50 protein-coding genes and 1 tRNA gene (2 of these 51 only partly in view) are annotated in these 57671 nt (G+C 59.8%); 36 read left to right on the top strand and 15 right to left on the bottom strand.

All coding sequences use genetic code 11. The annotated features are described in order from the left end of the window. The 15 genes from flgK to AC1ROR_RS10300 all read left to right on the top strand — a co-directional run. Positions 1–1352, top strand: the 3' portion of a protein-coding gene (flgK, locus tag AC1ROR_RS10370; protein ID WP_035227706.1) for a flagellar hook-associated protein FlgK. It extends 127 nt beyond the left edge of the window; 1352 of the gene's 1479 nt are visible here — the last part of the coding sequence; the start codon falls outside the window, past its left edge; it ends in the stop codon at positions 1350–1352. A gap of 3 nt (positions 1353–1355) precedes the next feature. Beyond that, positions 1356–2459, top strand: a complete 1104-nt coding sequence (locus tag AC1ROR_RS10365) for a flagellar hook-associated family protein (RefSeq protein WP_035227704.1) — start codon at positions 1356–1358, stop codon at positions 2457–2459. A 34-nt stretch (positions 2460–2493) separates the two neighbouring features. Beyond that, positions 2494–2838, top strand: a complete 345-nt coding sequence (gene flaF, locus AC1ROR_RS10360) for a flagellar biosynthesis regulator FlaF (protein ID WP_035227701.1) — start codon at positions 2494–2496, stop codon at positions 2836–2838. Continuing rightward, positions 2835–3284, top strand: a complete 450-nt coding sequence (gene flbT / locus AC1ROR_RS10355; protein WP_003493899.1) for a flagellar biosynthesis repressor FlbT — start codon at positions 2835–2837, stop codon at positions 3282–3284. Before flaF ends, flbT begins: the two co-directional genes overlap by 4 nt. Continuing rightward, complete coding sequence (flgD, locus tag AC1ROR_RS10350) at positions 3275–3745, top strand: flagellar hook assembly protein FlgD (RefSeq protein ID WP_035227699.1); 471 nt, start codon at positions 3275–3277, stop codon at positions 3743–3745. The genes flbT and flgD overlap by 10 nt, the downstream gene beginning before the upstream one ends. 49 nt (positions 3746–3794) lie before the next feature. Further along, a complete protein-coding gene (fliQ, locus tag AC1ROR_RS10345; protein WP_035227698.1) occupies positions 3795–4061 on the top strand; it encodes a flagellar biosynthesis protein FliQ in 267 nt (88 codons plus the stop codon). Between the two features lie 158 nt (positions 4062–4219). Further along, on the top strand, positions 4220–6307 hold the full coding sequence (flhA, locus tag AC1ROR_RS10340) for a flagellar biosynthesis protein FlhA (protein WP_035227696.1): 2088 nt from the start codon (positions 4220–4222) through the stop codon (positions 6305–6307). Beyond that, positions 6304–7059, top strand: coding sequence for a flagellar biosynthetic protein FliR (gene fliR / locus AC1ROR_RS10335; protein WP_142172945.1), 756 nt, complete (start codon positions 6304–6306; stop codon positions 7057–7059). The genes flhA and fliR overlap by 4 nt, the downstream gene beginning before the upstream one ends. A gap of 12 nt (positions 7060–7071) precedes the next feature. Next, positions 7072–7491, top strand: a complete 420-nt coding sequence (locus AC1ROR_RS10330; protein WP_035227694.1) for a hypothetical protein — start codon at positions 7072–7074, stop codon at positions 7489–7491. A gap of 113 nt (positions 7492–7604) precedes the next feature. Then, positions 7605–8162: a rod-binding protein gene (locus tag AC1ROR_RS10325; protein ID WP_003493914.1), complete on the top strand. Its 558-nt coding sequence runs from the start codon at positions 7605–7607 to the stop codon at positions 8160–8162. Positions 8163–8191: 29 nt separating this feature from the next. Next, a complete protein-coding gene (locus AC1ROR_RS10320; RefSeq protein WP_003493916.1) occupies positions 8192–8560 on the top strand; it encodes a hypothetical protein in 369 nt (122 codons plus the stop codon). Next, positions 8560–9102, top strand: coding sequence for a flagellar basal body-associated FliL family protein (locus AC1ROR_RS10315; RefSeq protein WP_035227693.1), 543 nt, complete (start codon positions 8560–8562; stop codon positions 9100–9102). Before AC1ROR_RS10320 ends, AC1ROR_RS10315 begins: the two co-directional genes overlap by 1 nt. A 202-nt stretch (positions 9103–9304) precedes the next feature. Then, a complete protein-coding gene (locus AC1ROR_RS10310; RefSeq protein WP_035227691.1) occupies positions 9305–9979 on the top strand; it encodes a WecB/TagA/CpsF family glycosyltransferase in 675 nt (224 codons plus the stop codon). 113 nt (positions 9980–10092) lie between these two features. Beyond that, on the top strand, positions 10093–11880 hold the full coding sequence (locus AC1ROR_RS10305) for a GumC domain-containing protein (protein ID WP_498589348.1): 1788 nt from the start codon (positions 10093–10095) through the stop codon (positions 11878–11880). Positions 11881–11957: 77 nt separating this feature from the next. Further along, the gene (locus AC1ROR_RS10300; RefSeq protein WP_080833495.1) at positions 11958–12857 is read left to right on the top strand and encodes a bifunctional methylenetetrahydrofolate dehydrogenase/methenyltetrahydrofolate cyclohydrolase; all 900 of its coding nucleotides are present in this window, start codon (positions 11958–11960) and stop codon (positions 12855–12857) included. Between the two features lie 197 nt (positions 12858–13054). Here the strand turns inward: AC1ROR_RS10300 and AC1ROR_RS10295 are convergent, their stop codons facing one another. After that, complete coding sequence (locus tag AC1ROR_RS10295) at positions 13055–14080, bottom strand: LacI family DNA-binding transcriptional regulator (RefSeq protein WP_065654439.1); 1026 nt, start codon at positions 14078–14080, stop codon at positions 13055–13057. A 275-nt stretch (positions 14081–14355) separates the two neighbouring features. On the opposite strand from AC1ROR_RS10295, the gene AC1ROR_RS10290 reads away from it, so the two are divergent. The 6 genes from AC1ROR_RS10290 (at position 14356) to AC1ROR_RS10265 (ending at position 21397) form a co-directional block, all read left to right on the top strand. Next, a complete protein-coding gene (locus AC1ROR_RS10290; RefSeq protein WP_498589347.1) occupies positions 14356–15717 on the top strand; it encodes an ABC transporter substrate-binding protein in 1362 nt (453 codons plus the stop codon). Positions 15718–15821: 104 nt separating this feature from the next. Continuing rightward, positions 15822–16835 (top strand): carbohydrate ABC transporter permease, encoded by a 1014-nt coding sequence (locus AC1ROR_RS10285; RefSeq protein ID WP_004432574.1) that lies wholly within the window; start codon positions 15822–15824, stop codon positions 16833–16835. 1 nt (position 16836) lies between these two features. Further along, a complete protein-coding gene (locus AC1ROR_RS10280; RefSeq protein WP_498589346.1) occupies positions 16837–17997 on the top strand; it encodes a carbohydrate ABC transporter permease in 1161 nt (386 codons plus the stop codon). Between the two features lie 37 nt (positions 17998–18034). Then, positions 18035–19690 (top strand): beta-galactosidase BglA, encoded by a 1656-nt coding sequence (gene bglA, locus AC1ROR_RS10275; RefSeq protein ID WP_498589345.1) that lies wholly within the window; start codon positions 18035–18037, stop codon positions 19688–19690. A gap of 20 nt (positions 19691–19710) precedes the next feature. Further along, complete coding sequence (locus AC1ROR_RS10270; RefSeq protein WP_498589344.1) at positions 19711–20799, top strand: ABC transporter ATP-binding protein; 1089 nt, start codon at positions 19711–19713, stop codon at positions 20797–20799. A gap of 241 nt (positions 20800–21040) precedes the next feature. Further along, positions 21041–21397 carry a hypothetical protein gene (locus AC1ROR_RS10265; protein WP_035227665.1) on the top strand — a complete coding sequence of 119 codons (357 nt, stop codon included), beginning with the start codon at positions 21041–21043 and terminating at the stop codon, positions 21395–21397. Between the two features lie 22 nt (positions 21398–21419). Here AC1ROR_RS10265 and AC1ROR_RS10260 read toward each other — a convergent pair whose 3' ends face one another. The 6 genes from AC1ROR_RS10260 to AC1ROR_RS10235 all read right to left on the bottom strand — a co-directional run bounded on the left by AC1ROR_RS10260 (position 21420) and on the right by AC1ROR_RS10235 (position 30002). Next, positions 21420–22784 carry a metallophosphoesterase gene (locus AC1ROR_RS10260; protein WP_498589343.1) on the bottom strand — a complete coding sequence of 455 codons (1365 nt, stop codon included), beginning with the start codon at positions 22782–22784 and terminating at the stop codon, positions 21420–21422. Between the two features lie 216 nt (positions 22785–23000). Beyond that, positions 23001–24821, bottom strand: a complete 1821-nt coding sequence (gene edd, locus AC1ROR_RS10255) for a phosphogluconate dehydratase (protein WP_020812897.1) — start codon at positions 24819–24821, stop codon at positions 23001–23003. A gap of 124 nt (positions 24822–24945) precedes the next feature. Beyond that, complete coding sequence (gene pgl / locus AC1ROR_RS10250; protein WP_498589342.1) at positions 24946–25644, bottom strand: 6-phosphogluconolactonase; 699 nt, start codon at positions 25642–25644, stop codon at positions 24946–24948. Between the two features lie 10 nt (positions 25645–25654). Next, the gene (gene zwf, locus AC1ROR_RS10245) at positions 25655–27130 is read right to left on the bottom strand and encodes a glucose-6-phosphate dehydrogenase (RefSeq protein WP_035227660.1); all 1476 of its coding nucleotides are present in this window, start codon (positions 27128–27130) and stop codon (positions 25655–25657) included. Between the two features lie 136 nt (positions 27131–27266). Then, a complete protein-coding gene (locus tag AC1ROR_RS10240) occupies positions 27267–28553 on the bottom strand; it encodes an NAD(P)/FAD-dependent oxidoreductase (RefSeq protein ID WP_498589341.1) in 1287 nt (428 codons plus the stop codon). A gap of 12 nt (positions 28554–28565) precedes the next feature. Beyond that, entirely contained in the window at positions 28566–30002 is a 1437-nt protein-coding gene (locus AC1ROR_RS10235) for a glutamine synthetase family protein (protein WP_035227656.1), read from the bottom strand. Positions 30003–30125: 123 nt separating this feature from the next. Between AC1ROR_RS10235 and AC1ROR_RS10230 the strand changes: the two genes are divergently transcribed. Further along, entirely contained in the window at positions 30126–31310 is a 1185-nt protein-coding gene (locus tag AC1ROR_RS10230; protein ID WP_498589340.1) for a BaiN/RdsA family NAD(P)/FAD-dependent oxidoreductase, read from the top strand. A gap of 313 nt (positions 31311–31623) precedes the next feature. Here the strand turns inward: AC1ROR_RS10230 and AC1ROR_RS10225 are convergent, their stop codons facing one another. After that, entirely contained in the window at positions 31624–31971 is a 348-nt protein-coding gene (locus AC1ROR_RS10225; RefSeq protein WP_498589339.1) for a hypothetical protein, read from the bottom strand. Between the two features lie 85 nt (positions 31972–32056). Here AC1ROR_RS10225 and AC1ROR_RS10220 point away from each other — a divergent pair, with 85 nt between their 5' ends. Then, positions 32057–32929: a LysR family transcriptional regulator gene (locus AC1ROR_RS10220; RefSeq protein WP_498589338.1), complete on the top strand. Its 873-nt coding sequence runs from the start codon at positions 32057–32059 to the stop codon at positions 32927–32929. A 13-nt stretch (positions 32930–32942) separates the two neighbouring features. On the opposite strand, the gene AC1ROR_RS10215 is transcribed toward AC1ROR_RS10220, so the two are convergent. Together AC1ROR_RS10215 and aceA are read right to left on the bottom strand one after the other, a co-directional pair. Next, positions 32943–33200, bottom strand: a complete 258-nt coding sequence (locus AC1ROR_RS10215; protein WP_498589337.1) for an SMc00767 family acetate metabolism repressor — start codon at positions 33198–33200, stop codon at positions 32943–32945. 84 nt (positions 33201–33284) lie between these two features. After that, a complete protein-coding gene (gene aceA, locus AC1ROR_RS10210) occupies positions 33285–34574 on the bottom strand; it encodes an isocitrate lyase (protein WP_035227648.1) in 1290 nt (429 codons plus the stop codon). 255 nt (positions 34575–34829) lie between these two features. Here aceA and AC1ROR_RS10205 point away from each other — a divergent pair, with 255 nt between their 5' ends. From AC1ROR_RS10205 to AC1ROR_RS10185, 5 genes are all read left to right on the top strand, one after another. Beyond that, positions 34830–36245: a helix-turn-helix domain-containing protein gene (locus AC1ROR_RS10205; RefSeq protein WP_498589336.1), complete on the top strand. Its 1416-nt coding sequence runs from the start codon at positions 34830–34832 to the stop codon at positions 36243–36245. 152 nt (positions 36246–36397) lie between these two features. Next, positions 36398–37495: a polyamine ABC transporter substrate-binding protein gene (locus tag AC1ROR_RS10200; RefSeq protein ID WP_498589335.1), complete on the top strand. Its 1098-nt coding sequence runs from the start codon at positions 36398–36400 to the stop codon at positions 37493–37495. A 174-nt stretch (positions 37496–37669) separates the two neighbouring features. Then, positions 37670–38827 (top strand): ABC transporter ATP-binding protein, encoded by a 1158-nt coding sequence (locus tag AC1ROR_RS10195; protein ID WP_080833514.1) that lies wholly within the window; start codon positions 37670–37672, stop codon positions 38825–38827. Positions 38828–38838: 11 nt separating this feature from the next. Then, positions 38839–39747: an ABC transporter permease subunit gene (locus tag AC1ROR_RS10190; protein ID WP_035227640.1), complete on the top strand. Its 909-nt coding sequence runs from the start codon at positions 38839–38841 to the stop codon at positions 39745–39747. A gap of 4 nt (positions 39748–39751) precedes the next feature. After that, positions 39752–40564: an ABC transporter permease gene (locus tag AC1ROR_RS10185; RefSeq protein WP_020010469.1), complete on the top strand. Its 813-nt coding sequence runs from the start codon at positions 39752–39754 to the stop codon at positions 40562–40564. A gap of 311 nt (positions 40565–40875) precedes the next feature. On the opposite strand, the gene AC1ROR_RS10180 is transcribed toward AC1ROR_RS10185, so the two are convergent. Then, the gene (locus tag AC1ROR_RS10180) at positions 40876–42540 is read right to left on the bottom strand and encodes an ABC transporter permease (RefSeq protein WP_498589334.1); all 1665 of its coding nucleotides are present in this window, start codon (positions 42538–42540) and stop codon (positions 40876–40878) included. Between the two features lie 77 nt (positions 42541–42617). Further along, complete coding sequence (locus AC1ROR_RS10175) at positions 42618–46439, bottom strand: ATP-binding protein (protein ID WP_498589333.1); 3822 nt, start codon at positions 46437–46439, stop codon at positions 42618–42620. A gap of 353 nt (positions 46440–46792) precedes the next feature. Between AC1ROR_RS10175 and AC1ROR_RS10170 the strand changes: the two genes are divergently transcribed. From AC1ROR_RS10170 to AC1ROR_RS10160, 3 genes are all read left to right on the top strand, one after another. Beyond that, positions 46793–46869: transfer RNA gene (locus AC1ROR_RS10170), tRNA-His, on the top strand. Positions 46870–47088: 219 nt separating this feature from the next. Next, positions 47089–48720 (top strand): Ppx/GppA phosphatase family protein, encoded by a 1632-nt coding sequence (locus tag AC1ROR_RS10165; protein ID WP_498589332.1) that lies wholly within the window; start codon positions 47089–47091, stop codon positions 48718–48720. Then, positions 48717–49457, top strand: coding sequence for an RlmE family RNA methyltransferase (locus AC1ROR_RS10160; protein ID WP_035218824.1), 741 nt, complete (start codon positions 48717–48719; stop codon positions 49455–49457). The genes AC1ROR_RS10165 and AC1ROR_RS10160 overlap by 4 nt, the downstream gene beginning before the upstream one ends. Here the strand turns inward: AC1ROR_RS10160 and AC1ROR_RS10155 are convergent, their stop codons facing one another. Continuing rightward, the gene (locus AC1ROR_RS10155; protein WP_035218821.1) at positions 49458–50855 is read right to left on the bottom strand and encodes an MDR family MFS transporter; all 1398 of its coding nucleotides are present in this window, start codon (positions 50853–50855) and stop codon (positions 49458–49460) included. A gap of 210 nt (positions 50856–51065) precedes the next feature. Between AC1ROR_RS10155 and AC1ROR_RS10150 the strand changes: the two genes are divergently transcribed. From AC1ROR_RS10150 to AC1ROR_RS10130, 5 genes are all read left to right on the top strand, one after another. Further along, complete coding sequence (locus AC1ROR_RS10150; protein WP_498589331.1) at positions 51066–52067, top strand: MBL fold metallo-hydrolase; 1002 nt, start codon at positions 51066–51068, stop codon at positions 52065–52067. Between the two features lie 179 nt (positions 52068–52246). Next, complete coding sequence (guaB, locus tag AC1ROR_RS10145; protein ID WP_004432717.1) at positions 52247–53752, top strand: IMP dehydrogenase; 1506 nt, start codon at positions 52247–52249, stop codon at positions 53750–53752. A 112-nt stretch (positions 53753–53864) separates the two neighbouring features. After that, on the top strand, positions 53865–54266 hold the full coding sequence (locus AC1ROR_RS10140) for an MAPEG family protein (RefSeq protein ID WP_498589592.1): 402 nt from the start codon (positions 53865–53867) through the stop codon (positions 54264–54266). A 148-nt stretch (positions 54267–54414) separates the two neighbouring features. Continuing rightward, complete coding sequence (gene adhP / locus AC1ROR_RS10135) at positions 54415–55443, top strand: alcohol dehydrogenase AdhP (protein ID WP_035218816.1); 1029 nt, start codon at positions 54415–54417, stop codon at positions 55441–55443. 118 nt (positions 55444–55561) lie between these two features. Then, positions 55562–56437 carry a dienelactone hydrolase family protein gene (locus AC1ROR_RS10130; protein ID WP_498589330.1) on the top strand — a complete coding sequence of 292 codons (876 nt, stop codon included), beginning with the start codon at positions 55562–55564 and terminating at the stop codon, positions 56435–56437. A gap of 234 nt (positions 56438–56671) precedes the next feature. Here the strand turns inward: AC1ROR_RS10130 and moaB are convergent, their stop codons facing one another. Together moaB and AC1ROR_RS10120 are read right to left on the bottom strand one after the other, a co-directional pair. Further along, positions 56672–57217, bottom strand: coding sequence for a molybdenum cofactor biosynthesis protein B (gene moaB, locus AC1ROR_RS10125; RefSeq protein WP_080833534.1), 546 nt, complete (start codon positions 57215–57217; stop codon positions 56672–56674). A 45-nt stretch (positions 57218–57262) separates the two neighbouring features. After that, a protein-coding gene (locus tag AC1ROR_RS10120) for a 4-(cytidine 5'-diphospho)-2-C-methyl-D-erythritol kinase (RefSeq protein WP_498589329.1) crosses the window boundary here: on the bottom strand, positions 57263–57671 show its end. Its footprint extends 476 nt past the window's final position; the window shows 409 of its 885 coding nt (coding positions 477–885); the start codon falls outside the window, past its right edge; it ends in the stop codon at positions 57263–57265.

Raw genomic sequence — 57671 nt, 5'->3', positions numbered from 1 at the left:
TCGGCACGACCATGGCTGGAGCGAGTATCGTCTCCAACGGTCGTGCCCAGAATGATAGCCTTCTCAGGCAGACCATCTCCAGCGCGTCGCTTGCTTCCGGTCAGAGCACCGTTCTGACCGGTCTCCAGGAGATGAAGAGCCTTTTCGGCGGCAATGATTATGAAAGCTCGCCGGCAACCTACATGAAGGAATTGCTGAAGAGCCTTGACGGTTACGCCGCCAAGCCGAGCGATGCTGCACTGGCCGCAACGGCAGTGACTGCGGCCAGCGACGTTGCCAATTCCCTGAATACGGCCTCTGCCGAACTGCAGGCCATGCGGCTTCGTGCCGACAAGGAAATTTCCCTCCAGGTCGACAAGCTGAACGGCCTTCTCACGAAATTCGAAGAGGCCAATAACGAGGTCAAGGCGCAGACCGCGATCGGCGGCGATCCGAGCGATGCGCTTGATCAGCGCGAGACGCTGCTGAAGGATATTTCCTCCATCATCGGGATCAATGTCGTCAGTCGTGAAAACAACGATGTGGCTCTTTACACGACGGAAGGCGCAACGCTGTTCGAGGTCGTGCCGCGCAAGGTGACCTTCAAGGCGCAGCCCGGTTATGATGCGACAACCACCGGCAATGCGATTTATGTCGATGGCGTGGCCCTCAAGGCAGGCAGCGGCAGCAATTCGACGGCGGCAGGTTCGCTTCAGGGCCTGATGCAGGTGCGCGACGACCTGGCGCCGACGATGCAAAGCCAGCTCGACGAAATCGCGCGCGGCCTGATCACCATGTTTGCGGAAAAGCCTGCGGATCCGGCAAGCGGTCTGCCGAACATGCCGGGTCTGTTCACCTATGGCTCACCGGCGGCAACCACCATTCCGGCGGCCGGCGTTGTCTCTCCCGGGCTCGCAGCCAGCATTACCGTCAACCCGGCGTTAATTATTTCCAAAGGTGGCAACCCGGAATTGTTGCGTGATGGCGGCATCAACGGTACCGCTTATGTGATCAATACCACAGCGACGGGCGGAACAGGCTTTTCCACCCTGATACGCAGCTATGTGACCGCATTCGACGCGCCCATGAGTTTTGACGCGTCGACACGTATCGATACGAATACCAGCATCCTGAAATACGGCACCAACTCCATGGGTTGGCTCGAACAGGAACGCTCCGGCGCAACGTCGGCAAACGAGGCGAAGAGCGCGCTCTACGAGCGCTCCGCCGCTTCCTATTCGAACAACACCGCCGTCAGCCTGGATGAGGAGCTTTCGCTGCTCATGGACATCGAGCAGTCCTACAAGGCGGCTACGAAGCTGGTGACCACCATCGATGAAATGCTCAAGTCGCTGATGGATATGGTGAGGTAACAGATGAAAACGTCCTTCATTTCATCGCTGGCGATGCAGAACAGCATGCGCAGCACCATCCTGAAGGCTCAGCTTGAGATGACCAATCTCAACACCGAGCTGACGACCGGCAAACACGCGGATATTGGCGCCACGCTCGGTGCCAATACGGCCCGCAGTCTCGATCTCAATCGCGATATTGACCGCATCACCTCGCTTGTCAGCGTCAATTCCATCGCCACACAACGCCTCAAATCGTCCCAGACGGCACTTGATGGCATGGCGAAGGCGGCGCAGGAAATCCAGAAGGTTCTTGTTCCCAATACGAGCAGTGAAGCGCCGACGCTGACGACAGTTGCCAAAACCATCTCGAATGCGTTCAACAATTTTACCAGCTTCGCAAACACGGCGGTCAATGGCGAGTTTCTGTTTTCCGGCATCAATACGGATGTGAAGCCGGTTGACGACTACTTCGCCGAAGGCTCGACGCTGAAGGCAGCCTATGAGGTGGAACTGAACGCATTCATGGCGGCGCAGACGCCACCGGTCGGCAATGTCGAGAGCCTGTCGAAGGATCAGGCCGCGGCGTTCATGACCCATATTGAAGGTGTGTTCAACGGCACCACGACCGTGACGAACCCGCCGCACGCCGACCTGACGGCTGGCCAGAACTACGATTTCTGGACGACCTACGGTTCCAAGGCGAGCGACACGAACATGACGAGCCGCATCAGCCAGAACGAGGTGGTCGAGACATCGACCAACAGCAATTCCCAGGGCATGCGTTATTTCGCGATGACGGCCATGACGGCGATGACCTTCCTCGACGAAAAGGTCAGTAGCGACGTTCGTGAAATGGTGGCGACCAAGTCGGTGACCAATATCGGCACTGCCATCAGCGGCCTGAACCAGCAGCAGAGCCAGCTCGGCCTTTCCGAAAGCCGTGTTTCGAAAGCCAATGATTCACTGGCCGCGCAGAAAAAGATCATCGAAACCCACCTGCTGGATATCGAGGGGATCGATACCTACGAGGCGAAGACCCGTCTCGATCTACTCCAGCAGCAGATTGAAATCGCATACAGTCTCACGTCGCGTCTGCAAAAAATGAGTCTGGTGAACTACCTCTGATGAACAGAGGTGGCGGCAGATAAAGGATACATGAATGTACCAGTTTTCCTACGCCGAAATCATGGAGGATGGTGTCGCCAACGCGAAAGATCGCGAGCGGCAGGCGTTGACAAAATCGATCGAACTTCTGGTGGAGGCAAAGGATTCCTCTTCCCAGCGCCATACGATCGAAGCGCTTTTTTACACTCGAAGGGTCTGGATCCGCTTCATTGAGGATCTGAAGCAACCCGACAACCAGCTTGCCACGGAACTCAGGGCCAACCTGATTTCGATTGCGATCTGGATATTGAAAGAGTGCGAACTGATCCGGAAACGTCAGTCGACGAATTTCCAGGGCATTATTGACGTGACAACCATCATCAGGGATGGACTGAAATGAAAAGTACACTTCGAATTTCGCTGAAATCGGGCGAAAAGATTTTCATCAACGGCGCGGTCTTGCGTGTGGATCGCAAGGTGGCGCTCGAATTCCTGAACGATGTCACGTTCCTGCTTGAGAACCACGTGTTGCAGCCGGAGCAGGCGACGACGCCGCTCAGACAGCTTTATTTCATCGCGCAGATGATCCTCATCAACCCGGAAGGGCGCGAACAGTCCACCAACATGTTCCGCAAATCCGTGAGCATGCTGTTGAACTGCTTCCAGCATGATGAGGTTCTGGCCGAACTCAAGCGGATCGACGGGCTGGTTGCCTCCGGCAAGGCTTTCGAAGCGCTGAAGGCCATTCGCGGCCTCTATCCGCTCGAGGAGAAAATCCTCAACAATCAGGAAATGACCCCCGCAACGATCGAACACATTCGCAAGGAGATAGCACCATGGCGGTAGATGCAGTCAGTTCGGCAGCGTCAAATCCCTGGGCCAATGCCGGTGCGAACAGCACCGACGGCAACGCGGCATCGTTGAACTACGACAGCTTCCTGAAACTCCTCATCGCCCAGATGAAGAACCAGGATCCGACCAGCCCGATGGATGCCGGACAGCAGATGTCACAGCTGGCGAGCTTCTCGCAGGTCGAGCAGACGATCAAGACCAACACGCATCTGAAGAGCATGCTGCAGGCTGAAGCCCTGACGCGCGCTTCCGATCTGGTCGGCAAGACGGTCAAGAGCGCTGACGACAAGGTCACAGGTGTGGTGAAGGAAGTCGAAGTTTATTCGGATGGCGTTGTCGCCATCACCGAAGCTGGTGACAAAGTGCTGTTGCAGGCCGGTGTGACCTTCTCGAACGGCCCGATCGCGACTACACCTGATAGCGATACCGATTCGAATACGCCTGCCGATTCGTGATCGTGAAGGGGCGGTATGATGCCGCCCTTACGGAATAAAGGATGCGACGATGAACGAGGCCGATGCGCTTGATATCATGCAGGCTGCAGTCTGGACGGTTCTCGTCGCGGCCGGTCCGGCGGTTCTCGCCGCCATGGTCGTGGGTGTCGCCATCGCCTTCATCCAGGCCCTGACTCAGGTTCAGGAAATGACCCTGACCTTTGTGCCCAAAATCGTGACGATCATGCTCGTCCTTGGCATCGCCGCTCCTTTTGTAGGCGCGCAGATCGCCCTTTTTTCCAATCTCGTCTTTTCGCGCATTCAGTCCGGATTCTGACCTCCATCCGGGGCAGATGCCACCCTCGCGCAAGCTTCAGCGGCTAGGGATAGGCTGAAGCATCGGACCGAACTGCGTTTATATCCTTGCGATCCGGTGCCGCGAACCGTGCGGCGGCTTTTCCGTCGCCCTTCTCATGAAGAGACAGGACGATTTTTATGGCGCAACCACCAGTCATCTCCTTGCCCAAGGTAACCCCGAGCATGCGGGATATCGGTTTCGCCCTGGGCATCGTGGCGATCCTCTGCGTTCTGTTCCTTCCCATTCCGGTCGTTCTGGTGGATATCGGCCTGGCGTTTTCAATCGCGCTTTCGGTCCTCATCCTCATGGTGGCGCTCTGGATCCAGCGCCCGCTGGATTTCTCGTCTTTCCCGACCGTGCTGTTGATCGCCACCATGATCCGCCTGTCGCTGAACATTGCGACGACACGTGTCATCCTTTCGCATGGCAATGAGGGGCCGACGGCGGCAGGTGGGGTGATCGCCGGTTTCTCCAGCCTCGTCATGTCCGGCGACTTCGTCATCGGTCTGATCGTCTTTCTGATCCTGATCACCGTCAACTTCATCGTCATCACCAAGGGCGCGACGCGTATCGCTGAAGTCGGCGCGCGCTTCACCCTCGACGCCATCCCCGGCAAGCAGATGTCGATCGATGCGGATTTGTCCGCGGGCATTATCGATGAAAAGGAAGCGCAGCGCCGCCGCCGCGAACTGGAAGAGGAAAGCTCCTTCTTCGGTTCGATGGACGGTGCCTCGAAATTCGTGCGCGGCGACGCGATTGCCGGCCTCATCATCACTGCGATCAACGTTTTCGGCGGCATCATCATCGGTTATTTCCGCCACGGAATGCCAATCGGCGAAGCGGCCGATGTCTTCGTCAAGCTTTCGGTCGGTGACGGTATCGTTTCGCAGATTCCCGCGCTTATCGTCTCGCTGGCGGCCGGCCTTCTGGTGTCGCGCGGCGGCACTGCCGGTTCCACCGACCAGGCGGTCGTCAACCAGCTGAGCGGATATCCGCGGGCGCTGATGGTCTCGGCCATGCTGATGGGCCTGCTGGCGATTATTCCGGGCCTGCCCTTCCTGCCCTTCATCATGCTGGGCGGCATCATGGCTTTCGGCAGCTGGTATATTCCGCGCCAGGCAGAAGCTGAAAGCACGCTGCGTCGCCAGGAGGAAGAGAACAAGGTTCTCCAGACCACCGAAGCCGAAAAGGATTCGGTCAAGCAGGTCCTCAAAACCTCCGAAATCGAGCTGGCCCTCGGCAAGCAGGTCTCGACCCGCCTTCTCGGCGCACATCAGGAACTGGCTTTCCGCGTCGGCAAGATGCGCAAGAAGTTCGCGACCCAATATGGCTTTGTGGTGCCGGAAATCAAAGTCTCCGATGACATCATGATACCGGAAAAAGCCTACCAGATCCGCGTCCACGGCACGACGATCGCGTCCAGCAACCTGCGTGTCGGTGATGTCCTTGTCGTGACGGGGGCAGGGCGCAAGCCAAGCATTCCGGGCGACGAAATCCGCGAACCCGCATTCGGCATGCCAGCCGTCTCCATTCTCGAGACCTTTACCGAGGATTTGAAGCGCGAGGGCTTCCACCCGATCGACAATGTTTCGGTGGTGCTGACGCATCTGAGCGAAGTCATCCGCAACAATCTTCCGCAATTGCTGTCCTATAAGGACGTCAAGATTCTCATCGACCGGCTCGATCCCGAATACAAGAAGCTGGCCGATGAAATCTGCTCGTCGCATATGTCTTATTCAGGCCTGCAGGCGGTTCTGAAACTGCTGCTTGCCGAACGTGTGTCCATCCGCAACCTGCATCTCATCCTCGAAGCGGTCGCCGAACTTGCCCCGCATGTGCGCAAGACCGAGCAGATCGTCGAACATGTGCGGGTGCGCATGTCGCAGCAGCTCTGCGGCGATCTTGCCGACAATGGCGTGTTGCGTGTGCTTCGCCTCGGCAACAAATGGGATATGGTCTTCCATCAGGCGCTCAAGCGCGACCAGAAGGGCGAAATCGTCGAATTCGACATCGATCCGCGCCATCTCGAGGAGTTCTCAGAGCAGGCATCGAAAGTTATCCGTGAATTCATGGATCGCGGACTGCCCTTTGTCCTTGTCACGTCGCCGGAAACACGGTCCTATGTGCGCATGATTATCGAGCGACTCTTCGCGACCCTGCCGGTTCTTTCGCATGTGGAACTTGCCAAGGGGCTGGAGATCAAGATCTTGGGCGCCATTTCATGATAACCGACCCGCAAGGGACAATTATCGCATTGTTCCTTGCCATTTGCCGTATCGGCGCCTGTTTCATGACCATGCCGGGCTTTTCCAGTTCGCGCATTTCGCCGCAGATCCGCATGCTGCTCTGCGTCGCGGTGTCCATGGCGCTCCTGCCGGTGCTGTGGGACGGAATTTATCCGAAAGTCTCCGGCTCAAGCCAGGGCACCGTCGTCGGCCTTATCTTCACCGAAATCGCCATCGGCGCCATGTATGGGCTGATCGCACGGTTTTACACCCTCGGTTTCCAGTTCACCGGTGCGCTCATCGGCTCCTCCATCGGCCTGAGCGCTCCGGGTGGCGCGGATGTCATCGAAGACGTGCAGGAAAACCAGATATCCAACTTCATCACCTTCGGTGGTCTGCTGGTGCTGTTCATGCTGGATTTCCACCATATCGTTCTGAAGGCGCTGGTCGATTCCTACACCGCAACGCCGGTGGGCGCGCTCATCAGCGGCCAGAAGATGCTGATTACGCTCACCGACACGCTGCGGGCGTCCTTCTCCATCATGCTGCGGCTTGCCAGCCCTTTCGTGATCTACGGGTTGATGTTCAACGTCGCGGTCGGTCTCATCAACAAGCTGGCGCCACAGATACCGGTCTATTTCATCTCGACGCCCTTCGTTCTGGCGGGCGGCCTTTTCATGCTCTATTTGTCGATTGCGGCCCTCATCCGCCAGTTCGTGGATGGTTTCGGCCCGGTCTTCATCGGTTTTTGATCTGGAGAAACCATGGCTTCGGACAAGCGCTCTGCAAAACTGAAACGCCTGGTAACGGTCCAGCGCCACATGGAAAAAATGGCCGAAGTGGAACTGGCCGACACCACCCGCGTGCGAACCGAGGTGGCCCAATCCATGGACAACGTGCTGGAAGCCATGAGCTCCATGGAGCCGGTCCATCAGATGTTTTCCAAACATTATTCGGATCGTTACGGCCGCCTTGTCGTCAAGGATCGCCAGCTTGCCGGCGTGCAGCAATTGCAGGAAAACAAGGTCCTCAAGGAAAAGACCAAGGCCGATCGGCTCGAGGACAGGATGCATATTGCCCGCGATCTGGAAGACCGCGAGGCCGACGACAATGCAATCTACGATCTACTTGAAATGACGAACGCATCCCGGACACCAGCCTCCAGCAAGGTTGGCGATTCATAATCTGCCCCATTGTTGCATCGCAGGCGTTTCGAAAGAGGTCTCCGGCGATGTTTCTTGATTGAGTAAACGTGCAGGCTGCTTGCCGCGTGTTTATCAGCTCGGGAGATCGGGACGTGGCGATATCGATTATAAGCGATCTGGTGATGGATGTGGTTCGCGCTGCGGACCCCCAGGAAGTGCAGGTCGCCCAGGAAAAACTGAAGGCGAACAAGGCGGCCTTTGCCGCAACCAGCCTTGCCGATGCCGGCAAGGGCTTTGGCGCCGCTGTCGATATGCTGGATGGCGCCTCCTCGAAAGCGGGCCTTGGCGACACCAACATCCGCTCGGCCCGCACGGAAATTCCGGAAACATACCGCAAATACGAGGCTTCCGTCCTCCAGACCTTCGTTGCCAACATGCTGCCGAAAGACAGTGAAGAGGTCTATGGCAAGGGCAATGCCGGTGAGATCTGGAAAAGCATGATGGCGGAACAGTTTGCCGACACGATCTCCAGAAATGGCGGCGTCGGCATTGCGGAACAGGCTTACAAGGATGCGTTGCGGAAAGCCGAAAGCAAAGGGATTACCGACGTATCCATGAATGAAAAAGACCACAATGCTGCAATTCGGATGGTGGCGGAGTTCGAGCGGCAGGTCCTCGGCGTTTCCAATGAGAAAACGGACGAGGCTTGAAAATGAAAAATCGTAACGAGGAGACAAGCATGGACCTTATGTCGAACGACCACCGCATCAAATCCGTTCTCGGCCGTCTTGAAATGATCATCGACAATGAGAACGATAATATCGGTAAGGACCCCCAGTTCGATTTCAAGGTCTCCAATGCCCATAAAAGCCGTTGCCTTTATGAACTGACGATGCTCTTCCGCGATACGCCCCACGAGGAAATCGCTGCGGGACATCTCGATCAGGTACAGGGCATCAAGTCCAAGCTCGCGACCAATGCCAGCCGTGTCGAGGCGCATCTGAACGCGGTTCGCGCCGTTGCGGACCTGCTCAAGAACGCGATCCAGGAAGCCGATACGGACGGCACCTATTCGCAGGAACAGTTCATGTATGGTGCCGCCTCCTGATGTTGAAGCTTCTTCTCACCGGCGTCTGGGTTTGCGCCGTCACGCTCGGCGCGGTGTATTTCTCCGTCCAGATGGCGACAGCACCCGCGCCGGGGGATGAGGCGGGCGCGAAAAAGGCCAATCTGCAATTGGTCAAGGGTGAGAGCATCACCATTCCCGTCATCAATGATGGCGGGGTGAACGGTTATTTCCTCAGCCGTATTTCCCTGCGTGTCGACAAGGAAAAGATGGCGAAGATTGAACTGCCGGCCACGCAATTGATGACCGACGAATTGTTCACGCTTCTGGCGGGTTCATCCATGGTCAACATCGCCAATATTTCCACCTTCGATCCCGAGGCATTCAAGCAGCGCATTCGTGAAGGGCTGAACAAGAAGCTCGACGACGAGGTGGTCGAGGATGTGTTGATCGAGCAGCTCGACTATCTGTCGAAGGCCGACATTCGCGAGCAGAACGGCAATGGCACGCCACGCTCGGTCAAGATCGTCGAAGGCGAGAAGCCCGAGGCGGGCAAAGAAGCGGCCGCCGCCCCGAGCCATTGATACCGCTCGGGCGCGCATCCCCTGCACGCTATCATGGCGAACCTCGATCTGGTTAATCGTTCCTTGCTATTTCCCGGGACATTCGAGAGGTTGCCTTCAAGGTAACTTCAACCTGCACCTGTATAAACAGGCCTGTGAGCCGCTATCCCGCTAATGAAGCGCCGGACTGGTGGCAATGGGCTTGGCATTCGGGGGTTGGCAAATGAATTTCGCGGCAGGTAGTGCGCAGCCGGGATCGCAACGGAATATCCACGGACTGCGCGTTTGTGATCTCGACTGGAATGGGGCGCTCGAGCTGGTCAGCGGCAGGGCTTCGGCCTGCGACGGGCATACCATGCTCTCCTTCCTCACCATCGAGAAGGCAAAGCTTTCTTCCAGGGATATTGCCTATCGGCAGATTCTGGAAAGTTGCCTGCTTCTGCCGCAGGGCAAGGCGATGAATAGCGCCGCACGCGCCGAAAATGGCAGGTCTCTGCCTGTCGTCATTGATGGCGTCGCCTTCACCATGGCGCTTCTGACTTATATGGCCGTACCGAAACGGATCGGCGTTGCGGGTGATGATGCGGCACAGGTCGGAGAGGTCCTCACCAAGCTGCGCGCGCACGCACCCTGGCATGATTTCGTGATGCTGAACCGGGATATGTCCGGTGTGAAGGTGGATGTCCTTCTGGCCGGCATGGTCCGGGAAGATCAGGAAAGGTGGCTGCACCACACTGTCAGCCGCGACGATGCGCGCGTCGCCATCGCGGTTGGCCCCTTATTCAAGGTTCTGTCATCCGAAGTGGCCGGCATGCCGGAAATCTTCCGCAAGCTGCATATGAGCTGGCTTTACAGCCTTTGTGCCGAGCCCTGGCATATCGCACTCGGCAAGGGCTGAAACCGGTCCGCCAAGAACGCGTTAACCATTTGTTTGCCACGATCCTTTAACCTCTCGTAAGGTTTTGACAGTCGCCCGTTGCGGGCGGCGCCCAGCGTGGCAGACGGCTTCAGATGGTTGATGACAATCCGGATATGATGGCGACACGCCCTGATGAGGATGACGTCGCTGTGCCCGCGTCGCAATGGCGCAAACATTGTCTGCGGCTTTTGACCGCCAGTTGCGTGGCCGCCGCCACCGTTGCCGGCGCAGCCCTTCCGCTGATGCTCATCGATTCCGGTTTTCGCGGTTATGTTTCGCAAGCACATGTCGAGGTCACCCAGAGCAGCTATGATGCGCCGGATTCGGCCCGCTTTCTTGCCATGGCCCGCCGTACCCTGCTTTCACCCTCCGGGCTGGACCGGGTAACCACCGACCTCAAACTCAAGCCGGCCGATATGGTCGGCGTCCGCAATCAGGGCGAGCTTGGCCTGCTTCTTGATCTCCTGACGGGGGCGGATGCACGTCCGCTTTCGCCACGTGAAGCGCTCAACGGTGCGGTGGGCGAGGCGATCCGGCTGGAACTGACGCCGGATGAAAATACGCTGATCGTGACCGCCAATGCCGCAACGCCGGAAGCCGCGATGCGGCTGACCGATTATCTCTCGATGCGGATCATGGCGGATGGCAAGGCTGGCACCATGACACCTGCCATGCGCGAGACGGAGAGGGCGCGGACCCGGCTGGACGAGGCGGAAGCGGCGCTGAACGGTTTCCAGATGCGCCACGGCGACACCGTCCTGTCGGAAGTGCAGCAGCTTGAACAGCAATTACGTGACGTCAATAATAGTCTTGCAGGCGCTACACAGCAGCAGCAGTCGCTTCAGGCGGATCTGGCGGCGGCCTCTGCCCTGAAGCCGAATGATGTGTGGTCGAAGCCGTTGCCGACAGGGATCGCTTTTTCCGCACTCGAGGATATCAGGCAAAGACATGCCAGTGCCAGCATGGCGCTTGCCGGCGTCTCGGTCGATTATGGACCGAAGCATCCGCGCCGCATTGCCGCCCAGAATGGGGTGGATGCCGTGCAGTCGCTGGCCGCCCCGGCGCTTCGCCAGCTGGTCGACGGTTTGCGGGCGGATGAAAAACGCGTTGCCCAGGAGATCGCAACAGCGACTGGCGAACGTACCAGATACCTCGATCGCCTGAACGGCCTCGGCGTCGCCCCCGGTGATCTTTCCAGATTGCAGGGTGAGCTGGAAACGGCGAGAAGTGCCTATCTGGAGGCGAGCGAACGCCGTGATCTCGCTTCCTCCACCACGCCCGCCATTGAAACCCGTCTTGCGAAGAAGGCCGGACCGGGCGAATTGTCGCGAGATCTGACGCAAGCTGCGATAATGGCGGGCGGCGGTGCCTTGATCGGCCTGCTGGGCAGCCTTTATCTCCTGAGCTACCGCCGCCACGACGAGGAAGAGGCGGCCGCGCCGATCCTCGAAAACGACGAACAACTTCCGCTCTCCATGGAAGCGGACGAGGAATTCCGGCAGGAGCAATCCCCGCAATTTGCCGAGTTCGAGCCAATCGAGCCGGATGTGTTCCACGATCTTGAAGAACTTGCCGCAGATGGCGATGTCGAACCAGAGGATGCTTTCGCCGATTATTACGCCGGGGCGGCGAATGATGCCGATGACATCCCGCTGGACGAGCGCGTGCGGCAGGTGCTGATGGGCAATCGTAGCTTCCAAACGGCCGATCAGCCGCGACCTGAGCTTCCGTCCCTGTTGAACGAGGCCCTTGCTGGACACTTCGATCACGAACAGGCCGAAGCCGAGGAATTGGCGGAATTGAGACGCGAGCTGGCGCTCTTGAGGGAGCGTCTCGCCGATTACGCCGATCACCGCGACGGCTACCGCAAAACAGCCTGAAAACGCCGCATTTTCGCTTGCATTCCTGCGAAGGGGGCACCATACGGAGCCTACGTAACCCAGCAGGAGCAGGACGCATGGCAGTTGTGATTGACGGGAAGGCGAAGGCGGCTTCGGTCGTGGAGGAAGTCCGCAAATCGGCAGAAGCGCTTGAGGCGGAAAAGGGTGTGAAGCCCGGCCTCGCGGTCGTCATCGTCGGCAATGACCCCGCCAGCCATGCCTATGTGAACTCCAAGAGCAAGATGGCCAAGCAATGCGGCTTCAACTCCATCCAGCACACGCTGCCGGAGGAAACCACGCAGGCCGCACTCCTGAAGCTTGTCGGCGAATTGAACGCCGATGCCTCCATCCATGGCATTCTGGTGCAGCTTCCCCTGCCGAAACACTTCAATTCCGATGAGATCATCCAGTCGATCCTGCCGGAGAAGGATGTCGACGGCCTGAGCGTGCTCAATGCCGGCAAGCTGGCAACCGGCGATCTCGCCACCGGCCTCATCTCCTGCACGCCCGCCGGTGCCATGCTTTTAGTGCGCGGCATTCATGGCGACGACCTTTCCGGTCTGAATGCCGTTGTCATCGGCCGCTCAAACCTGTTCGGCAAGCCGATGGGCCAGCTTCTGCTGAATGCCAATGCCACGGTGACGATGGCGCATTCACGCACAAAGGACCTCGCCACCGTCTGCAAGACGGCGGATATTCTGGTGGCGGCGGTCGGCCGTGCGGCGATGGTGAAGGGCGACTGGGTGAAATCCGGCGCGACCGTCATCGATGTCGGCATTAACCGCATCCCCGCGCCGGAAAAGGGCGAAGGCAAGTCGAAGCTGGTGGGCGATGTCGCCTTTGATGAGGCGAGCGCCGTGGCCGCCGCCATCACGCCCGTACCCGGCGGCGTCGGCCCGATGACGATCGCCATGCTGATGGCCAACACCGTCATCGCCGCTCATCGCGCGCTGGGTCTGACCGCGCCGAAGTTTTAAGCCTGTCGCGTTCAATCGAACTACACGGCACAGGAATTTTTGTGCGCTGCCTCTTCACTTCCGTCATTCCGGCCTTGAGCCGGAATCCAGCCGACGCGCGTCTGCGCGGCGAGACGGCTCTTTTCAGCCCAAGGACTTGGGCTGGCTGGATACCGGCTCAAGGCCGGTATGACGGCCGGGGAGATGGAGGCCAGCCTTTACGCTTTCGGAGCCGGCCCCGTCGAGGCGCGCACCACCAGTTCCGCCTTCCAGAGTTCCTGATGCGGTTCCGTCTGGTTCAGCTTGATCCGGTTGATCAGGCGCTGGCCCACGCGCACCCCCGCCGCCCGGAGTGATGAGCGGGTGGTGGTGAGCGGCACGGAGAAATTATCCGGCTTCAAAAGCGGCAGCACGTCGTCATGGGCGATCAGCGAAATATCCTTGCCGGGTTTCAGGCCGCGCTGGTTGAGCGAACGGATCGCGCCGAGCGCAAGGGCGGTACTGGCGCAGAGGATGGCGGTCGGCTTTTCCGGGCGTGACAGCAAGGCTTCCATGCCGAGATAACCTTCCTCATCGGTCATGCTGCTGTGCCGCTTGTTGTTCGCATGCAATGTCAGGCCATTTGCCGAAAGCGCCTTTTCGACCCCGAGACAGCGCCGATAGGTGAAATCATAACCCTCCGGGCCATTCAGTAGCCCGATCCGTGTGTGGCCAAGCTGGAGGAGAAGCTGGGTTGCATCGCGAAAAGCGCCCTCATTGTCCACGTCGAGATAGGGATAATCCTCCTCCACGCCGACGGAGCGGCCATGCACGAGGAAGGGCAGGGAGAGCGACTGCATCATCGCGATACGCGGGTCGTTCTTCTTCATATAGGCGAGATAGATGCCATCGACGCTGCCGCTTGCGGCAAGCCCCCGCAGGGCTTCGCGTTCCTTTTCCGGCTCTGTCGGCATGATAACGAGATGAAAGCCGCTACGCGATGCTTCCTCACCGAGACCGCTCAGGAATTCGCCGAAATGCACGTCGGAACGATGGTGTTCGCCAATCGGCATGACAAGCCCGATGGAGCCGACCTTGCCCGTCGCCAGCCGTTGCGCTGCCGCATTCGGGCGATATCCCGTCTTTTCGGCAGCCTCCATCACGCGGCGGCGCGTTTCGGCGCTGACCTCGGGATAGCCGTTGAGCGCCCTGCTGATGGTCGTCTGCGAAATGCCCAGCAGTTGCGACAACTGTTTCAGGTTCATGTCTCTCATTTCCTCCATGCGTGCGCTCTGGAAACGGTAAAACCTCTCCCCAGGCTTCCAAAGCGCTTTAGATTTTTACCAGCCTCCGCCGCTTTTCTCAATCGAAAACGATAGCCGCCTTTCTAAATAAATATGATTATTCACGAGGCGCCGCAACGTTTCCGCAGAAAGAGCCTCTTGACTCCTTCTTGATGACAATGAGATGAATAGGCAGCCAAAGCGCTTTGATTGAACGAGGACGCTTTGAGCCTTTTATGTGATGGGAGGTAAATCACATGCAGAAGACTCTTTTGGCGACGGCTGCTGCAATAGCGCTGCTGTCCGGTGCGGCCTCTGCCGCTGACCTGAAATTCGCGCCCGGCGGTGACGCCAAGTTCAACTGGAAAAGCTACGAGGACTTCAAGACGGCCCATGCCGATCTGAAAGGCCAGACGCTGACGATTTTCGGCCCGTGGCGCGGTGAGGATGAGGCGCTGTTCCAGTCGGTGCTTGCCTATTTCGCCGATGCGACCGGCGTGAACGTCCGTTATTCCTCGTCGGAAAATTACGAGCAGCAGATCGTCATCGATACGCAGGCGGGCTCGCCGCCCAATATCGCCATTCTGCCGCAGCCAGGCCTTCTGGCCGATCTGGCCGCCAAGGGCTTCCTCGTGCCGCTCGGCGACAAGACCGCCGACTGGGTCAAGGAAAATTACGGTGCGGGCCAGTCCTGGGTCGATCTCGGCAGCTACAAGGGCAAGGACGGCAACAAGGCCTATTTCGCCTTCCCCTTCAAGGCGGACGTGAAGTCGCTCGTCTGGTACGTGCCTGAGAACTTCGAAGAAGCGGGCTACAAGGTGCCCGAGAGCATGGAAGACCTGTTTAAGCTGACGGACCAGATCGTTGCCGATGGCGGCACCCCCTGGTGCATCGGTCTCGGCTCCGGCGGCGCCACCGGCTGGCCGGCAACGGACTGGGTGGAAGACCTGATGCTGCGCACGCAGCCGCTCGACGTCTACCAGAAATGGACGACCAACGAGGTCAAGTTCACCGATCCGTCCGTGGTCGAGGCAATCAACGAATTCGGCAAATTCGCCAAGAACGAAAAATATGTCAGCGGCGGCGTCGCGGCCGTGGCCTCCACCGACTTCCGCGACAGCCCCAAGGGCCTCTTCGACATTCCGCCGAAGTGCTACCTGCACCATCAGGCGTCGTTCATTCCGTCCTTCTTCCCGGAAGGCACCAAAGTGGGCACGGATGCGGATTTCTTCTACATGCCGACTTACGCGTCCAAGCCTGATCTCGGCAAGCCGGTTCTAGGTGCTGGCACGCTGGTCACCATCACCAAGGAAGCGCCTGCCGCCAAGGCATTCGTCGAATTCCTGCAGACCCCGATCGCCCATGAGGTCTGGATGGCGCAGTCCAGCTTCCTGACCCCTTATAAGGGTGTGAATGTCGAAACCTATGCCAATGAGCAGATGAAGCGACAGGGCGAAATCCTGACGACCGCGACAAGCTTCGGCTTCGATGGTTCCGACCTCATGCCCGGCAAGATCGGTGCCGGCGCATTCTGGACCGGCATGATCGATTTCGTTGGCGGCAAGTCTGCCGATCAGGTCGCGAGCGATATCCAGAAGGCCTGGGACGGCCTGAAGTAAGATATCGGATCAGGCCCGGCGGTTTGCTGCCGGGCCCTTACCAACGGCGTTGCCCCGAAGACCGCATAAATCGGCGCGGCGCGGAGAGGATCAAGGGAGGGAACATGGCTCAACAACTCGTTTCGGCCATCGGCGTGATGGTGGCGGGGGTCTTTGCCTGCGCTGCCTATTACTGGCTATCCGATAAAGTGCTTCAGGCGATCTTTCCGGTCCGCTCGGGAGACGTGCTGCAGGCATCCCGCAACCTCAATCGCCGCGCCGCGGTCCGGCCCTGGCTGTTCATCGGCCCGGCTTTGATCCTCCTGCTGGTCTATCTGGTCTACCCCGTCATCGCCACGCTGATCCTGTCCTTCTATGACCGGACCGGTAGCGAATTCGTCGGTCTCGCCAATTATCGCTGGGCGTTTTTCGATGCCGGTTTCCGCCAGTCGATCTTCAACAATATTCTCTGGCTCGCCGTCGTGCCGGCCGCCTGCACCTTCTTCGGTCTCGTCATCGCCGTCATGACCGATCGCATCTGGTGGGGCAACATCGCCAAATCCATCGTCTTCATGCCGATGGCGATCTCCTTCGTCGGTGCCTCCGTCATCTGGAAATTCATCTATGAATACCGTGCGGAAGGGCAGGTGCAGATCGGCCTCTTGAACGCCATCGTCGAGTTTTTCGGCGGCAATCCCGAAGTCTGGATTTCCATGCCCTTCTGGAACAATTTCTTCCTGATGATCATCCTCATCTGGATCCAGACCGGTTTCGCCATGGTCATCCTGTCGGCGGCGCTGCGCGGCATCCCGGAAGAAACCATCGAGGCGGCCGTCATCGATGGCGCCAATGGCTGGCAGATCTTCTGGAAGATCATGGTTCCGCAGATCTGGGGCACCATCGCCGTCGTCTGGACGACGATCACCATTCTCGTGCTCAAGGTCTTCGACATCGTGCTGACCATGACCAACGGCCAATGGAACACCATGGTCCTCGCCAACCTGATGTTCGACTGGATGTTCCGCGGCGGTGGCGACAGCGGCCGAAGTGCGGTCATCGCGCTCATCATCATGGCGGCCGTCACCCCCATCATGGTCTGGAACATTCGCCAGGCGAACCGCGAGATGGAGGGCCGCTGAGATGAATATTTTCAAACGCCTTCGCCGTGTCGGCCTGCCGCGCCTCATCGTCCATGCCAGCGTTCTGGTCGTCGTGTTGCTGTGGCTCCTGCCAACCCTCGGCATTCTCGTCAGCTCGCTGCGCGACAAGGACCAGATCACGGTCTCCGGCTGGTGGACGGCCTTCTCCAGTTCCGAACAGACCTCGGCGGTTCGCCTCGCCGATGCTTCCGTGCAGAAGCAGGATGGCAGCCGCTATGTCATATCGGGCAATGTTTTCGAAAGCGGACAGGGCGGCAAGGTTGCGGCCTTCGGCGTTCGCGTACAGGAACCCACGGCGTTCAAAGCCGGCGAGGCGGCCGATATCGGTGACGGCGAAACATTGCTCGTTAATACGGACGGCACCTACGAATATAGCAAGGCCGCGAGCTTTGAAGGCTCTCGCGGCAAGCGCGTTTACATCTCCATCGCGACGCCGCCCGTCTTCACGCTCGACAACTATCGCACGGTCCTGACCTCGGAAGGCATCGGCCAGTCCTTCGTCAACTCGCTGACCGTGGCCGTGCCGGCAACCGTCATCCCGATCCTCATTGCTGCCTTCGCCGCCTATGCGCTGTCATGGATGAGCTTCTCCGGCCGCAATCTGCTGATTGCCATGGTGGTGGGCCTGATCGTCGTGCCGCTGCAAATGTCGCTGATCCCGCTTCTCAGGCTCTATAATGAAATCGGCACCATCTTCGGCGTGCCGTCCAAGACCTATGCCGGCATCTGGCTGGCGCATACCGCCTTCGGCCTGCCGCTCGCCATCTATCTGCTGCGCAACTATATTTCCGGCCTGCCGAAGGAGATCATCGAAAGCGCCCGCGTCGATGGCGCGAGCGATTTCGAAATCTTCGTCAAGATCATTCTGCCGCTCTCTTTTCCGGCGCTCGCCTCCTTCGCCATCTTCCAGTTCCTGTGGACCTGGAACGACCTGCTCGTCGCCATGGTGTTCCTCGGCACGCAGAAGGACGAGCTGGTGCTGACCGGCGCGCTCAATGCGCTGCTCGGTTCGCGTGGCGGCAATTGGGAAATCCTCACCGCCTCGGCCTTTGTCACCATCATCGTGCCGCTCTGCGTCTTCTTTGCTCTTCAACGTTATCTCGTGCGTGGCCTGCTCGCAGGCTCCGTCAAGGGAGGCTGATCATTCCATGAACGCCCATACCAGACAGGACACTTCCATGACCGCTTCGGTGACTTCCGCTTTGACGCCCAACAAGGACTGGTGGCGCGGCGCTGTTATCTATCAGATTTACCCGCGCTCCTATCAGGACTCCAATGGCGACGGCATTGGCGACCTCAAGGGCATAACCGACCGCCTGGCGCATATCGCCAATCTGGGTGCTGATGCGATCTGGATTTCGCCCTTCTTCACCTCGCCGATGAAGGATTTCGGTTACGACGTCTCGAATTATATCGATGTCGATCCAATGTTCGGCACGCTTGCCGATTTCGACGGGCTGATTGCGGAGGCCCATCGCCTCGGTATCCGGGTCATGATCGACCTCGTCATGTCGCACACGTCGGACCAGCATCCGTGGTTCGTGGAAAGCCGCGCCAGCCGCAGTAATCCGAAATCGAACTGGTATGTCTGGTCGGACAGCAAGCCGGACGGCACGCCGCCCAATAACTGGCTGTCGATCTTCGGCGGTTCCGCCTGGCAGTGGGATCCGACCCGCATGCAATATTACATGCACAACTTCCTGACCTCGCAGCCGGACCTCAACCTGCATAATCCGGAAGTTCAGGAAGAGCTGCTGAACATCACCCGCTTCTGGCTGAAGCGCGGCGTCGATGGTTTCCGCCTCGATACCATCAATTTCTATTTCCATGACCTTGAGCTGCGCGACAACCCGGCGCTGGCGCCGGAGCGCCGCAATGCCTCCACCGCTCCGGCGGTCAACCCTTACAATTTCCAGGAACATCTCTACGACAAGAACCGCCCGGAAAACATCGCCTTCCTGAAGCGCTTCCGCGCGGTGCTGGACGAGTTTCCGGATATCGCCGCCGTGGGAGAAGTGGGTGATAGCCAGCGTGGTCTCGAAATCGTCGGCGAATATACCTCCGGCGATGACAAGATGCAGATGTGCTATGCCTTCGAATTCCTCGCCCCCGATGCGCTCACACCGCAGCGCGTCGCCGATGTGCAGGCGGATTTTGCGAAAGCCGCGCCGGAAGGCTGGGCCTGCTGGGCTTTCTCCAACCACGATGTCGTGCGCCATGTCAGCCGCTGGGGTGAGCATGTCGAGGACAAGGACGCCTTCGCCAAGGTACTTTCGGCACTGCTGATGACACAGCGCGGCTCCGTCTGCATCTATGAGGGCGAGGAGCTCGGCCTCACCGAAGCGGATATTGCTTTCGAAGATTTGCAGGATCCCTACGGCATCCAGTTCTGGCCGGAATTCAAGGGCCGCGACGGTTGCCGCACGCCGATGGTGTGGGATGCCGGTCATGCACAGGCGGGCTTCTCGACGTCGGAAAAGACGTGGCTGCCCATTCCGGCCGATCACAAGCAACGCGCCGTCAGCGCCCAGGAGGGCAACGAGGCCTCGGTGCTTGAGCATTATCGTCGATTCCTGAGCTTCCGCAAAAAGCACCCCGCTTTTGCCAAGGGCGGCATCGAATTCCAGCCGGTAGAGGGCGAGGTGCTGAGCTATACCCGCACGCTCGGCAACGAAACCGTGCTTTGCCTCTTCAATCTGTCCGCAACGCCGGCAAAGGCCACGCTGCCGGAAGGGAACTGGGAGGTTCTCGAAGGCCACGGCTTTGCAGGCGGTCTTGAAGGCAGAAGCGTAGAACTTCCGGCATGGGGCGCATTCTTCGCCCGTTACGCCTGACAGATGAGGGAGGAACACCCATGACAAGTCTCGTTCTCAAGGATATCCGCAAATCATACGGGCAGGTGAAGGTCCTGCACGGCATCGATCTGCAGATCGAACAGGGCGAATTCATCGTTTTCGTCGGCCCCTCTGGCTGCGGAAAATCGACGCTGCTGCGCATGATCGCCGGTCTGGAGGAAATCACCGGCGGCGAGATGTATATTGACGGCCAGCTCGTCAATGAAATCCCGCCCTCGCGGCGGGGTATTGCCATGGTGTTCCAATCCTATGCGCTTTATCCGCATATGACGGTTTACGACAACATGGCCTTCGGCATGAAGATCGCGAAAGAGAGCAAGCAGGAGATCGACCGCCGCGTTCGCGCCGCCGCCGAAATCCTGCAACTGACGCAATATCTGGAGCGACTGCCCAAGGCGCTCTCTGGCGGCCAGCGCCAGCGTGTCGCCATCGGCCGCGCCATCTGCCGCAATCCGAAAGTCTTCCTGTTTGATGAGCCCTTGTCGAACCTCGATGCGGCGCTGCGTGTCGCCACCCGCATCGAGATCGCCAAACTCAACGAGCAGATGGCTGATACCACGATGATCTACGTCACCCACGACCAGGTGGAGGCGATGACGCTGGCGGACCGTATCGTCGTTCTGAATGCCGGTCGTGTGGAGCAGGTGGGTGCGCCGCTCGAACTTTACGAAAGGCCGGCCAATCTCTTTGTGGCGCGCTTCATCGGCTCGCCCGCCATGAACATCATCGCTGCAAAGATCACCGGAACCGGCGAACGGACCTCCATCGAACTTGCCGGCGGCAAGGCGCTCGCGGTTTATGTTCCCACGCCCGCAACCGAAAAGGGCAAGGCGGCAAGCTTCGGTGTGCGGCCGGAAGATCTGAGCATCGTCACCGGGGACGATTATCTTTTCGAGGGAAAAGTCGCGATCGTCGAGGCGCTCGGCGAAGTGACGCTACTTTATCTCGAAGCGCCCAAGGGGCAGGAACCGATCATCGTCAAAGTGCCGGGCATCGTTTCCGTCGGCAAGGGCGAAACCCTACGTTTTGCCGCACCGCAGGAAAAGCTTCATCTCTTCGACGCCGAGGGCAAGACCTATCGCAGGTAATTGCCATCGATAACGAAACCAAGCCCCGGAAAGCCTTTGTTCCGGGGTTTCCTCTGGCCTTTTTTGCCGCTGTGGAAAAACGTTGAAAATGTCCCGCTTCCGCTCTGTTTAAGCCTGCGCTGATATGAATTGTTAAAGACTATGGCCTAGTTTCTATCCATTGATAGAGCATGGGAGTCCGGGCGTGCAGAGCAGTGCGGGTGTCATCAGGAATAACTACCTGAGCAAGGAAGAATCCTTCATGTACGACCGCGAAAGCCGGTTTCGCATGGAAGATACCATGAATGCGGCGCGCATCGAATATACTGAAAAGGCCGTCATGCACATGGCGGCGCGGCGCTGCGACGTCATCCGCATTTCCCAGACGGAAGCCGTGCTGGCGCTGATAACGAAATACAATCTGCCCAACCAGTTCTATCTCGATATTCCCGACGCCCGTATCAGCAAAATCGGCTGCGTTCTGTTGCGCGTCAACGCGAACAACACCATCCACGTCCGCTTCCTGCGCATGCTGACGCAGAAGGAACTGGACCGCATCTTCGTGTTCAGCACGCATCCGGCGCATAGGGACCGGAAGCTGGATATCCGGTCGTTCTAAAATCAGATGATCGGCGACGGTCTTAAGAAAGCCCGCCCAGAACCGTCTGCTTCAGCTTCACATCAGGCACCTCAGTGAACGCAAGGTCGCTACGGCCGAAATAGGATTTCTGGTTGGTGGCGGACCAGTCGTTGCAGACCAGCTTGTAGCGCTCTTTCACTTCCGGCTTTTCCGGCATGGCGTAGAGATAGTCGCCGGTGCGCGCGGCGAGCGGAATGTCGCCGTCCTGATTGCAGCGCTTGAGGATTTGGGCGAGAGCCTCGCCATCGACTTCCGCCACCATCAGCTTGCCGTCGAAACGCAGCGAGGCGTTGAAATCGTAACGCCGAATATCGCCCTCGGGCAGGCCGGCGCCAAACGAAGTGTGGCCGACGAAGCCGACATCCGCGCCGGTTTTTGCGGCGATGAGCTGCGCCACGTGGCGGCCCGCCTCATCGACGGTCATTGCCTTCGCCGATTTTCCGACGATTGCCTTTTCTTCGGCCGTGAGGTGCTTTTCGAGTGTCTGTTCGATCAGGGTCTTGAGAGCGGGGGAGGCGGGAGCGCTGCGATCGATCGCGACGGTCTCTATGGCCGCAGCCTTTCCGGGAGCCGCAATCGTCGCCACCGTCATGGAGGTGCACCATGAGCCGGTATGGACATAGCGGGTAGCGCCCTGTTCGTGCACGAAGTTCAGATGATCATGGCCACCAACCAGCAGGGTGCCATCCGGCAGCAGCGGCAGTATATCGCGGTCGGCGACGACGCCGGCATGGCTGAGAATGATGTTGATCGCATCCGGTTTGACGATCCCAGGCAGATTGGCCTTCGCCCATTCGACCGGCTGCGGAATATCGAGCACCTCGCGTGTGGCCTTCGGATAGGTGTTGATCGCATTGGTGGCGAGACCAGCCACGACGACCTTCCGTCCGCCGACGCTTACTTCGGCGCTGGCCGCCGCATAGGGTTTGCTGTTGCGCTTGTCGATGATGTTGGAAAGCACGGTGATGCCGAGCGCCTGCGCGCGGCTGACGAAATTGGCGAGATCATTGTCGATATCGGGCTCATGATTGCCGATATTGACGACGGTGGGGGCGAGTTTTGCGAGGGCTGCCAGGAAGGTCCATTCGATTTCGCCGGCCGAACGCGCGGCCACGGCGTTGCCGATCTCGAACAGGTCGCCGTTCAGCAAGATGATATGGGGCGCCTTGTCGGCGGCGATGCGTGTTTCAACGGCCGCGAGAAGCTGGCCGATGCGCTCATAGGCCGAATGCAGGTCGGAGATGACGATTGCACGCAGCGCCACGCCCTGCGCCATCGCTGGCTTTGCAGCCACCATCAGCGGCAACAGGGCGGTGCCCGCCATAAGCTTCAGCACATCGCGGCGTTTGCTCGAGAAAATCGTCATGTCAGGCCCCATCATCCGAAACTGCACCGCCGTCCTGCGGCCGGCTGAGAAGGCCCTAAAGGGCGATTATCACAGCCGCATGACAAGTCTGACGTTTAAGGCATGGGAAATAAAGCGGTTTCTGCGCCAGCTCTCGGCGATGAGTGGTGCATTCAGGCGATGCCGCAAAGTGGGGTTGAAAGGCGAAAGCCGCACCCGGCCTTCGCCCATCAAAAATCAATGGAACAGGACGCTGGCGCCCTGATCGGCTGGACCGGCATTGCGGCGGAAGGGGGCGAAAAGCTCGCGGCCCATGCCCCATTCATTGCCGGAAAGATCGGCGCGCGCCGGTTCGCGTTTCGCCAGTTCAGCGGCCGAAACGAGCACTTCCAGCGTGCCTGAGATTGCGTCCAGACGGATGATGTCGCCATCGCGGATAAGCGAGATCGGGCCGCAATCGGAAGCTTCCGGCGTGACATGGATGGCGGCCGGCACCTTGCCGGAAGCGCCGGACATGCGCCCGTCGGTCACCAGGGCCACCTTGAAGCCGCGATCCTGCAGCACGCCGAGCGGCGGCGTCAGGCGGTGCAGCTCAGGCATGCCATTGGCCTTCGGCCCCTGGAAGCGGACGACGGCGATGAAGTCGCGGTTGAGCTTGCCATCCTTGAACGCGTCCTGAAGCTCCTGCTGGTCGTGGAACACGATAGCCGGCGCTTCGATGATGTGGCGTTCCGGCTTGACGGCGGAAATCTTGATAACCGATTTGCCGAGATTGCCCGTCAGCATCTTCAGTCCGCCGGTCGGCTGGAACGGGGTCTCGATGCTGGAAAGCACCTTCGGATCGTGGCTTTGCTCGGGCGAGGGCTGGCGGGTGACGGCGCCCTTTTCATCGAGCTTCGCATCCACGGTATAAGCTGAGAGGCCCTGTCCGAAGACGGTGCGCACATCATCATGCACGAAGCCCTGTTTCAAAAGCTGCTTGATAAGGAAGCCCATGCCGCCGGCGGCGTGGAAGTGGTTCACATCGGCAAGACCGTTGGGGTAAACGCGGGCGAGCAGCGGCACGATGTCGGAAAGATCGGAAATATCCTGCCAGGTGAGGATGATACCGGCGGCGCGCGCCATGGCGATCAGATGCATGGTGTGGTTGGTGGAACCACCCGTCGCATGCAGGCCGACGACGCCGTTGACGACGGATCTTTCATCGATCATCTCGCCTGCCGGCGTGAATTCATTGCCCTGCGCGGTAATCGCCAGCGCCCGCTTCGTTGCCTCGCGCGTCAGCGCATCGCGCAGCGGCGTGCCGGGATTGATGAAGGAGGAACCGGGCATGTGGAAACCCATGATTTCCATCAGCATCTGGTTGGAATTGGCGGTGCCGTAGAAGGTGCAGGTGCCGGGGCCGTGATAGGATTTGGATTCCGCTTCCAGGAGTTCGGCGCGGCCGACCTTGCCTTCGGCATAAAGCTGGCGGATGCGGGATTTCTCGTCATTCGGCAGGCCGGATGTCATCGGGCCGGCGGGAACGAAGACGGCGGGCAGATGGCCGAAGGCGAGGGCGGCAATGACGAGACCGGGTACGATCTTGTCGCAGACACCGAGATAGACGGCGGCGTCGAACATGTTGTGCGACAGGCCGATGCCGGCCGCCATGGCGATGGCGTCGCGGGAAAACAGCGAAAGTTCCATGCCGGGCTGGCCTTGCGTCACGCCATCGCACATGGCGGGAACCGCGCCTGCCACCTGCGCTATGCCGCCCGCTTCTTTGGCCGCATCGCGGATGATCGCCGGGAAAGTCTCATAGGGCTGGTGCGCCGAGAGCATGTCGTTATAGGCGGTGATGATGCCGAGATTGGGAACCCGGTCGCCGGCAAGGATGTCCTTGTCGGCGGGGGAACAGACCGCAAATCCATGCGCGAGATTGCCGCAGGAAAGCACGGAGCGGTGAACGCCTTTTGAGACCTGCAGCCGCAGCCGCTCGAGATAGGTCTCGCGGTAAGGCTTGGAACGTTCGACGATGCGGGCGGTGATGGCCTGAATGCGGGAATCGGCGGACATGGGCGTTCATCCTGTTCGTTGGTCGGCAACCGGCGTTCCGGGAGGTGAACGGCCGGTTGTCGTGTTTCGGTATTCATGTCTTCGGGGCGCTTTCGCAGGCCGCGGAGGCGGCAACCGCGTTGGCTTATGGCGCCCAGTATATATCCACGGGCGTTTCAGCGCGATTCAGCACGGCGCGGATCGGCATTTCATCCTCATCCTCGCCCGACTGTGCTTTTTCCAGCGTCGCCTTCTTGGCAGCACCTTCGATATGCAGCACCAGAAACTCGGCATCGTGCAGGCTGGAGAAGTTGAAGGTCAACCGCTCCTCTCCCGCATTCTCCGCCGCCATGGTCAAAACGCCGCGCGGTTCATCGAGGTCCAGCGCTTCGTAGAGATTGTCTCCACCGGGGAAAAACGATGCCGTGTGGCCATCCGTTCCCATGCCGAGAATGACGACATCGAAGGGATCGCAGATCGCCTCGGTCTTGACGGTCGCAAGCGTCGCGGCGTCTTCCGGCGAGGCCGCCGGTTGGAACAACGGCACGAAATAGGCCGACTTCGCCTTGTCCTGCAAAAGGTTCTCGGCAACGAGGCGGTGGTTCGAACGGTCGCTTTCCGGCGGCACGAAACGCTCGTCCACCAGCGTCACGCTGATATTGGGCCAGTCGAGATCGTGTTTGGAAAGCGCCTGAAAGAACAGCTTCGGTGTCGAACCGCCGGAGACGGCAATGCTTGCCGCGCCGCGATTCTTCGTTGCCGCATCAAGGCGTTTTGCAACCTCCGCCGAAAGAGCGGTTGCCAGTTCGGCGGCGGTGTCGAAGACGTGGATCGTTTCGCTCATCGCCAGGCCCTCAATCGGCATCGTGCCAGGTGCGGCCGTCGCGCTCGATCAGCGCAATGGAACCGCTCGGGCCCCAGGTTCCGGCAGTGTAACCCTGCACGCCCTGCGCCAGATCTTCCCAGCTCTTGAGAATGGGATCGACCCAATCCCACGCCGCTTCCACTTCGTCGCGGCGCATGAACAGCGTCTGGTTGGAGCGGATCGTGTCCATCAACAGCCGCTCATAGGCATCCGGGCTGCGCACGTTGAAGGCTTCGGCAAAGCTCATGTCCAGCGAGACCTGACGCAGACGCATGCCGCCCGGGCCGGGGTCCTTGATGAGGAGCGACTGCTTGACGCCTTCGTCCGGCTGCAGGCGGATGACCAGCTTGTTGGCCTCAATCTTGCCGGCCGCATCGTCGAAGATCGAATGCGGGATCTGCTTGAAGGTGACGACGATTTCCGAAACGCGGGTCGCGAGGCGTTTTCCGGTGCGGATGTAGAAGGGAACGCCGGCCCAGCGCCAGTTGGCGATTTCAGCCTTGATGGCGACGAAGGTTTCGGTGTTGGAAACGCCGCCTTCCAGCTCTTCCAGATAGCCCTTGACCGGGCCGCCTGCGGAAGCGCCGGCGCGATACTGGCCGCGAACCGTCTGCTTTTCGACATTGCTGGTGTCGATCGGCTTCAGCGAGCGCAGAACCTTGAGCTTTTCATCACGCACGGCTTCCGCATTCATGGATGCGGGCGGCTCCATGGCGACAAGGCAAAGCAGCTGCAGGATATGGTTCTGCACCATGTCGCGCAGTGCGCCGGCCTTGTCGTAATAACCGGCGCGGCCTTCAAGACCGACCGCTTCTGCAACCGTGATCTGCACATGGTCGATATGGGCGGAATTCCACAGCGGCTCATAAAGCGCATTGGCGAAACGCAGCGCCATCAGGTTCTGCACTGTCTCCTTGCCGAGATAGTGGTCGATACGGAAGATCTGCTCTTCCTTGAAGACGTGGCCGATGGTGTCGTTGAGTTCCTGCGCGGAAGCCAGATCGCGGCCGATCGGCTTTTCAACCACGATGCGGGTCGAGCGGGTGATGAGCTTGTGCTCGCGGATCTTGTCGGCAATATCGCCGAAAATGCCCGGGGCGACGGCCAGATAAAAGGCGCGCACGCGCTCCTTGCCCTCGTCCAGCAGCTTCTTCAGCACGTCCCAGCCATTGCTGCCCTTGGCATCAACAGGCACGTAGAAAAGCCTGTTCAGGAACACTGCAACCTGCGCATCGTCGTATTCGCCGGCCTTCAGGTGCTCCTTCAGCGCGTCCTGCGCGAATTTGCGATATTCCTCGTGGCTCATGACCGAACGCGACGCGCCGATGATGCGTGTCGGCTCCGTGAACTGGCCTTCGACCTGGCGGTGATAAAGCGCCGGCAGAAGCTTGCGCTCGGCAAGATCGCCCGTGCCGCCGAAAACGACACAATCAAAAGGTTCAACAGGAATGATCTGACTGCTCATATCGATTCTCTCGATCTTCAAAGGTTGGGGCATCAATAATCTAATCGATTTAAAAATGCCAGACTCAGTTATGTGAAATTATGAATTTTGGTGTCGCCCGGCCGTTTCGTTTCGGTAACTGGCTGTAAACATTATCCTAAAACCTATCCCGCAACGCGTACCAAGAGAGCGCCAGAAATAGCAGCGGCGCGCGCAGCGACGCCCCGCCGGGGAAGGCGGGCACCTTCAACTGCGCGAAGGGCGCCAGCATGTCCTTTTTGCCGAGAACGAGATCGGCATAGAGCTTGCCGCAATAATTCGACAGCATCACCCCATGGCCGGAATAACCGCCGATGGAGGTGACGCCCGGCATGACCTCGCGCACGAAGACTTTTCGCGGCAGGGTAATGCCGACGGAGCCGCCCCAGGAATGGGTAATTTCGACGGCTTTCAGCTCGGGATAGATTTCGGCGATCTGCCGGCGGATATGGCTGGAAATGTCACGCGGTGTATCGGCCGTATAGGCTTCGCGCCCGCCGAACAGCAGGCGGTTGTCGGCTGTCTTGCGGAAATAGCGCACCACGAAGCGGGAGTCGGCAACAGCTTCCTTGCCGGGAATGATGTCGGGATAGGCGTCGAGCGGTGCGGTGGCGCCGATAAAGGACCGGATGGGCATGATATGGGCCGCCGTCACCGGTTCCAGATTGCCGATATAGGCATTGGTCGCGATCAGCACCCGCGTCGCGGTGATCGTGCCCGAGGGTGTTTCGATGATTGTCTTGCCGCCCGCCTGGCGAATGGATTGCGCCGGCGTCATTTCGTAAATGCCGGCACCCGCATCTTTCGCCGCTTTTGCCAGCCCGACCAGCAGTTTCAGCGGATGGATATGGCCGGTGCCGGTATCGCGCGTGCCGCCGAAATAATGGGTAGACCCCACACGTTTGCGCGCTTCTCCGCGTTCCATGTAGGAAATATGCGGATAGCCATAACGATTATTCATCGCATCGACGCTTCTGCGATAATCGTCCTCATAGGCAGCCTTGTGCGCCACATAGAGCTGCCCCGGCAGATATTCCATGTCGATGCCACGGCGGCTGGCGAAGTCGCGCACATAATTCTTGGCGTCCTCGGCAATATCGAACAAAAGCTTTGATTGCTCGAAGCCGATCTCGCCTTCCATCTCGTCCGGAAAGGAGCGCTGCCCAGTGCCGAATTGCCCGCCATTGCGGCCGGAAGCGCCATCGCCGAAGCGATGCGCTTCGATCAGGGTGACGGAGACACCGTTTTCGGCGAGGTTACAGGCGGCCTGGAGGCCGGTATAACCGCCGCCGATAATGGCGACATCCGCTTCTCTCGATCCGTCGAGGGCGGGATAGTCCGGCCGCTCGCCGACTGTTGCCTGATACCAGGAAATTCCCGGCGCAATCGGGCTTTGCCATGTCATGCTGCGAACCCCTTACACGTTGAGAAGCAGGAATTCCCGCTCCCAGGGGCTGATGACCTGCATGAAGGTCTCGAACTCTCCACGTTTCAGGCCGGCATAGAGGCCGACGAATTCATGGCCGAACACCCGGTCGAACTGCTCTTCGCCTTCCAGCAACGCGACCGCCTCAAGGAGACCACGCGGCAGGTCGATGGAGCCTTCATTGGCCGTATCGGCGGTGGGTTCTGTCGGCTCGATATTGTTGACGATGCCGAGCCAGCCGCAGCCGAGCGAAGCGGCAAGCGCGAGGTAAGGATTGGCGTCGGAGCTCGGCAGGCGGTTTTCGACGCGCCGCGCCTGCGGGCCGGAAATCGGCACGCGGAAGGCGGTCGTGCGGTTGTCGTAACCCCAGGCATTGTTGACCGGGCAGGCCATGTCGGGCGTCAGGCGGCGATAGGAATTCACATAGGGCGCGAGCATGACGAGCGCGTTCGGCACATAACGCTGCATGCCGCCCACGAAAGCGAAGAACTCCTTGGAAGGGCCGCCATCCTTGTTCGAGAAAATATTGCGGCCGCTGTCGATCTCCACCACCGACTGGTGGATATGCATGGCCGAACCCGGCTGGCCCTGCATCGGCTTGGCCATGAAGGTGGCGTAGATGCCGTGTTTCAGCGCCGCTTCACGAATGGTGCGCTTGAACAGGAATACCTGGTCGGCAAGTTCGATCGGATCGCCATGGCGCAGGTTGATTTCCAGCTGCGCCGGGCCTTCCTCGTGGATCAGCGTATCGATCTCGAGGCCCTGCTTTTCGGAGAAGTGATAGATGTCGTCGATCAGCTCGTCGAATTCGTTGATGCCGGCGATGGAATAGCTCTGCCCGCCGACGATGGAGCGGCCTGACCGGCCCTTCGGCGGATGCAGGGGATAGTCCGGGTCGTCATTCATGGCGACGAGGTAAAATTCGATTTCCGGCGCGACAACCGGCTTCCAGCCCTTTTCGGTATAGAGCGACAGCACGTTTTTCAGCACGTTGCGCGGCGTATAGGGAACGAAATTACCCTCGGCATCCACGACGTCGCAGATCACCTGCGCGGTCGGGTCGCTCTCCCACGGCACGACGGAGAGGGTGGAGAGATCGGGCACCAGCTTCAGATCGCTGTCGCGCGGCTCATAGCGGAAGTTTGCGGTCTCGTCAGGATATTCGCCTGATATCGTATGGCGGTAGAGCGCGGATGGCAAGGCAAGCGAGGTATCCCCCGTAAACTTCGCCGTCGGCATCATCTTGCCGCGCGCAACGCCGGCAAGATCGGGGGTGATGCATTCTATGTCCTCGATACCGCGCGCCCTCAACCATTGCGCGGCTTCGCGCCAGGAGGAAACGCCACGGGTGGAGGAAAGGTCGAGGGGAGGTGTCTTTGCCATGGTTGCCTGTTTCTTCGGGCGGAGCATGGTTTTCTTCGGGGGCATGTATCACCGGGTCTGTGTTTCGACTGGCGCCATCATAACCGGAGTTTGGCAATTGGCGAGGGGGAAAGCGCCATTGACAAGCGGCGGCACTTCGAAAAGAGGAGAGGAAACGGATCGGATGGAATGATGACAGAGAAATGTGACGTGCTGATTTTGGGGGCGGGCGCCGCCGGCATGATGTGCGCCGTCCGCGCCGGCCAGCGCGGCCGCTCCGTCGTCATTCTAGACCATGCGAAAGCGCCGGGCGAAAAGATCCGCATCTCCGGCGGCGGCCGCTGCAACTTCACCAATATCCATGCCGGGCCGAAGAATTATATCTCCGCCAACCCGCATTTTGCCAAATCCGCACTCGCTCGCTACACACCGCGCGATTTCATCGCTCTTGTCGAAAAACATCGCATCGCCTGGCATGAAAAAACGCTCGGCCAGCTTTTTTGCGATGACAGCGCCAAGGAAATCATCCGTATGCTGCTTGGCGAAATGCAGGCGGTGAATGCGAAGCTGCGGCTCGAAACTTCAGTTTCAGCCGTCACCCATGATGGCGCCCGTTTTCGCGTCACGACATCCGGCGGCGTCATCGAGGCGGAAAGCCTCATTGTGGCGACGGGCGGCAAATCGATCCCGAAAATGGGGGCGACCGGTTTTGCCTATCAGATCGCCGAACAATTCGGCCTCAAACTCATCGAGACTCGTCCGGGCCTCGTGCCGCTGACGCTTGATCCCGCCTCGTTGGAAAAACTGAGCCCGCTTGCCGGTGTGGCGGTTCCAGCCGAGGTCTATCACGGCAAGACCTCGTTTGAGGAAGCGCTGCTCTTCACCCATCGCGGCTTGAGCGGCCCTTCCATCCTGCAAATCTCCTCCTGCTGGCGTGAAGGCGATGCCATCCGCCTGAAGCTCGAGCCGCATCGCGATATAGCTGCGCTGCTGAAGCAGGCGAAACAGAAGAACGGTCGCCAGTCGCCCCAGACGGCCCTGTCGGAAATCCTGCCGAAGCGTCTTGCCCAATACGTCGTCGAACAATCCGGCCTCACCGGCCATCTGGCGGATATGTCCGACAAGGCTTTGGCAAATCTGGCGGGCGAGGTACAGGACTGGCAGATCAAGCCCGCCGGTTCGGAAGGTTATCGCACGGCGGAGGTCACGCTCGGCGGCGTGGACACGACCGGCCTCGATTCCCGCAGCATGGCGGCGAAATCCTTGCCCGGCCTCTATTTCATCGGCGAATGCGTTGATGTGACCGGCTGGCTCGGCGGGTATAATTTCCAGTGGGCCTGGGCGTCCGGGCAGGCGGCCGGCGAATTCGCGTGATACGGTCTCGGACTGTTGAAGTATTCTCTCTTCCGTCATTCCGGCCTTGAGCCGGAATCCAGTAACGGCGCGCCTGCGCCCTGAAGAGCCTCTTGCGATCAAGGACTTGATCGCGCCGTCACCCCGGATCTAGTCCGGGGTGACGGCGTGCGGATGCGGCCTGTTCGCCGACTTCATTTCCAGTTAGTAGAGTTTGTGGTTCTGCCGCGCCCTTTAACATTCTGTTAACGGGCGCGGAGTCATCCTGAGTGAATGCCAGCAAAGCCGGGGTACTCAAGTGATCCCGCTGCACATGATGTCCTGCTGGAGGCCCTCAACAGGGCATGGGTCGGTTGAGTTTTTCGTCAGGAACCCGCGCATGAACAGATTTGCACATCGCCGCCCTCGCGCCATTGCCATCGCTCGCACTGACAACGAGAGCCGACAACTGGCCTTTCGCCTGAGCCTCATCGCCGCCGGTGCTCTGGCAGCCCTGATCGCCCTCTTTTACTGATCGGCAGCCCTTCGCTTTTATCAAGCTGATGAGCGCGCTGAAAAGCCGCCATGGCTGAGACGCCTCGGCCATATCAGTATAAAATTTCTCTTCCTGCAAAACGGCTTCGCGCCGTGTGCGCGGCTGCTGGTTTTCGATGATGGCCCGGGCTGCAAAAATCGCGTGCATGTCGCTCTCCTTCTAATGCGGAGGGCCATGATGCGCGCCGTTTTTTGATTTATCTGCGCAAGAAAATGCGCTACGTTTTTCACCAATGAAAAACGTCACCTGGGATTCCTACCAGCTTTTCCTTGATGTGTCACGCAGCGGCGGTCTGACGGGTGCCGCGGCGCTGACGGGCTTGAGTCCCGCGACTGTGGGGCGGCGCATGGTCGAGCTGGAGGAGCGTATCGGCAAGGCGCTGTTCCAGCGCAGCCAGACGGGATACGCGCTGACGGCGGATGGCCGCACGCTGTTTGATCGACTTCAGGCGATGGAGAATGCGGCAAGGGACATCGAGGGATGGCAGAAGGCGTCGTCGGCCTCGTCTGTGGTGCGTATTGCCGTCGGCACCTGGAACGCCTGGCTACTGACCGGGAATTTTTCCGCCATCTGCACGGATCGCGACGATTTCCGCATCGATCTTTTCATTGCCGAACAGAGGGCGTCTCTGGCCCATCGCGAAAATGATATCGGCATTCGCGCTTTCGAACCGCAGGAAAAGAACCTTGCCGCCGTCAGGACGGGGGAGGTGGCCTATGCGCCCTACAGGCTGCGCAACGCCGCCACTACCGTTGCTGATCGGTGGCTGGCGGTGGCGGAGGAAAACGCTATTTCAACCTATCTGCGCTGGCCGCATGAAAATCGTAACAACGAGATCGTGGTAACGGTGAACCGGCCGACGGCGCTTCTCGACCTGGTGTTGGCCGGGGCGGGGGTCGCCGTGCTTCCCTGTTTCGTGGGCGATGCCGATGCGCGCCTCGTTCGGGAAGGTGACGAGCTGGAGAGCCTTCGCCACAATCAATGGATCGTCATGAACAATGACGATCGCCACCGCCGTGATATCAGGACGGTGGCGGATCGGATGACCCGTCTGATCAAGAGCCATTCCGATCTCTATGCCGGGCGCAAAAGCCGCCCGGCATAGAGAGAAGGCCGTTTCAGGCGGCGGCACTTCCCTGCGCGACGATGACCGGGATCAGAAGATCGCCCCAGTTGCCGCCGCCCCCATGGTGACGGGCCGAGCGGACCAACTCGACGGAAACGCCGGCCTCGACGGCTTTCATGACGGCCTGGTTAAGGCGGTGCAGATCGTTGGCCAGCATGCGGATGGCGGCCTGCTGATCCTGCGTCATGGCGGAGGACTGTTCCTCGGCGCGTTCCTTGACGTGGGTCTTGATGGGGTTATGGGCAATCATGGCATTTCTCCTCTCATTATTGGTTGGGGTTCTTGATCCGGTTTGCAAGCCCTTCCCGTCACCGGGAAGGGCAGTTTTTCGATTTTATTCGGCCGCCGGGCGGAACTGGTCGTGCTCGGTGGATTCCTTCATGGCGGTGGTCGAAGACGTGCCGCCGGAAATGGCGAGCGAAACGGCGTCGAAATAGCCGGTGCCGACTTCGCGCTGGTGCTTGGTGGCGGTGTAACCATTGGCCTCGGCCGCGAATTCCGCTTCCTGAAGCTCGGAATAGGCCGCCATCTGCCGATCCTTGTAACCACGCGCCAGTTCGAACATGCCGAAATTCAGCTGGTGGAAACCGGCCAGCGTAATGAACTGGAACTTGTAGCCCATCGCACCCAGCTCGCGCTGGAACTTGGCAATCGTTGCGTCATCGAGGTTCTTTTTCCAGTTGAACGACGGCGAGCAATTGTAAGCAAGCTTCTTGCCCGGATGCACCTTGTGCACACCTTCCGCAAACCTGCGCGCCTGCTCGAGATCCGGCTTTGATGTCTCGCACCAGATCAGGTCGCAATAGGGCGCATAGGCAACGGCGCGGGCGATGCAGGGCTCAAGACCGTTCTTGACCTGATAGAAACCCTCGACGGTGCGGCCGGCATCGTAATCCACGAAGGGCTGGTCGCGCTCATCGATGTCGGAGGTCAGGAGCTTCGCGGCCTCCGCATCCGTGCGGGCGATAACCAGCGTCGGCACACCCATAACGTCAGCCGCAAGCCGCGCCGCCGTCAGATTGCGGATATGCGCCGCCGTCGGGATCAGAACCTTGCCGCCGAGATGGCCGCATTTCTTTTCCGATGCCAGCTGGTCTTCATAATGAACACCCGCCGCACCTGCCTCGATAAAGGCCTTCATGATTTCGAAGGCGTTGAGCGGTCCGCCGAAACCGGCCTCCGCATCGGCAACGATCGGCGCGAACCAGGTGTCGACCGAAAGGCCCTTGCCTTCCGCCGTCTCGATCTGGTCGGCGCGCTGCAGGGTGCGGTTGATACGCTTTGCAAGCTCCGGCGCGGCATTGGCCGGATAAAGCGACTGGTCCGGATACATGGCCGATGCCGTATTGGCATCCGCAGCAACCTGCCAGCCGGAGAGATAGATCGCCTTCAGCCCGGCGCGAACCATCTGCATGGCCTGGTTGCCGGAAAGCGCGCCGAGCGCGTTTACGAAGTTTTCCTCGTTGATCAGCTTCCACAGCCGGTTCGCGCCCATCTCGGCCAGCGAATGGCGGATTTCGACGGAGCCGCGCAGCCGTTCCACGTCGGCGGCGGTGTAGGTGCGCTCGATGCCGTCGAAACGTCCCTGCGGTGCGCCCGGAACAAGTTTGTAAAAATCCGTCATACTTCTCTCTCCCATGGTAAATGCGGTTTCTATAACAGGCCGTCTTCAACATCATTTGGCGCCGTTTGATGTGACTACATTTACATTTTTCGAGATTTGAGTGCCAGAACAAACATAAAAACAGTGACTTGAAAGAGGTTATCCTGTAGAGTGCGTGACAGGGTGGAGATGTAAAATTGTAAATTTTGTAAAAGTCCTGCACCCCGCGAATTTGTAACAGATTTGTATGAGTCGCAGGCGCGGGGAGGCGAGGCGGTGTCGGAAAACAAGATTTTTGCAGGCCCGCGCGTGCGCCGCATTCGCAACGGTCTTGGGTTGACGCAGACGGCCATGGCCGAGGCGCTGGCGATTTCGCCGTCCTATCTCAATCTCATAGAGCGCAACCAGCGACCCCTGACGGTGCAGCTGCTTTTGAAGCTGGCCTCCGTCTACAAGGTCGATCTGGATGACCTGCAGGGCGAAAGCGCCGGTTCCGCCGGGCAGCTGCGCGAGGTCTTTGCCGATCCGCTGCTGGTCGGTGAGGTGCCGTCACCGCAGGAACTGATCGAGGTGGCCGATGCCGCGCCCAATGCGGCAAGCGGTGTCCTCAAGCTTTATCGGGCCTATAGGGAACAGGCGCAGCGCCTTTCCGACCTCTCCGATCTTCTGGCGCGGGAAGGGCATGAGACGGCGCTCTCCTCCACCCGCCTGCCGATCGACGAGGTGCGACATGTCTTTGAAAACCGGCCGGCCTATTTCCATGCCATCGATGCGGCGGCGGAAGAACTCCACAAACACTTATCGGCAGGAGACGATCTCGCCTCCGGCCTTCGTGCATGGCTTCAGAAAAACCACGGCATCGTGGTCCGCACCCTGCCGGTTCATGCCATGCCGAATCTCAGGCGGCGTTATGACCGCCATTCGATGCGGCTGTTTTTATCCGAACGCCTGTCGCAGCCTGACCAATTGCGGGAAATGGCCATGGAGACCTGTCTTCTGGCGCTTCGCGAAGAAATCGGCACGGAGCTCGAAGGGCTTGGCCTGAAAGGGGAGGAGGCGAGGCGCATCGCCCGCTTCGAGCTGGCGCGCTACGCCGCCCATGCGTTGATGATGCCCTATGGCGCATTCCTCAGCGCCGCCCAGCGTGCCAGATATGACCTTGATGTCCTGCGCTCGCGTTTCAACGTTTCTTTCGAACAGGCAGCCAACCGTCTTGTCAGCCTGCAACGGCCGTCAGCCGCGGCGATCCCGTTTTTCCTGATGGAGATCGACAATGCCGGCAACCGTTTCCGTCTTGCCGGGGCCAGTGGTTTTCCAAGGGCGCGGTTCGGCGGCCTCTGTCCGCGTCTGAACATCCATGCCGCTTTTGGCCAGCCGGGACAGGTGCTGGTGGAAGCGGTGGAGATGCCGGATGGCGACGCTTTCCTGACCGTTTCGCGCACGCTGGAAGGTCCGCAGGCGGGTTTCGGTGAAAGGGTGAGGCGCACGGCGGTGCTTCTCGGCTGCGATCTCGCTCAGGCCGGAGAGACGGTCTATGGCGGCGCCGCTTCGGGTGCCGCGCCCGTCGCCGTCGGCCCCTCATGCCGGCTGTGCGAAAGGCAGGGCTGTCTGTCGCGGGCCGAAGCACCGCTCACAAGGCCGCTCGGGCTTGATGAAATGGTGACCGGCCTCAGTGTTTTCGACTTCCAGTAGGTGTTTCCATTCGCTTTTTCCCGGCCGGAACACATTTGGTTGAAAATGCTGTGCTGCACATTTCCCGCTTGCTCCCTTCTGTTTTCCTTTCTAGTCTCTCCCAAAAAAGGGGATCACGCTCCCGTCGTGAGGATGCGTAAACAGGAGACATCATGAAAAAGCGTTCGCTCCGTCTGACCTTGGCTCTCACCACTGCGCTCGTTGCGGCAGGCTCGGCAATGGCCCAGGAGAAGGTCGTCCACGTCTATAACTGGTCGGATTATATCGACGAATCGGTCCTTACGGATTTCACGAAGGAAACCGGCATCAAGGTCGTTTACGACGTGTTCGACAGCAACGAACTCGTGGAAACCAAGCTTCTGGCCGGTAGCTCCGGTTATGACGTGGTGGTGCCGACCGGCCCTTTCCTTGCCCGCCAGATCAATGCCGGCGTGTTCCAGAAGCTCGACAAGTCCAAGTTGCCGAATCTGAAGAACATGTGGCCTGAGGTCTCCGAGCGTCTGGCCAAATACGACCCCGGCAACGAATATGCCGTGAACTACATGTGGGGCACCACCGGCATCGGTTACAACGTCGCCAAGGTAAAGGCCGCTCTCGGCGATGTTCCGGTCGATAGCTGGGATATTCTCTTCAAGCCGGAAAATGCCGAAAAGCTGAAATCCTGCGGCATCAATATTCTCGATGCGTCGGACGAAACCTTCGCCATCGCCATGAATTATCTCGGCAAGAACCCCGACAGCAAGGAAACGGCCGATCTGGAAGCCGGCGGCGAGGTCTATTCGAAGATCCGTCCTTACGTGAAGACGTTCAATTCCTCCGCCTATATCGACGAACTGGCGAATGGCGACAGCTGCATCACCATCGGCTGGTCGGGTGACATCCTCCAGGCCAAGACCCGTGCCGAGGAAGCCAAGAACGGCGTCGAGGTGAATTACGTCATTCCGAAGGAAGGCACCTATATGTGGTTCGACAACCTTGCCATCCCGGCGGATGCCAAGAATGTCGAGGAAGCTCACGCCTTCATCAACTATCTGATGCGGCCGGAAGTCATCGCCAAGGCATCGAACTATGTTCAATATGCCAATGGCAACCTTGCCTCGCAGGCGCTGATGGACGAGTCCGTTTCCAAGAATCCCGCCGTTTATCCCGATGCCGAGACGATGAAGAAGCTCTTCACCATCTCGCCTTACGGACCGAAGGAACAGCGTGTTTTGAACCGCGTCTGGACGCAGATAAAGACCGGCAGCTGACACCGCAGTCCGCTGGTTGAGAAACGGCCGGCGGGCCTGTTTCTCTGATGCTTTTGCCGGCAGGTCACTTCACCTGCCGGCGTTGCCCGCCCCAGGCATCCGACCGAAAAATATAAGCGGTTTTCGGTCCGATGCTCAAATCGACAAGACCAACGGGATTTGAGGGTAGGGTGCATGGCGAAAACTCTGGGGCCGGTCAAACGTAAATTCAGCCCGTGGGACAACCCCGATGCGGTGCCCTTCATCCGTTTTGAAAACGTCACCAAGCGTTTCGGCGATTTTGTCGCCGTCAACAATCTGACGCTCGATATTTACGAGCGCGAGTTCTTTTCGCTGCTCGGCCCTTCCGGCTGCGGCAAGACCACGCTGATGCGCATGCTGGCCGGTTTCGAGGAGCCGACCGAGGGCCGTATCCTGCTTCAGGGCAAGGATATTTCCGGCGTGCCGCCCTATAAGCGTCCCACCAACATGATGTTCCAGTCCTATGCGCTTTTCCCGCATATGTCGGTGGAAAAGAACATCGCCTTCGGTCTCGAACAGGACGGCCTGCCAAAAGCGGAAATCGCTTCCCGCGTCGAGGAGATGCTGCGGCTCGTCAAACTCAGTGAATTCGCCAAACGCAAGCCCAGCCAGCTTTCCGGCGGTCAGCGGCAGCGTGTGGCGCTCGCCCGGTCGCTTGCTAAGCGGCCGAAGGTGCTTCTTCTCGATGAGCCGCTCGGTGCGCTCGACAAGAAGCTGCGTGAGGAAACGCAATTCGAGCTGATGGACATTCAGACCAATCTCGGCCTCACCTTCCTGATCGTCACGCACGATCAGGAAGAGGCGATGACGGTGTCAGACCGGATTGCGGTGATGGACAAGGGCAATGTCGTGCAGGTGGCGACGCCGGCCGAGATTTACGAAGCGCCGAACACCCGCTACGTGGCTGACTTCATCGGTGACATCAATATTTTCGACGCCAGGGTTGTCGCCAACGCCTCGGATGTCGGCAAACCCGGTCTGGTGACGCTTGATTGCGACGGGCTGAAGGTTGCGGTGGAGCAGGAATGTGCTGCCGCAAACGGTAGTCAGGTGGCTTACGCCATCCGCCCGGAAAAAGTCCGCATCTCGCTCGACCAGCCCGCCGACAGCAGCGTCAATTCCGCCTATGGCGAGGTCTGGGATATCGGTTATCTCGGCGACTTCTCGGTCTTCATCGTCAAGCTTGCCGATGGCCGTGTCATCCGTGCCGCGCAGGCGAATGTCTCGCGTCTCGTCGACCGCCCGATCACCTTCGGCGATATGGTGTGGCTGAACTGGAAACCGGATTCAGGTCTTGTCCTGACACGCTGAGGGAGGCTTTCATGGCGATCACCACTCCCGAAAACCGGCAGAGCCCCTGGCGCTGGCTGGTCGTCGCGGTTCCCTATTTCTGGCTGCTGCTGTTCTTTGCAGCACCGTTTTTCATCATTCTCAAGATATCGCTGTCGGATACGGCAATCTCGATGCCGCCCTATACGCCGGTCTTCGAAGGGTTTTCGAAGCTCGGAGCGTTCTTCTCCGAACTGGATTTCGAAAACTACCTCTTCCTGACGGAAGACCCGCTTTACATCGACGCCTATCTGTCATCGCTGCGCATCGCCTTCATCTCCACCTTCCTGCTGCTGCTGATCGGTTATCCCATGGCGCTTGCCATGGCGCGCGCGCCTTCAGCCGTGCGGCCGACGCTGGTGATGCTGGTGATCCTGCCGTTCTGGACCTCGTTCCTGATCCGCGTTTATGCCTGGATCGGCATTCTGAAGCCGGAAGGCCTGTTGACGGTGCTGTTCCAATGGCTCGGTTTTCTCGGACCCGACCAGCAGGTCAATATCTTCCGCACCGAGACGGCGATCTTCATCGGCATCGTTTATTCCTATCTGCCCTTCATGGTGCTGCCGCTCTATTCGGCGCTGGAAAAGCTCGACAATACGCTGCTGGAAGCGGCGGCCGATCTCGGCTGCCCGCCATGGAAGGCCTTCTGGAAGATTACTTTCCCGCTCTCGCTGCCGGGCGTCGTCGCCGGCTCGATGATCTGCTTCATTCCGATAACAGGCGAATTCGTCATCCCTGATCTGCTCGGCGGCGCGCAGACGCTGATGATCGGCAAGACGCTGTGGACGGAATTCTTCGGCAACCGCGACTGGCCCCTGGCTTCCGCCGTGGCGGTGCTGCTGCTGCTGTTGCTGGTGGTGCCCATCGCCATCTTCCAGAACCAGCAGAAGAAGGTGGGGTGAGGCCATGAAGCGTGGAAAATTCGACATCACCGTCCTCACCCTCGGTTTTGCCTTTCTTTATATCCCGATCATCATCCTGATCGTTTATTCCTTCAATGCTTCCAAGCTCGTCACCGTCTGGGGCGGCTTTTCGCTGCAATGGTACCGCTCCATGTGGTCGAACCAGGGGCTGATGGATGCCGCCTGGGTGACGCTGCGCGTCGGCATCCTCAGCGCCACCATCGGCACCATCCTCGGAACGCTGGCGGCGCTGTCGCTCACCCGCTTCGCGCGCTTCCCGGGACGGGTGCTGTTTTCCGGCATGATCTATGCGCCGCTCGTCATGCCTGAGGTCATCACCGGCCTGTCGCTGCTGCTCCTGTTCGTGGCCGTCGGGGTGGATCGCGGTTTCTGGACGGTGGTCATCGCCCACACGACTTTCACCATGTGTTACGTGGCGATCGTCGTGCAGTCCCGCCTGTTGACCTTCGATCGGAGTCTGGAGGAGGCGGCGCTCGATCTCGGCTGCCCGCCGGTCAAGACCTTCTTCCGCATCACCCTGCCGCTGATCTTCCCCGCCGTCATCGCCGGCTGGATGCTGGCCTTCACCCTGTCGCTCGACGATCTCGTGATCGCCAGCTTCGCAACCGGTCCCGGCGCAACCACGCTGCCGATCAAGATCTATTCCCAGGTTCGCCTCGGCGTGACGCCGGAAATCAACGCGATCTGCACGATCCTCATTGGCCTCGTCACCATCGGCGTGATTGTCGCTTCCATCGCCTCTAAACGCACCGAGCTCCAGCGGATGAGGGACGAGCACGCGGCCGCGCGCCACTGATGGAATGGTCCGTTTCGATTTCTGCGCGTTACTGTTGTAATCGCAAGGAAATTAGAAACTCATAATTTAATTTTGGGCCTCTAAGGTCTAAAAATAGGAATTATCGTCGGTAATTGATCGATTTTGGTTTTAACCGCTTGTTAATAGGAGTTGGCGGAAAGTAAACCCAACGCAGGGCTGTCAAAATTTTGATAGCCGGGATTGATAATTTCCATATGGCGAGGTTGTCCCCCTTTCTCTCGTTGAAAAAGCACAACTAATACAGGCGGTCGCAAGGCCGCCTTTCTTTTTGTCGCCAGGTTGAGTGACGTTCAGCGGTTTTCCGGGTGATCCATCGATTTTGAGACGAGAAGCACGGGTATAAGACCGGCGAGAATGATGATGATGGCCGGCACGGCGGCATCCTGCACCCGCGAGCGGGAGGCATCCTCATAGACCAGTGTGGCAAGCGTGTTGAAGCCGAAAGGCCTGAGCAGGATCGTTGCCGGCAGCTCCTTCATGGATTCGATCAGGACCAGCAGAAAGGCGGTCAGCGCCGCAGGCCGCATATTGGGCAACAGTACCTTGAACAGCGTCTGCGCCCGGTTGCGACCAAGCGTCCGCGAGGCCATGTCGATATGCGGCGAAAGCTTCTGGAAACCGGCATCGAGCGTGCCTTCCGCCATGGTCATGAAGCGTACGCTATGGGCGTAGATGATGGCAAAGGCGGTGCCGGAAAGCAGAAGGCCGCTTGAAAACCCGAAATGTGACCGGATGAGCCCGTCAACGCGATTGTCGAGACCGGCCAGCGGGATGAGCACGCCTATCGCAAGCACCGTTCCCGGCACGCCATAGCCCATGGAGCCGAGGCGCGCGGCCACCTTTGAAGTGCGGGAGCGCTCGGTGCGGATGGCGTATGAAAAGACGAAAGCCGCAATCAGCGTCACGAAGGCGGCGGAAAGCGAGACCTCAAGACTATGCCCGAGCGCTTTCAGAAGCTTGGGTGCAAACAGCGCATCCAGCCTTTTCACGGCGTAACCGCCAAGAACGATGACGGGAATAAGGAAGCCGCTCAAAACGGGAAGCAGGCAGAACAGGCTCGCGGACCAGCGCCGCCAGCCCCCAAGCTGTTTCAGCCGGTGGCGCTGCGCCATGCTGGTGGCTTTCGGCGCGGCAAAGCGCTGTCTTTCGCGGGCATTGCGTTCAATGACGATCAACACACCGACGATGAGCAGGATGACGGCGGCGATCTGCGTCGCATTGGCGAGGTTGCCGCGATTGAGCCAGGTCTCGTAGATCGTGAAGGTCAATGTCTGCACGCCGAGATATTCGACCGCGCCGATATCGTTCAGCGTTTCCATCAATACCAGAGAAAGCCCGATGGCGATTGCCGGCCGCGCCATCGGCAATTGCACGGAAAAAAACACATTCAGCGGTTTTGCGCCGAGCGTGCGTGCGGCCTCGGCCGCAAACCGCCCCTGCATGGAAAAAGCCGCCCGAGCCGAAAGATAGACATAGGGGTAGAGCACCGAGCTCAGCACCACGACCGCGCCACCGAGCGAGCGTATGTCCGGAAACCAGTAGTCGCGGATACTGTGATAACCGAAGGCGGCGCGGACGGCGCTCTGCACCGGGCCGGTGAAATCCAGAAACTCGCCGAAAGCATAGGCGGCCAGATAGGAGGGGATGGCAAGTGGCAGGACGAGTGCCGCAGAGAGTACCCGCCGCAGCGGAAATTCGAATGTGGTGACAAGCCAGGCGCAGACGATGCCGAAGAACGCGGTCATCGCTGCAGTCATTCCCAGAAGCAGAAAGGTGCGAAATCCGGCGCGCGGCAGAACATTGGCAAGAAGATGCTGCCATCCCTCGGTGCTGCCGGTCAACGCCAGCCAGAAGATCGCCAGAATGGGCATAGCGGCAATGGCTGCGACAATGACCGCCGTTATGGGCAACAATGAAAAGCGTCTTGTTGCCGGAAGGGAAACCGTCATGGACATGCCAGTCTACTGTCGTGCAAAGGCCTCAACCGGCACCATTGCGCCGGCGGCTTTCGCATTGCTACGCCCGCATGGCCTCAGTTGGCAAGAACCCGCTGTGACGGAAAGGTGATTTCCACCAGCGTTCCTTCATTTGGTGTCGAGGTGATGGAAAAATTGGCGCGATTGGCATCCACCATGGCCTTGGTCAGCGGCAGGCCGAGCCCGGTGCCGTCGCCGCGCACGCGCTTGCCTGATGATGCCACCTGCCGGAAGGGTTTCATGGCCTGCTCGAGTTCCGCCCGCGTCATGCCGATGCCGGTGTCGCGAATGCGCAGCGACACGCTGCCATTCGCCTCATAGGCGGTGGAAACGACGATCTGGCCGCCCGATGGCGTAAAGCGGATGGCGTTCGACAGGATGTTGAGCACGATCTGCTTGATCGAACGCAGATCGGCGACGATCTGCGGCACGGATTGCGAAAGTGCCGTGCGGATGATGACACGCTGGTTATTGGCCTGCGGCTGCACCAGCGAGACCGCTTCGGCCACCGTCTCGTTCAGCGGCACGGCGATGAAATCCACGTCCATCTGACCGGCTTCGATCTTGGAGATGTCGAGCAGATCGTTGACGATGTCGAGCACGTGCCGGCCCGAACGGCCAATATCATTGGCATATTCCACATAACGCGGATTGCCGATCGGCCCGAAACGTTCGGTTGCCATCATGTCGGAGAAACCGATGATGGCGTTGAGCGGCGTACGGATTTCATGGCTGACGCGCGCCAGAAAATCGGTCTTGTGGGCATTGGCGGTTTCCGCCGCCCGCTTGGCATTGCGCAGCTCTTCTTCCGTGCGCTTCCACTGGGTGATGTCACGGATGACAGCGCAATAACCATGCGAGGATTTGAGCCGGCCAATGGTCATGAACAACGGCAGAAAACCGCCGGAAGCCTCACGGCCGATCACTTCGCGGCCATCGTTCAGCACGCTGGCCACACCATTATTGGCAAGGCCGGAGAGATAATCCAGCACAGCGCGCTGGCTCTCATGCGCAAACAGCGTGACGAAGGGTTTCCCGGCGATCTCTCCATTGTCATAGTTGAACAGCGCGCTGGCAGAGCGGTTGAGCGAACGGATTTCGCCCTCGTCCCCCAGAAGCACCACACCGTCGGTCGCCGTTTCCAGAATGGAATGCAGTTCCTCGACTTCGCCCTGCAGCAGGGAAAGGCTACCGGCCTCCGCATTCGCCATCTCGGCGGCTGCCGTATTTTCATTCGCCGCTGCAACCGGTGCCTGCTTTTCTTCCAGCGGAACCAGCGACAGCATCAGCGCCTTGGTCTCTTCCCAGCGGATGGATTGCAGCCGCGCCTTGACCGGAATGATATCGTTTTCGGCGCTGACGACGACCATGCCGCCTTCATTGTCAGGCATATTCTCCAGCTCCTGCCGTTGCAGCAGTGCCTCCAGCCCGCCGACCTCCTGCAATTCATAGAGAGAGCCGTAACCCGTAAGCCGCAGGAAATCAGGATTGGCGTGGATCAGCCTGTCGCCTGCATGCACCAGCAGCGCCACAGGCATCTGGTCCAGCGTTTCGGCGCTCAGCGCATCGGCGGGGCGCAGCGGCGGGCTGACCATTGCAGCAGCAATATCGGCCACCGGCTGCACGTCTGTTGCGACTTCTTCCTTCTCGTCGGTATCGATCGGGGTCGTCGGCGCGTGAATGGGTGCCGGGCCTTCGCCGCGAACATAGTCCGCGAAGAGATCGTCTTCCTCGGCCGCTTCCGTCGTCCTGACGTCTTCCTCCATCGCGGGTGGCGCGTCCACCTGCGGTCCGGCATCGATATCGTCGGCAACATCCTGCACGACCGGATCGGCGGATACATGCGACTCCGCGAAAAGAGCTTCTTTCTCCGACGTCGGATTTTCGTCCGAAACAGCATCCGTGGGCGCCAATGTCCGGCCGATTTCCCGGAAGGCGGCCTGTTCGCCTGCGGTCAGCCCCTCGCGGGAGCGCGAGCGGCGCTCTTCAAGATGCACGATCTTGTCGGAATAAGCGGGTTCCGGTTCTGGCTCCGGGGTTGGCACTGTTGCCAATACCGGCACTTCAAATTCCGGAGGGCTGTAATCGTGATGCTCTTCCTCGGCCGAAACCTCGGGCAGTGCCGTCTCAGATATATCGGCCGCCGTTGCCGGGGCTTCATCGTCTTCCGTCACGTCGGCCTCGGCCTGCGCTGTGTCCAGCTCATCGCCATCATCAAGAAACGCCAGCAATTCGTGGCTTTCATCCTCGATGGCAGGCTGCGGCAAAGCCTCAGTCGGAGCAGCCTCTGCCCCTTCCAGGAAGGTCAGGCCGATGGCATGGGGATCTTCAGTGGCGTCGGCGAGCCGCACGATGCCGAAACCGCGAAAACCGTCGAATTCGCGCGAGCGCGTATAGGTGGGCAGGGCGGCTAGATCGATGGGCACCATGAGGGAAGTGCCCTCCACCGGCCAATAGATCGTCTTGCCCGACCAGGTGTCGCGACGACCGAGAAGCTCGCGAATCTTGCCGTCCGGATCGAGGTTGAAAAGCGCCGCGACATCGGCAAAGCCCATGCCTTCGACAGCCGCCGCCTTTGCGCCAACGGCCTCCGCAAATTCATGCGAGATGGAGCTGAAGTGCCCCTCCGCATCAATTTTCCAGACGAAGCGGGATGCGCGTGCGCCGGCATTAAAGACAAAAGGCTGAGCCTCTTCCGTTGGTTCTGTTGCCGCCGAGGTGTCGTCTTCAGGCGATAAAGCGACATCCGCCGTCACCGTTTCAGCGACTTCAACGTCTGCCGCTTCGCTCTCTGCTTCTTCGAGCGCCTCGCCAGCATGGTCCTCGCCAATGATGCGGTCGGTCGCCGGAACCTCCAGCTCATCCGCATCGAGTTCGAAGAGATCGGCAATGTCGTCGGTCATCGCCTCGTTCGCCGCGGTCTCCGTGTCCTCCACGAAGATATCCAGCGGGGCCTCGGCCTGTTCCTCTGCGGCAACCGGCAGGACAGTGTCTTCTTCCTGTTCCACCACCATCTCGTCTTCGGCGTCGGAAGACAGTTCCGGTACGTCGTCCACATCCTCAATGTCAGCGACCGCGTCGAGGACGGAATCGAAGGAGGCGACCGATGCGGCAACCGGCGTAGCCTCCGCAACCGGCAAAGCGGGCTCGGCGGCGGGCGGGGCTTCCTGCGGCCTGTCCTCGGCAAAACCGTTTACGGGGTCGAGTGTCCCGAGTGCGGTCTCCACCACGAACAGCAGGTTGAGTTCGGGCGAGGTCGTGATCTGGCCGGTGGCTGCGGGCAGATAACCCTTTCCGGTCGGCACGGGCCGTTTGACAAGATGGCCGGATTGTCCTGCGGCCATCCGCACCAGCGTCCTTGCCGTGTGCGGCGTGATGCCGAGCGACGCAAACTTGGTCGAGGCGGCGACAATCTCGTTTTCGCCGTCGATGACCGCAATATGGATGTCCGGATCGTCAAAACCTTCGATCATGCGCCGGGCGCATTCCGTCGTATTGGGCGCGGTCTGGTCGGTAAGGGCGGAAAACAGAATGGCGGGCTGGCCCGGCTCGGCCTCGATGATTTCTGCTTTGGCGGTGACCGCAAGGCTGCGGAAACCAGCATTGATGCGAATGGTGAACGGCAGGCTGTCGCCCGCCTTGGAAAGCCGCGCCGCCGTCGCCGCCAGCTGCCGGAAGGTCACGTCCTGCCGCTTCGGGCCCTGTTCCAGAAAATCATAGACCATCGGCGTGCCGAACAGCGCGGCACCCCGCCCATTTGCCCAAAGGGCGCTCTGGAGGTCGAGGGAAAACAAAGCCATTGCCTCGCCGCGCCCGAAACCTTCACGCACCCGTTCATGCACTGCGATATCGATAAAGGGATACTGGACGGCGGGCATGTCGAAACCTATTCTGGCACTACCGGACCTTGCGGGGCTTTGTCAGCTTCCTCATGAAGCTGAAACGTAAACCCGCTGAGGCACCACGTTAACAGAATTTTAAATAACTTCACAGCGCGGCGCGGTCCACCATCCGGCGGATGAATCGCCAAACAGAGTTAACATGAACAGGCCCGCGGCCAGCCCCTTGCCAATGACGTGCGACACCCCCGGCCGCCACCTGCCATCAGGCTCCACGGTATGAAAAGCACTTGCCTTTCGATGCCTTTTTTCGCAAAATTCAATGAGGCACTTGCAAATGGGGGAAACTCCTTTTATGTCACCCCCCGTGACGCCGCTTCGGCGTTTCATGTGCGGTTGTAGCTCAGTTGGTTAGAGCGCAGGTTTGTGGCACCTGAGGTCGGTGGTTCGACCCCACTCAACCGTACCATTCCCTTCTCCCGATAAGTTCAAATGCTACAAGGACTTACCGGGAGATGGGAGTATTTTCCCGTTTCACGGTTCCCGAAAATCCCCAGAAATCATTGCCGCGATTTTGCCAGCCCGCGCACAGCCTCTGCTGGCGCGTGAACCCCCTGCCGTTTTCAGCCCCCCAAAAACCATTTGGCTAAAATCTCTTGCGCTGGTATTGTCGGCCCAACGAAACCTTATGAAAGCCAGCAGCATAGCGTCTACGCTTGTGCGCGGCGAAATGGACAAGATAGTGATCGACCCCGGAAACGGCCCAAAGCCGTCGGACCAAGGGGCGTCGGTGGCAAACAAAGGGAAAGCGAAGCGATCCCGTCGTGGCAAGAAACACAAGCGTGACGGTAAGCCCCGTGACGCTGCTGTGTTGTCGCATGATGTTGCCGCAGATGTTCCGGCCGGTTCCCCTCATGTATCGGCTCTCGAGCCGGATGCAGAACCGCGCAAGAGAAAGCGCCGCCGTCGTTCTCGCGGCAAAGGCGCTTCACAGCAGACGCCGTCTGCGCCCGGCGAGCAGGTGCAGGCCTCAACCGTACCCGATGTTACCAACCCATCCCCGGTGCATCCAGGTGGCGGTCGCAAGTCGCGCAACCGCAAGCGGGCTCATCGCGATCCACGCGGTCGCGATCCGCAGGGCAGGCCGCTCGTCCCCTCGCACGCGCCGCGGCATGTCGGCAAGCAGAATGGCCGTGCCAATGGGGCGGCTCAGGAACCGCATCGTCAACAATCTGAAATCTCTGCCCGTCACGCCACGCGCCAGCACGATCATGGCGCGGAACCGGCGACGGATATGTATGCGGCGCTCGATCTCGGCACCAATAATTGCCGCCTGCTGATTGCGCAGCCGACACGGCCCGGCCAGTTCCGGGTCGTTGACGCCTTTTCGCGCATCGTCCGGCTGGGCGAGGGCCTGGTGTCGAGCGGTCGCCTTTCCGACGATGCGATGGACCGCGCGGTGGAGGCCCTCAAGGTTTGCTCTTCGAAACTTGCCGGTCGCCCGATCAGGCGAATGCGGCTGATCGCCACCGAAGCCTGCCGGGCCGCATCCAATGGCGAGGCGTTTCTGGAGCGGGTCACCCGCGAAACCGGGCTCAGGCTTGAAATCATCAGCCGCGAGACGGAAGCCCGCCTTGCGGTATCGGGCTGCGCCTCGCTTGTCGGGCGCGAGGCGCGTTCGGTCGTGCTGTTCGATATCGGCGGCGGATCGTCGGAAATCGCGGTCATCAAGGTCGGTGAAAACCGTTCCAACCGGCTCGCCAACCATATCACGCACTGGACATCGCTTCCGGTCGGCGTCGTCACGCTCTCTGAACGCCATGGCGGCCGCGATGTGACGCCTGATGTCTTCGCGGCCATGGTGCGGGAAGTCGAGGGGCTGCTCGATGCGTTCCATTGCCCGCCTCTGGCGCCGCAATTGCATCATGAGGATTTTCATCTCATCGGGACCTCGGGTACGGTAACGACGCTTGCGGGCGTTCATCTCGACCTGCCGCGATATGATCGCCGCAAGGTGGATGGTCTCTGGCTTTCCGACGCCGAGGTGACGGCCATGCAGGACAAGCTTTTGGCATGGGATTTCGCCGGCCGCGCCGCCAATGCCTGCATCGGTCCTGATCGGGCCGATCTGGTTCTGGCCGGTTGTGCTATCCTCGAGGCCATTCGCCGCCGCTGGCCGTCGCGCCGCATGCGCGTGGCCGATCGCGGTCTGCGCGAGGGCCTGCTGACGGATATGATGGCGGATGACGGCGCATGGCGGCGCAACCGCATAAGGCGCATGCAGATGGCACGGCAGGACAGGACGGAAGGTTTGACATGAGCAAGGCGCCCACAAGCACCAATCGCACCGGCCGAAAGATCGGCCAGAAGGTCAAGAAGACCAAACTCAAGGCCTCATCGCGCCGTTGGCTTGAACGTCATATCAATGACCCCTACGTCCAGCGCGCCAAGCTTGAGGGCTATCGCGCCCGCGCCGCCTTCAAGCTTCTGGAAATCAACGACAAGCACCAGATATTGAAGGATGCGACCCGCATCATTGACCTTGGTGCGGCACCCGGAAGCTGGTCGCAGATCGCTTCGAAGGTGACGGATTCCACCGAGGACGATATTCGCGTCGCCGCCATCGATTTCCTCGAGATCGATCCCATTCCCGGCGTCAAAATTTTGCAGCTCGACTTCCTTGACCCCTCCGCACCCGAAAAGCTGATGGAGGCCGTCGGCGGCACGCCCGATCTGGTGCTGTCCGACATGGCGGCGCCAACCACGGGCCACCAGAAGACCGACCACATCCGCACCATGCATCTGTGTGAAGTCGCTGCCGATTTCGCGGTTCAGGTGCTGGCGGAAGGTGGCCATTTCCTTGCCAAGACCTTCCAGGGCGGCACGGAAAAGGCCCTGCTGGACATGCTGAAGAAGAACTTCAAGCAGGTCCTGCACATCAAACCTGCCTCGTCGCGCTCGGAATCGGTCGAAATGTTCCTGCTTGCCAAGCACTTCAAGGGCCGCAAGGGCGAGCCGCAAATCGATGCGGACGCCACTGAGGCCGCCGAAGACTGATCATTCCGCCGGTTGCGAAACCTTGCCGCGGTGGCCGGAGACGGCCGCTCCCGCCTGTGCGTCCATGCGGATGATCGGAACGATGGCAAACAGCGACACCAGCGCCACGATGGTGAAGGCGATGTGGAAATCGGCAAGCTGAAGATGCGTGCCGGACATCATGCTGCTGACTTCCAGAATGGAAGCGGCGAAAGCCACGCCAAGCGCCAGGCTGATCTGCTGCATCACCGAGGCCATCGAGGTCGCCTGACTTGCCTGGCTGTCTTCAATATCGGAATAGCTGAGCGCGTTCGACCCGGTGAAGAAGAATGACCGGGCAAATCCCGCCGTGACCAGAAAGATCATGATCAGCGGGTAGGGGGTCTCAGGCGTGAAGAAACTGTTGGCGAGCGTGGTGCAGGCGCCGACGATGCCGGCCCCGATCAGCGTCGATCGGAACCCCGTTGCCGCAAAGACGCGCTTGGCCATGAATTTGGTGGTGATAGCGCCAATCGCGCCCGCAAAAGTGATCATGCCGGATTGGAACGGGTTGAGCCCGAAACCGATCTGCAGCATCAGCGGCATCAGGAACGGGATGGCGCCCGTCGAGATGCGGAAAATGGTGCCGCCAACGGAGGCCGCCCGGAAGGTCGCATTCTGAAAAATGCGAAAGTCCAGAATCGGGGCGGGGTGACGGGCGGCGTGGCGCAGGTAAAGAAAACCGCAGATAAACCCGATGATCGTCGAGGCGATGCCGATGGCGGGCGGCAATGCCGGAAGGCTGACGACCGATACGCCGAAGACAACGCCCGAGGCGGCAATGCCGGATAACACGAAACCCTTGCCGTCCATCGGCGGCGGATTGGTGGTTTCGATTTCCGGCAGGAAGATCGTCGACAGCCAGATGCCGATGACGCCGATGGGCACGTTGATCAGGAAAATCCAGTGCCATGAAAAATAGGTGGTGATGAAACCGCCGATCGGCGGACCGGTGAGCGGGCCGACAAGCGCCGGTATCGTCAACAGCGCCATGGCGGAGACGAGCTCGGTCCGCTTTGTTGTCCGCAGAAGAACGAGACGGCCGACAGGTGTCATCATTGCACCGCCCATGCCTTGCAGGAAGCGCGAGAGCACGAATTCGAATACCGACGACGACACCGCGCAGCAGATGGACCCGACAACGAAGACGCCGATGGCGAAACGGAAGATTTTCTTAGCGCCATATTTGTCGGCCATCCAGCCGCTGATCGGAATGAAGATCGCCAGAGACACCATATAGGCCGTCAGCGCGAGCTTGAGCGTGATCGGGCCGACATTGAGGTCGGCTGCAATCGCCGGAAGCGAGGTCGCAATGACGGTGGAGTCCATCTGCTCCATGAAGAGAGCGACTGCCAGGATGAGGGGAATGATGCGGTTCATGAGGCTGCCTGCGGCTTTCCGCTGCGACAAAGGATATCGCCGTTCCTCCTACGCCTGATAAGCGGGCTTGCCAACACGTTAATTATCAATTTCTCAAGTTCCGATCAAACCTGCGTGAGGCCGGTTTCCTTGCAACTTTCTCGCTCTATTGTCCGTTGGGCACAGTTCAGTTGGCGATCATGGCCAGTTGGCGCTATCGGAGACAAGATGATGACCCAATCCTTGAACATGAGCAGGCGCGGCCTCATTGGTGCGGCCGGTGCAAGCATCCTCGGCGCGCCGCTGTTGATGGCGCGCACCGCAACGGCCCAGACAAACCAGCCGCAAACCTCCATGGAGATCAAACACGCCATGCCGCCGGAAACCAATCGCTTCAAGCTCGGCAATTTCGAGGTGCTGGTGGTGAAGGATGGCGCCCGCGCCGCGCCCAATCCCGGCGAGACCTTCGGCACGGACCAGTCGGCGGAAACCGTCGGCAAGCTTCTGGACGATAATTTTCTGCCGAAGGACCAATTCGTCAATTCCTTCTCGCCGGTCCTCGTCAACACCGGCACGGACCTCGTGCTGTTCGACACCGGTTTTGGCGAGGCCGGCCGCGGCGCGGGCAATGGCCGCCTGATCGAAGGCATGGCGGCTGCCGGTTACACGCCGGAGGATGTAACCGTGGTGGTGCTGACCCACATGCACGGCGACCACATCGGCGGACTGATGGAAAAAGGCGCACCGGCCTTTTCGAAGGCGCGTTATGTGGTCGGCCAGGCGGAATATGATTTCTGGACGGATGAGAAGCGCGTGGGCACGCCTGCCGAAGGCGGCCACAAGGGCGTCATCGCCAACGTCAAGCCGCTGGCGGAAAAGGCGACCTTCATCGGCGATGGTGCCGATGTGGTCTCCGGTATTACCGGCATTGCGGCTTTCGGCCATTCGCCGGGGCACATGATCTTCCGGGTCGAATCGGAAGGCAGACAGCTGATCCTGACGGCGGATACGGCCAACCATTTTGTCCTTTCGCTGCAGAGGCCGGACTGGGAGGTAAAGTTCGACATGGACAAGGCGGCAGCGGCAGCGACCCGCAGGAAGGTCTACGACATGATCGCCACCGACCGGCTGGCCTTCCTTGGCTATCACATGCCTTTCCCTTCTGTCGGCTACGCGGAAAAGCTGGATACGGGGTATCGTTTCGTGCCGAAATCCTATCAGTTCGACATCTGATATCTGCTGCAATGCAGCAACAAAGAAAGCCCGGAAGGCAATTCCGGGTTTTTTCTATTCCCTTCCTGTCATGAACGTGTTACCAGCCCTCGCCAACTTCCAAGCAATCCTTGCAGGGCGCCGGGGTGAACTTTTCGTTCCGGAACGGCCACGCATTTTCATTATGAAGGAATTTGGTCATGGCACGCATCATTCAAACACCCACTGGTTTGGACGCTCTCACATTTGACGATGTGTTGCTGCAGCCCGGGCATTCCGAAGTCATGCCGGGACAGACGAATATCGCCACCCGCATCGCCCGTGATATCGATCTGAACCTGCCGATCCTGTCTTCGGCCATGGATACGGTCACGGAAGGCCGCCTTGCCATCGCCATGGCCCAGGCCGGCGGCATCGGCGTCATCCACCGCAACCTGACCCCCATCGAGCAGGCCGAAGAAGTCCGGCAGGTGAAGAAGTTCGAAAGCGGCATGGTCGTCAACCCGGTCACCATCGGCCCGGATGCGACGCTCGCTGAAGCACAGGCGCTGATGAAGGCGCACGGCATTTCCGGTATTCCTGTGGTTGAAAACGGCGGTTCCGGCGGCCACAAGAACGGCCGCCTCGTCGGGATTCTGACCAACCGCGACGTCCGCTTCGCCTCCGATCCGCAGCAGAAGATCTACGAACTGATGACCCGCGAAAACCTGGTCACGGTCAAGGAAAGCAGCGTCGATCAGCAGGAAGCGCGCCGCCTGCTGCACAAGCACCGCATTGAAAAACTGCTGGTGGTGGATGGAAAGGGCAATTGCGTCGGCCTCATCACCGTCAAGGACATCGAAAAGTCGCAGCTGAACCCCAACGCCACCAAGGATGCGCAGGGTCGTCTTCGCGCCGCTGCCGCCATCAGCGTCGGTGCTGACGCCATCGAGCGCGCCGAGCGTCTCATCGATGCCGGCGTCGACCTTCTGGTCGTCGATACCGCGCACGGCCATTCGCAGCGCGTGCTGGATGCCGTCTCGCAGGTCAAGAAGATGTCGAACTCGGTTCGCATCATCGCCGGCAATGTCGCCACCGCCGATGGCACCAAGGCGCTGATCGATGCCGGCGCCGATGGCGTCAAGGTCGGTATCGGCCCCGGCTCCATCTGCACCACCCGCATCGTCGCCGGTGTCGGCGTTCCGCAGCTCGCTGCCATCATGTCGTCGGTCGAAGTCGCCAATGCGGCTGATATCCCCGTCATCGCCGATGGCGGCATCAAGTTCTCGGGCGATCTGGCCAAGGCAATCGCCGCCGGCGCTTCCGCCGTCATGATCGGCTCGCTTTTGGCCGGCACGGATGAAAGCCCGGGCGAAGTGTTCCTCTATCAGGGCCGTTCCTTCAAGGCCTATCGCGGCATGGGCTCCGTTGGCGCCATGGCGCGCGGTTCGGCAGACCGTTATTTCCAGGCGGAAGTGCGCGACACGCTGAAGCTCGTTCCGGAAGGCATTGAAGGTCAGGTTCCCTATAAGGGTCCGGTCTCCGGCGTCCTGCACCAGCTGGCAGGTGGCCTGAAGGCTGCCATGGGTTATGTCGGCGGCAGCAACATCAAGGAATTCCAGGAACGCGCCACCTTCGTGCGCATCTCCAGCGCGGGCCTGCGCGAAAGCCACGCCCATGACGTGACGATCACCCGCGAAAGCCCGAACTACCCCGGCGCGGTTTGATCTTTCGAGGCGAATCCGTAAAAGGATACTGAGTATTTGGCGCTCCCCGATTCATGCCGGATCGGGGAGCGTTTTCATGATTGGAGGAGAAAGCATGTCACCGACGACCGCAATGTTCTGGCCGATGATCGCCCATGTCTTTCTCGTGTTCTGGCTTTACGCGCTGCTGCTTTACCGGCGTAAGAAATACACCTTTACCGATCGCGAATCGGCCATCCGGCTTCGTGACAAGAGCGAGGAAGCGCGGGAAAGCTATCTGGTGAACCGCAATATCGCCAACCAGTTCGAACTTCCGATCCTCTTTCACATCGCCTGCCTGCTGCTTTACATCACCGATGCGGACAATATCGTCACCATCGTGCTGGCCTGGCTGTTCGTACTTTCGCGTTTTGCCCATTCCTATGTCCATGTCACCAGCAACCGCCTGCGCCACCGCGGTGCTTTGTTCGGCATCGGTTTTGCGCTTCTGGTCTGCCTCTGGGGCTGGCTCGCCATCTGGTTGGCTCTGGAATAAAACAGCACCGTCAGGTTGCCTCATAAGTGAGACAATCGCGCGTTTAAAATAACCCGATTTGCGATAGGTCAATTCCATGAGACCCCATCCCCGTTAATCTCTGCCTGCCGTCGAGGATTTCAGGCGAGCAGAGATTAGGGAGTATGTCATGGCTAAGACAATGAAGGCAGCCGTCGTCCGCGCGTTTGGAAAACCGCTGACCATCGAGGAAGTGGCGATACCGGATCCCGGCCCCGGTGAAATTCTCATCAACTACAAGGCGACGGGCATTTGCCACACCGACCTGCACGCCGCAACGGGCGACTGGCCGGTCAAACCCAACCCGCCCTTTATCCCCGGCCATGAAGGCGTCGGTTATGTCGCCAAGATCGGCGCAGGCGTCACCGGCATCAAGGAAGGCGACCGCGCCGGCACGCCGTGGCTCTACACCGCCTGCGGCTGCTGCATTCCGTGCCGCACCGGCTGGGAAACCCTTTGCCCGAGCCAGCAGAACTCGGGTTATTCCGTCAATGGCAGCTTTGCCGAATATGGCCTTGCCGATCCGAAATTCGTCGGCCGCCTACCGGATAATCTGGAATTCGGCCCGGCAGCCCCGGTGCTCTGCGCCGGCGTCACCGTCTATAAGGGCCTCAAGGAAACTGAAGTCAGGCCCGGTGAATGGGTGGTCATCTCAGGCATTGGCGGCCTCGGTCATATGGCCGTGCAATATGCCAAGGCCATGGGCATGCATGTCGTTGCCGCCGATATTTTCGACGACAAGCTGGCGCTTGCGAAAAAGCTCGGAGCCGATGTCGTCGTCAATGGTCGCGCGCCTGACGCGGTGGAGCAGGTGCAGAAGGCGACCGGCGGCGTCCATGGCGCGCTGGTGACGGCGGTGTCGCCCAAGGCCATGGAGCAGGCTTACGGCTTCCTGCGCTCCAAGGGCACCATGGCGCTTGTTGGCCTGCCGCCGGGCTTCATCTCCATTCCGGTGTTCGACACGGTGCTGAAGCGCATCACGGTGCGCGGCTCCATCGTCGGCACGCGGCAGGATCTGGAAGAAGCGCTGACCTTCGCCGGCGAAGGCAAGGTGGCGGCCCACTTCTCCTGGGACAAGCTCGAAAACATCAACGATATCTTCCACCGCATGGAAGAGGGCAAGATCGACGGCCGTATCGTCGTGGACCTCGCCGCCTGATGTGAAAACCTGGCCGCGGCGCTCACGCAAATGTGTGGCGCCGCTTGCCCCCGCTGCGTTCCCCCCGGGGCGATCTGCGTTATCCTTCCGCATCCGCGCGTTCAAGGAGGATAGAGCGATGGACAAGCCCAAGATCACGCAGGCCATGATCGACGCTTATGATGAATATACCCATCTCAGCCTCGACCGCCGCAAATTCATGGAAAAGCTCACCGTGCTTGCCGGGTCCGGCGCAGCTGCGGCGGCCATCGCGCCGCTCCTTTCGGCCAACAGCGCCCGTGCGGCCATCGTCGCGCCTGACGATGTGGGTATCGTTGCGGAAGAGGTGACCTATCCCGCCCCCGGTGGTGAGATGAAGGGTTATCTCGTTACGCCGAAATCCGTTTCCGGTCCCATCGGCTCGGTCATCGTCATCCACGAAAACCGTGGTCTGAATGACCATATTCGTGACGTGGCAAGACGGGTGGCGCTCGCCGGTTTCAGGGCGCTTGCGGTTGATTTCCTCTCTCCGCAGGGCGGTACGCCTGCCGATGAGGACAAGGCGCGGGAAATGTTCAGCGGCCTCGACATGGACGCAACGGTCGCCAATGCCGAAGCGGGCCGGGTGTGGCTTGCGGCAAGGCAGGGTGCGAACGGCAAGGTCGGTGCGGTCGGTTTCTGCTGGGGCGGCGGGCTGGTCAACCGTTTCGCCACCAAATCGGCGGGCCTGAATGCCGGCGTCGCCTATTACGGCCAGCAGGCCCCGGCGGCCGATGTGCCTGCCATCAAGGCGCCGCTGCTCTTGCACTATGCGGGTCTCGATGAGCGCATCAATGCCGGCATCGATGCCTATAAAAAGGCGCTGGAGGAAAACGGCAAGACCTTCGAAATCTTCATCTATGACGGCGTCAACCACGCCTTCAACAATGATACGTCTTCGGCGCGCTACGACAAGGCGGCTGCCGATCTCGCCTGGGGCCGGACGACGGAGTTCTTCAAGAAATATCTGGCGTGATGGTTTTTTAGGCGTGCATTGTCTGCGAGCCGGAGGTGGGTGGGGCTTTACCCCCCTCTGCCCTGCCGGGCATCTCCCCCTCAAGGGGGGAGATCGGCAGGAGGCGCTACCGTCACTTCATTCACAAATGTTGAGATGGGCGAGACCCAACCACGAGTCGATCTCCCCCCTTGAGGGAGAGATGCCCGGCAGGGCAGAGGGGGGTAAAGCCCCACCCACCTCCGGTCCGCTGATCTAAACGCCACCAGCCCCACGCTTCAAATGCTCATCCAGCCTCGGCATGATCTCCACAAAATTGCAGGGCAAGTGGCGATAATCGAGTTGAGCCTTGAGAATCCCATCCCACGCATCCTTGCACGCACCCGGCGAGCCGGGCAGCACGAAGATGAAGGTCGCGTTCGCTACGCCGCCGGTTGCGCGTGACTGGATGGTGGCGGTGCCGATCTTGTCATAGGAGATGCGGTGGAAAAGGGCGGAAAACCCGTCCATGCGCTTTTCGAACAGCGGTTCCAGCGCTTCCGGCGTCACGTCGCGGCCGGTAAAACCGGTTCCGCCGGTGGTGATCACCACATCCACGCCTTCAGAGAGCGTCCAGTCGCGCACGGTGCCGGCAATCGCTGCCCTGTCATCAGGCACGATGGCGCGCGCTGCGAGCCTGTGGCCCGCTTCCTCCAGCCTTGCGACGAGCGTATCGCCGGATTTGTCATTCTCCAGCGTGCGGCTGTCCGAAACGGTCAAAACCGCGATGCCGAGGGGAATGAAGGGTCTTTCGCCTGCCATGGTCTTGTCCTCGAATTGGCCGTTCCCGAAATAAACGTCCGGTCCTCAAATGGTCCGCGTCGCCTGAAAATACCAGCCGGGACGTTTCTTTCGAAGCGATGTTTCCGCTTTTTGGGCGGCCTCGAAGGAATGAAAAATCCCGAAACAGGTCGCGCCCGAACCGGACATGCGCACAAGGCCAGCATCTTCCTGCGACAGCAGCCTGACGATTTCGCCGATTTCCGGCAGCAGTGCCTGCGCAGGCGGTTGCAGATCATTGCGGCTTTGCGCAAGAAAATCCATCCAGACGCCTGTTTTCCGCTCCGGCAACGGTGGATTGGCCTTGTTCTGCAGTCGCCGGAAAATCTCCGGCGTCGAGACGGCCTTCAGAGGATTGGCAAGCACCAGAAAGAGTGCAGGCAGGTCCGAGATCGGCTCGATATCCTCGCCGATGCCCCGCGCGATGAGGGAACGG

This window comes from Agrobacterium sp. GW821-FHT14E08 (assembly GCF_058803865.1).
This window is presented reverse-complemented; position numbering and strand designations above follow the sequence as displayed.

Bases quoted from the DNA above. Each gene is read 5' to 3' on its own strand.
- AC1ROR_RS10220 (WP_498589338.1), top strand. From the start codon at position 32,057: ATGAAAAACGTCACCTGGGATTCCTACCAGCTTTTCCTTGATGTGTCA.
- AC1ROR_RS10280 (WP_498589346.1), top strand. From the start codon at position 16,837: ATGAATATTTTCAAACGCCTTCGCCGTGTCGGCCTGCCGCGCCTCATC.
- AC1ROR_RS10185 (WP_020010469.1), top strand. From the start codon at position 39,752: ATGAAGCGTGGAAAATTCGACATCACCGTCCTCACCCTCGGTTTTGCC.
- flhA (WP_035227696.1), top strand. From the start codon at position 4,220: ATGGCGCAACCACCAGTCATCTCCTTGCCCAAGGTAACCCCGAGCATG.
- fliQ (WP_035227698.1), top strand. From the start codon at position 3,795: ATGAACGAGGCCGATGCGCTTGATATCATGCAGGCTGCAGTCTGGACG.
- AC1ROR_RS10270 (WP_498589344.1), top strand. From the start codon at position 19,711: ATGACAAGTCTCGTTCTCAAGGATATCCGCAAATCATACGGGCAGGTG.
- AC1ROR_RS10230 (WP_498589340.1), top strand. From the start codon at position 30,126: ATGATGACAGAGAAATGTGACGTGCTGATTTTGGGGGCGGGCGCCGCC.
- AC1ROR_RS10155 (WP_035218821.1), bottom strand. From the start codon at position 50,855: ATGAACCGCATCATTCCCCTCATCCTGGCAGTCGCTCTCTTCATGGAG.
- AC1ROR_RS10300 (WP_080833495.1), top strand. From the start codon at position 11,958: ATGGCAGTTGTGATTGACGGGAAGGCGAAGGCGGCTTCGGTCGTGGAG.
- AC1ROR_RS10315 (WP_035227693.1), top strand. From the start codon at position 8,560: ATGTTGAAGCTTCTTCTCACCGGCGTCTGGGTTTGCGCCGTCACGCTC.
- pgl (WP_498589342.1), bottom strand. From the start codon at position 25,644: ATGAGCGAAACGATCCACGTCTTCGACACCGCCGCCGAACTGGCAACC.
- flaF (WP_035227701.1), top strand. From the start codon at position 2,494: ATGTACCAGTTTTCCTACGCCGAAATCATGGAGGATGGTGTCGCCAAC.
- AC1ROR_RS10260 (WP_498589343.1), bottom strand. From the start codon at position 22,784: ATGACGATTTTCTCGAGCAAACGCCGCGATGTGCTGAAGCTTATGGCG.
- AC1ROR_RS10160 (WP_035218824.1), top strand. From the start codon at position 48,717: ATGAGCAAGGCGCCCACAAGCACCAATCGCACCGGCCGAAAGATCGGC.
- AC1ROR_RS10190 (WP_035227640.1), top strand. From the start codon at position 38,839: ATGGCGATCACCACTCCCGAAAACCGGCAGAGCCCCTGGCGCTGGCTG.
- AC1ROR_RS10310 (WP_035227691.1), top strand. From the start codon at position 9,305: ATGAATTTCGCGGCAGGTAGTGCGCAGCCGGGATCGCAACGGAATATC.
- fliR (WP_142172945.1), top strand. From the start codon at position 6,304: ATGATAACCGACCCGCAAGGGACAATTATCGCATTGTTCCTTGCCATT.
- aceA (WP_035227648.1), bottom strand. From the start codon at position 34,574: ATGACGGATTTTTACAAACTTGTTCCGGGCGCACCGCAGGGACGTTTC.
- AC1ROR_RS10240 (WP_498589341.1), bottom strand. From the start codon at position 28,553: ATGACATGGCAAAGCCCGATTGCGCCGGGAATTTCCTGGTATCAGGCA.
- AC1ROR_RS10320 (WP_003493916.1), top strand. From the start codon at position 8,192: ATGGACCTTATGTCGAACGACCACCGCATCAAATCCGTTCTCGGCCGT.
- AC1ROR_RS10295 (WP_065654439.1), bottom strand. From the start codon at position 14,080: ATGAACCTGAAACAGTTGTCGCAACTGCTGGGCATTTCGCAGACGACC.
- AC1ROR_RS10130 (WP_498589330.1), top strand. From the start codon at position 55,562: ATGGACAAGCCCAAGATCACGCAGGCCATGATCGACGCTTATGATGAA.
- AC1ROR_RS10235 (WP_035227656.1), bottom strand. From the start codon at position 30,002: ATGCCCCCGAAGAAAACCATGCTCCGCCCGAAGAAACAGGCAACCATG.
- moaB (WP_080833534.1), bottom strand. From the start codon at position 57,217: ATGGCAGGCGAAAGACCCTTCATTCCCCTCGGCATCGCGGTTTTGACC.
- AC1ROR_RS10200 (WP_498589335.1), top strand. From the start codon at position 36,398: ATGAAAAAGCGTTCGCTCCGTCTGACCTTGGCTCTCACCACTGCGCTC.
- AC1ROR_RS10150 (WP_498589331.1), top strand. From the start codon at position 51,066: ATGACCCAATCCTTGAACATGAGCAGGCGCGGCCTCATTGGTGCGGCC.
- AC1ROR_RS10180 (WP_498589334.1), bottom strand. From the start codon at position 42,540: ATGTCCATGACGGTTTCCCTTCCGGCAACAAGACGCTTTTCATTGTTG.
- flgD (WP_035227699.1), top strand. From the start codon at position 3,275: ATGGCGGTAGATGCAGTCAGTTCGGCAGCGTCAAATCCCTGGGCCAAT.
- AC1ROR_RS10165 (WP_498589332.1), top strand. From the start codon at position 47,089: ATGAAAGCCAGCAGCATAGCGTCTACGCTTGTGCGCGGCGAAATGGAC.
- AC1ROR_RS10225 (WP_498589339.1), bottom strand. From the start codon at position 31,971: ATGCACGCGATTTTTGCAGCCCGGGCCATCATCGAAAACCAGCAGCCG.
- edd (WP_020812897.1), bottom strand. From the start codon at position 24,821: ATGTCCGCCGATTCCCGCATTCAGGCCATCACCGCCCGCATCGTCGAA.
- AC1ROR_RS10305 (WP_498589348.1), top strand. From the start codon at position 10,093: ATGGTTGATGACAATCCGGATATGATGGCGACACGCCCTGATGAGGAT.
- AC1ROR_RS10265 (WP_035227665.1), top strand. From the start codon at position 21,041: ATGTACGACCGCGAAAGCCGGTTTCGCATGGAAGATACCATGAATGCG.
- flbT (WP_003493899.1), top strand. From the start codon at position 2,835: ATGAAAAGTACACTTCGAATTTCGCTGAAATCGGGCGAAAAGATTTTC.
- AC1ROR_RS10330 (WP_035227694.1), top strand. From the start codon at position 7,072: ATGGCTTCGGACAAGCGCTCTGCAAAACTGAAACGCCTGGTAACGGTC.
- AC1ROR_RS10215 (WP_498589337.1), bottom strand. From the start codon at position 33,200: ATGATTGCCCATAACCCCATCAAGACCCACGTCAAGGAACGCGCCGAG.
- adhP (WP_035218816.1), top strand. From the start codon at position 54,415: ATGGCTAAGACAATGAAGGCAGCCGTCGTCCGCGCGTTTGGAAAACCG.
- AC1ROR_RS10195 (WP_080833514.1), top strand. From the start codon at position 37,670: ATGGCGAAAACTCTGGGGCCGGTCAAACGTAAATTCAGCCCGTGGGAC.
- AC1ROR_RS10290 (WP_498589347.1), top strand. From the start codon at position 14,356: ATGCAGAAGACTCTTTTGGCGACGGCTGCTGCAATAGCGCTGCTGTCC.
- guaB (WP_004432717.1), top strand. From the start codon at position 52,247: ATGGCACGCATCATTCAAACACCCACTGGTTTGGACGCTCTCACATTT.
- AC1ROR_RS10285 (WP_004432574.1), top strand. From the start codon at position 15,822: ATGGCTCAACAACTCGTTTCGGCCATCGGCGTGATGGTGGCGGGGGTC.
- AC1ROR_RS10365 (WP_035227704.1), top strand. From the start codon at position 1,356: ATGAAAACGTCCTTCATTTCATCGCTGGCGATGCAGAACAGCATGCGC.
- zwf (WP_035227660.1), bottom strand. From the start codon at position 27,130: ATGAGCAGTCAGATCATTCCTGTTGAACCTTTTGATTGTGTCGTTTTC.
- AC1ROR_RS10140 (WP_498589592.1), top strand. From the start codon at position 53,865: ATGTTCTGGCCGATGATCGCCCATGTCTTTCTCGTGTTCTGGCTTTAC.
- bglA (WP_498589345.1), top strand. From the start codon at position 18,035: ATGACCGCTTCGGTGACTTCCGCTTTGACGCCCAACAAGGACTGGTGG.
- AC1ROR_RS10175 (WP_498589333.1), bottom strand. From the start codon at position 46,439: ATGCCCGCCGTCCAGTATCCCTTTATCGATATCGCAGTGCATGAACGG.